The 56,673-nt window shown below is 72.0% G+C and carries 54 protein-coding genes (1 of these 54 running past the window's edge); 35 read left to right on the forward strand and 19 right to left on the reverse strand.

Features of this window, described 5'->3' with window-relative positions; genetic code table 11:
• The 5 genes from V6R91_RS06440 to V6R91_RS06460 all read right to left on the reverse strand — a co-directional run.
• Positions 1-810 carry the 5' portion of an LLM class F420-dependent oxidoreductase gene (locus V6R91_RS06440; protein WP_336395057.1) on the reverse strand. Its footprint begins 117 nt before the window's first position, so 810 of the gene's 927 nt are visible here — the first part of the coding sequence; its start codon is at positions 808-810; the stop codon falls past the left edge of the window.
• A 97-nt stretch (positions 811-907) separates the two neighbouring features.
• Entirely contained in the window at positions 908-1,879 is a 972-nt protein-coding gene (locus tag V6R91_RS06445) for a cation diffusion facilitator family transporter (protein ID WP_336394751.1), read from the reverse strand.
• 103 nt (positions 1,880-1,982) lie between these two features.
• Entirely contained in the window at positions 1,983-3,095 is a 1,113-nt protein-coding gene (locus V6R91_RS06450) for an alpha/beta hydrolase (RefSeq protein WP_336394752.1), read from the reverse strand.
• Positions 3,096-3,233: 138 nt separating this feature from the next.
• Positions 3,234-3,911, reverse strand: coding sequence for an SRPBCC domain-containing protein (locus tag V6R91_RS06455; protein ID WP_336394753.1), 678 nt, complete (start codon positions 3,909-3,911; stop codon positions 3,234-3,236).
• 1 nt (position 3,912) lies between these two features.
• Positions 3,913-4,332 (reverse strand): ArsR/SmtB family transcription factor, encoded by a 420-nt coding sequence (locus tag V6R91_RS06460; RefSeq protein ID WP_336394754.1) that lies wholly within the window; start codon positions 4,330-4,332, stop codon positions 3,913-3,915.
• A gap of 88 nt (positions 4,333-4,420) precedes the next feature.
• Here V6R91_RS06460 and proC point away from each other — a divergent pair, with 88 nt between their 5' ends.
• Positions 4,421-5,266: a pyrroline-5-carboxylate reductase gene (proC, locus tag V6R91_RS06465; RefSeq protein WP_336394755.1), complete on the forward strand. Its 846-nt coding sequence runs from the start codon at positions 4,421-4,423 to the stop codon at positions 5,264-5,266.
• Positions 5,267-5,312: 46 nt separating this feature from the next.
• Here the strand turns inward: proC and V6R91_RS06470 are convergent, their stop codons facing one another.
• Positions 5,313-5,984 (reverse strand): potassium channel family protein, encoded by a 672-nt coding sequence (locus V6R91_RS06470; RefSeq protein WP_336394756.1) that lies wholly within the window; start codon positions 5,982-5,984, stop codon positions 5,313-5,315.
• Entirely contained in the window at positions 5,977-7,425 is a 1,449-nt protein-coding gene (locus tag V6R91_RS06475) for a TrkH family potassium uptake protein (protein WP_336394757.1), read from the reverse strand. Before V6R91_RS06475 ends, V6R91_RS06470 begins: the two co-directional genes overlap by 8 nt.
• Before the next feature lie 87 nt (positions 7,426-7,512).
• Between V6R91_RS06475 and V6R91_RS06480 the strand changes: the two genes are divergently transcribed.
• Positions 7,513-7,926, forward strand: coding sequence for an ArsR/SmtB family transcription factor (locus V6R91_RS06480; RefSeq protein WP_336394758.1), 414 nt, complete (start codon positions 7,513-7,515; stop codon positions 7,924-7,926).
• A 51-nt stretch (positions 7,927-7,977) separates the two neighbouring features.
• On the opposite strand, the gene V6R91_RS06485 is transcribed toward V6R91_RS06480, so the two are convergent.
• Complete coding sequence (locus V6R91_RS06485) at positions 7,978-8,775, reverse strand: ABC transporter permease (protein ID WP_336394759.1); 798 nt, start codon at positions 8,773-8,775, stop codon at positions 7,978-7,980.
• Positions 8,772-9,701, reverse strand: coding sequence for an ATP-binding cassette domain-containing protein (locus V6R91_RS06490; RefSeq protein WP_336394760.1), 930 nt, complete (start codon positions 9,699-9,701; stop codon positions 8,772-8,774). The genes V6R91_RS06485 and V6R91_RS06490 overlap by 4 nt, the downstream gene beginning before the upstream one ends.
• A 96-nt stretch (positions 9,702-9,797) precedes the next feature.
• Between V6R91_RS06490 and V6R91_RS06495 the strand changes: the two genes are divergently transcribed.
• From V6R91_RS06495 to V6R91_RS06515, 5 genes are all read left to right on the forward strand, one after another.
• Complete coding sequence (locus V6R91_RS06495) at positions 9,798-10,727, forward strand: TetR/AcrR family transcriptional regulator (RefSeq protein ID WP_336394761.1); 930 nt, start codon at positions 9,798-9,800, stop codon at positions 10,725-10,727.
• 108 nt (positions 10,728-10,835) lie between these two features.
• Positions 10,836-11,027: a helix-turn-helix domain-containing protein gene (locus V6R91_RS06500; RefSeq protein WP_336394762.1), complete on the forward strand. Its 192-nt coding sequence runs from the start codon at positions 10,836-10,838 to the stop codon at positions 11,025-11,027.
• Positions 11,028-11,109: 82 nt separating this feature from the next.
• A complete protein-coding gene (locus V6R91_RS06505) occupies positions 11,110-11,208 on the forward strand; it encodes a 30S ribosomal protein bS22 (RefSeq protein WP_003792170.1) in 99 nt (32 codons plus the stop codon).
• Positions 11,209-11,314: 106 nt separating this feature from the next.
• Complete coding sequence (locus V6R91_RS06510) at positions 11,315-11,608, forward strand: rhodanese-like domain-containing protein (protein WP_336394765.1); 294 nt, start codon at positions 11,315-11,317, stop codon at positions 11,606-11,608.
• A 9-nt stretch (positions 11,609-11,617) separates the two neighbouring features.
• Positions 11,618-11,863, forward strand: a complete 246-nt coding sequence (locus V6R91_RS06515; RefSeq protein ID WP_336394766.1) for a glutaredoxin family protein — start codon at positions 11,618-11,620, stop codon at positions 11,861-11,863.
• Between the two features lie 15 nt (positions 11,864-11,878).
• Here V6R91_RS06515 and aspS read toward each other — a convergent pair whose 3' ends face one another.
• Positions 11,879-13,219, reverse strand: coding sequence for an aspartate--tRNA(Asn) ligase (gene aspS, locus V6R91_RS06520; protein ID WP_336394767.1), 1,341 nt, complete (start codon positions 13,217-13,219; stop codon positions 11,879-11,881).
• Positions 13,220-13,441: 222 nt separating this feature from the next.
• On the opposite strand from aspS, the gene V6R91_RS06525 reads away from it, so the two are divergent.
• The 9 genes from V6R91_RS06525 (at position 13,442) to ccsB (ending at position 21,602) form a co-directional block, all read left to right on the forward strand.
• A complete protein-coding gene (locus V6R91_RS06525; RefSeq protein WP_336394768.1) occupies positions 13,442-14,215 on the forward strand; it encodes a ThuA domain-containing protein in 774 nt (257 codons plus the stop codon).
• Complete coding sequence (locus V6R91_RS06530; protein WP_336394769.1) at positions 14,212-15,294, forward strand: Gfo/Idh/MocA family protein; 1,083 nt, start codon at positions 14,212-14,214, stop codon at positions 15,292-15,294. The genes V6R91_RS06525 and V6R91_RS06530 overlap by 4 nt, the downstream gene beginning before the upstream one ends.
• Before the next feature lie 20 nt (positions 15,295-15,314).
• On the forward strand, positions 15,315-15,797 hold the full coding sequence (locus V6R91_RS06535; RefSeq protein WP_336394770.1) for a DUF6264 family protein: 483 nt from the start codon (positions 15,315-15,317) through the stop codon (positions 15,795-15,797).
• A gap of 141 nt (positions 15,798-15,938) precedes the next feature.
• Positions 15,939-16,622: a DedA family protein gene (locus V6R91_RS06540; RefSeq protein WP_336394771.1), complete on the forward strand. Its 684-nt coding sequence runs from the start codon at positions 15,939-15,941 to the stop codon at positions 16,620-16,622.
• A gap of 42 nt (positions 16,623-16,664) precedes the next feature.
• Positions 16,665-17,294, forward strand: coding sequence for a histidine phosphatase family protein (locus V6R91_RS06545; RefSeq protein WP_336394772.1), 630 nt, complete (start codon positions 16,665-16,667; stop codon positions 17,292-17,294).
• Complete coding sequence (locus V6R91_RS06550) at positions 17,291-17,926, forward strand: TlpA family protein disulfide reductase (RefSeq protein WP_336394773.1); 636 nt, start codon at positions 17,291-17,293, stop codon at positions 17,924-17,926. The genes V6R91_RS06545 and V6R91_RS06550 overlap by 4 nt, the downstream gene beginning before the upstream one ends.
• Entirely contained in the window at positions 17,923-18,759 is an 837-nt protein-coding gene (locus V6R91_RS06555) for a cytochrome c biogenesis CcdA family protein (RefSeq protein WP_336394774.1), read from the forward strand. The genes V6R91_RS06550 and V6R91_RS06555 overlap by 4 nt, the downstream gene beginning before the upstream one ends.
• A complete protein-coding gene (resB, locus tag V6R91_RS06560) occupies positions 18,740-20,515 on the forward strand; it encodes a cytochrome c biogenesis protein ResB (protein ID WP_336394775.1) in 1,776 nt (591 codons plus the stop codon). Before V6R91_RS06555 ends, resB begins: the two co-directional genes overlap by 20 nt.
• Before the next feature lie 4 nt (positions 20,516-20,519).
• Positions 20,520-21,602, forward strand: coding sequence for a c-type cytochrome biogenesis protein CcsB (ccsB, locus tag V6R91_RS06565; protein WP_336394776.1), 1,083 nt, complete (start codon positions 20,520-20,522; stop codon positions 21,600-21,602).
• Between the two features lie 181 nt (positions 21,603-21,783).
• On the opposite strand, the gene V6R91_RS06570 is transcribed toward ccsB, so the two are convergent.
• A complete protein-coding gene (locus V6R91_RS06570; protein WP_336394777.1) occupies positions 21,784-23,826 on the reverse strand; it encodes a YhgE/Pip domain-containing protein in 2,043 nt (680 codons plus the stop codon).
• Entirely contained in the window at positions 23,823-26,726 is a 2,904-nt protein-coding gene (locus V6R91_RS06575; protein WP_336394778.1) for an MMPL family transporter, read from the reverse strand. Before V6R91_RS06575 ends, V6R91_RS06570 begins: the two co-directional genes overlap by 4 nt.
• A gap of 137 nt (positions 26,727-26,863) precedes the next feature.
• Here V6R91_RS06575 and V6R91_RS06580 point away from each other — a divergent pair, with 137 nt between their 5' ends.
• Positions 26,864-27,502 carry a TetR/AcrR family transcriptional regulator gene (locus V6R91_RS06580; RefSeq protein ID WP_336394779.1) on the forward strand — a complete coding sequence of 213 codons (639 nt, stop codon included), beginning with the start codon at positions 26,864-26,866 and terminating at the stop codon, positions 27,500-27,502.
• A gap of 6 nt (positions 27,503-27,508) precedes the next feature.
• On the opposite strand, the gene V6R91_RS06585 is transcribed toward V6R91_RS06580, so the two are convergent.
• Positions 27,509-28,510, reverse strand: a complete 1,002-nt coding sequence (locus V6R91_RS06585; protein WP_336394780.1) for an o-succinylbenzoate synthase — start codon at positions 28,508-28,510, stop codon at positions 27,509-27,511.
• 99 nt (positions 28,511-28,609) lie between these two features.
• Between V6R91_RS06585 and V6R91_RS06590 the strand changes: the two genes are divergently transcribed.
• From V6R91_RS06590 to metH, 4 genes are all read left to right on the forward strand, one after another.
• A complete protein-coding gene (locus tag V6R91_RS06590) occupies positions 28,610-28,945 on the forward strand; it encodes a PadR family transcriptional regulator (protein WP_336394781.1) in 336 nt (111 codons plus the stop codon).
• 1 nt (position 28,946) lies between these two features.
• Complete coding sequence (locus V6R91_RS06595; RefSeq protein ID WP_336394782.1) at positions 28,947-29,918, forward strand: permease prefix domain 1-containing protein; 972 nt, start codon at positions 28,947-28,949, stop codon at positions 29,916-29,918.
• A 52-nt stretch (positions 29,919-29,970) separates the two neighbouring features.
• The gene (locus V6R91_RS06600) at positions 29,971-30,768 is read left to right on the forward strand and encodes an LLM class F420-dependent oxidoreductase (protein ID WP_336394783.1); all 798 of its coding nucleotides are present in this window, start codon (positions 29,971-29,973) and stop codon (positions 30,766-30,768) included.
• 185 nt (positions 30,769-30,953) lie between these two features.
• On the forward strand, positions 30,954-34,586 hold the full coding sequence (gene metH / locus V6R91_RS06605; RefSeq protein WP_336394784.1) for a methionine synthase: 3,633 nt from the start codon (positions 30,954-30,956) through the stop codon (positions 34,584-34,586).
• Between the two features lie 110 nt (positions 34,587-34,696).
• On the opposite strand, the gene V6R91_RS06610 is transcribed toward metH, so the two are convergent.
• Positions 34,697-38,140 (reverse strand): ATP-binding cassette domain-containing protein, encoded by a 3,444-nt coding sequence (locus V6R91_RS06610; protein ID WP_336394785.1) that lies wholly within the window; start codon positions 38,138-38,140, stop codon positions 34,697-34,699.
• A gap of 1 nt (position 38,141) precedes the next feature.
• On the reverse strand, positions 38,142-38,690 hold the full coding sequence (locus V6R91_RS06615; RefSeq protein ID WP_336394786.1) for a hypothetical protein: 549 nt from the start codon (positions 38,688-38,690) through the stop codon (positions 38,142-38,144).
• Between the two features lie 111 nt (positions 38,691-38,801).
• Between V6R91_RS06615 and V6R91_RS06620 the strand changes: the two genes are divergently transcribed.
• Both V6R91_RS06620 and V6R91_RS06625 read left to right on the forward strand, forming a co-directional pair.
• Positions 38,802-39,725 carry a 1,4-dihydroxy-2-naphthoyl-CoA synthase gene (locus V6R91_RS06620; protein ID WP_442928107.1) on the forward strand — a complete coding sequence of 308 codons (924 nt, stop codon included), beginning with the start codon at positions 38,802-38,804 and terminating at the stop codon, positions 39,723-39,725.
• A 100-nt stretch (positions 39,726-39,825) separates the two neighbouring features.
• Positions 39,826-40,980, forward strand: coding sequence for an AMP-binding protein (locus V6R91_RS06625; RefSeq protein WP_336394788.1), 1,155 nt, complete (start codon positions 39,826-39,828; stop codon positions 40,978-40,980).
• Between the two features lie 18 nt (positions 40,981-40,998).
• Here V6R91_RS06625 and V6R91_RS06630 read toward each other — a convergent pair whose 3' ends face one another.
• Positions 40,999-41,406: a VOC family protein gene (locus V6R91_RS06630; protein WP_336394789.1), complete on the reverse strand. Its 408-nt coding sequence runs from the start codon at positions 41,404-41,406 to the stop codon at positions 40,999-41,001.
• A gap of 84 nt (positions 41,407-41,490) precedes the next feature.
• Between V6R91_RS06630 and V6R91_RS06635 the strand changes: the two genes are divergently transcribed.
• The gene (locus V6R91_RS06635) at positions 41,491-42,474 is read left to right on the forward strand and encodes a 1,4-dihydroxy-2-naphthoate polyprenyltransferase (protein ID WP_336394790.1); all 984 of its coding nucleotides are present in this window, start codon (positions 41,491-41,493) and stop codon (positions 42,472-42,474) included.
• 27 nt (positions 42,475-42,501) lie between these two features.
• Here V6R91_RS06635 and V6R91_RS06640 read toward each other — a convergent pair whose 3' ends face one another.
• Positions 42,502-42,831 carry a DUF4229 domain-containing protein gene (locus V6R91_RS06640; RefSeq protein WP_336394791.1) on the reverse strand — a complete coding sequence of 110 codons (330 nt, stop codon included), beginning with the start codon at positions 42,829-42,831 and terminating at the stop codon, positions 42,502-42,504.
• Positions 42,832-42,934: 103 nt separating this feature from the next.
• Here V6R91_RS06640 and V6R91_RS06645 point away from each other — a divergent pair, with 103 nt between their 5' ends.
• From V6R91_RS06645 to V6R91_RS06660, 4 genes are all read left to right on the forward strand, one after another.
• Positions 42,935-43,423 (forward strand): PLDc N-terminal domain-containing protein, encoded by a 489-nt coding sequence (locus V6R91_RS06645; RefSeq protein WP_336394792.1) that lies wholly within the window; start codon positions 42,935-42,937, stop codon positions 43,421-43,423.
• A 1-nt stretch (position 43,424) separates the two neighbouring features.
• Entirely contained in the window at positions 43,425-45,251 is a 1,827-nt protein-coding gene (gene menD, locus V6R91_RS06650; protein ID WP_336394793.1) for a 2-succinyl-5-enolpyruvyl-6-hydroxy-3-cyclohexene-1-carboxylic-acid synthase, read from the forward strand.
• A gap of 63 nt (positions 45,252-45,314) precedes the next feature.
• On the forward strand, positions 45,315-46,178 hold the full coding sequence (locus tag V6R91_RS06655; protein WP_336394794.1) for a PPK2 family polyphosphate kinase: 864 nt from the start codon (positions 45,315-45,317) through the stop codon (positions 46,176-46,178).
• Between the two features lie 79 nt (positions 46,179-46,257).
• On the forward strand, positions 46,258-47,916 hold the full coding sequence (locus V6R91_RS06660) for a DUF885 domain-containing protein (protein ID WP_336394795.1): 1,659 nt from the start codon (positions 46,258-46,260) through the stop codon (positions 47,914-47,916).
• A gap of 43 nt (positions 47,917-47,959) precedes the next feature.
• On the opposite strand, the gene V6R91_RS06665 is transcribed toward V6R91_RS06660, so the two are convergent.
• Positions 47,960-49,249 (reverse strand): isochorismate synthase, encoded by a 1,290-nt coding sequence (locus V6R91_RS06665; protein ID WP_336394796.1) that lies wholly within the window; start codon positions 49,247-49,249, stop codon positions 47,960-47,962.
• Between the two features lie 22 nt (positions 49,250-49,271).
• Here V6R91_RS06665 and V6R91_RS06670 point away from each other — a divergent pair, with 22 nt between their 5' ends.
• The 5 genes from V6R91_RS06670 to V6R91_RS06690 all read left to right on the forward strand — a co-directional run bounded on the left by V6R91_RS06670 (position 49,272) and on the right by V6R91_RS06690 (position 54,341).
• Positions 49,272-49,901: a DUF402 domain-containing protein gene (locus tag V6R91_RS06670; RefSeq protein WP_336394797.1), complete on the forward strand. Its 630-nt coding sequence runs from the start codon at positions 49,272-49,274 to the stop codon at positions 49,899-49,901.
• A gap of 82 nt (positions 49,902-49,983) precedes the next feature.
• A complete protein-coding gene (locus V6R91_RS06675; RefSeq protein ID WP_336394798.1) occupies positions 49,984-50,721 on the forward strand; it encodes a demethylmenaquinone methyltransferase in 738 nt (245 codons plus the stop codon).
• Between the two features lie 55 nt (positions 50,722-50,776).
• Positions 50,777-51,832 (forward strand): polyprenyl synthetase family protein, encoded by a 1,056-nt coding sequence (locus V6R91_RS06680; protein WP_336394799.1) that lies wholly within the window; start codon positions 50,777-50,779, stop codon positions 51,830-51,832.
• 101 nt (positions 51,833-51,933) lie between these two features.
• On the forward strand, positions 51,934-53,307 hold the full coding sequence (locus tag V6R91_RS06685) for an FAD-dependent oxidoreductase (protein WP_336394800.1): 1,374 nt from the start codon (positions 51,934-51,936) through the stop codon (positions 53,305-53,307).
• A 23-nt stretch (positions 53,308-53,330) separates the two neighbouring features.
• Positions 53,331-54,341, forward strand: a complete 1,011-nt coding sequence (locus V6R91_RS06690) for an alpha/beta hydrolase (RefSeq protein ID WP_336394801.1) — start codon at positions 53,331-53,333, stop codon at positions 54,339-54,341.
• A gap of 215 nt (positions 54,342-54,556) precedes the next feature.
• Here the strand turns inward: V6R91_RS06690 and V6R91_RS06695 are convergent, their stop codons facing one another.
• Complete coding sequence (locus V6R91_RS06695; protein ID WP_336394802.1) at positions 54,557-55,033, reverse strand: hypothetical protein; 477 nt, start codon at positions 55,031-55,033, stop codon at positions 54,557-54,559.
• Positions 55,034-55,127: 94 nt separating this feature from the next.
• Between V6R91_RS06695 and V6R91_RS06700 the strand changes: the two genes are divergently transcribed.
• Together V6R91_RS06700 and V6R91_RS06705 are read left to right on the forward strand one after the other, a co-directional pair.
• On the forward strand, positions 55,128-55,922 hold the full coding sequence (locus tag V6R91_RS06700) for a hypothetical protein (protein ID WP_336394803.1): 795 nt from the start codon (positions 55,128-55,130) through the stop codon (positions 55,920-55,922).
• Between the two features lie 73 nt (positions 55,923-55,995).
• Entirely contained in the window at positions 55,996-56,535 is a 540-nt protein-coding gene (locus V6R91_RS06705; protein WP_336394804.1) for a flavodoxin domain-containing protein, read from the forward strand.
• Positions 56,536-56,673: the final 138 nt, after the last annotated feature.

Consider the following 56,673-nt stretch of genomic DNA (forward strand, 5'->3'; position numbering starts at 1 on the left):
CGCGACGATCTCGTCGCGGTCGCCGACGATGTTCACGTCGCCGCGCAGCTCGTCGACGGTCCGCTCGATACGGGCGGCGCGCCGGTCGAGGTCGGCGGTGGATGCCCCGGCGAGCGTGGGCAGCGCGACCGAGAGCTTCAGCGACGCGGGGTCGCGTCCGATCCGCGCGCACGCCGCGCGCACGCCGGCGAACTTCTCCGCCGACTCCGCCTCCGAGCGGAAGCCGATGTTGAACTCGGTTGCGAAGCGGGCTGCGAGCTCGGGGGTGCGCCGCGGGCCGCCGCCGCCCACGATCACCGGCACCCGCTGCTGGACCGGCTTCGGCAGCGCGGGGGCATCCGTCAGCCGGTAGTGCGCCCCGTCGAAGCTGTAGGTCTCGCCGACAGGGGTGGACCAGAGGCCGGTGACGAGCTCGAGCTGGTCCTCGAGGATGTCGAACCGCTTGGCGGGGAACGGGATGCCGTACGCCTCGTGCTCGCGGGCGAACCAGCCGGTGCCGAGGCCGAGCTCGGCGCGTCCGCCCGACATCGCGTCGACCTGCGCCACCTGGATCGCGAGCAGGCCGGGCACGCGGTAGGTCACCGACGAGACGAGCGTGCCGAGCCGGATGCGCGAGGTCTCGCGGGCGAGGCCGGCCAACGTGGTCCACGCGTCGGTGGGACCGGGCAGTCCGTCGCCGTCTCCCATGTGGAGGTAGTGGTCGGAGCGGAAGAACCCGTCGAAACCGAGCCTCTCGGCCGCCTGCGCGAACGCGAGCTGGTCGTCGTAGCTCGCTCCCTGCTGGGGTTCGGTGAAGACGCAGTACTCGATCGGCATGGGTGCTCCTCGCATGGGGATGAAGGACGGGCGCCCCGGGCGGCGTCGAGCCGCGCTGCGGCCGGGATGCCGGCCGGAGGGGGGCGGCGGATCAGTCGGCGGACTTGATCACGAACTGGGACGTCGGCGGGGCCGCACTGTCATCGGGGCGGTAGATGTCGGGCTCGAAGTAGATCACGCGCGCCGTGGGCACGGCCGCCCGGACCCGCTGCTCGACCCGGTCGATGTGCGACGCGACCTGCGCCAGTGGCGCGTCCGAGGGGAAGCCGAGCTTCGCCGCCACCAGCAGCTCGTCGGGGCCGAGGTACAGGGTCTTGATGTGGATGATCCGCTGCACCTCGGGTCCGGCCTCGATGGCGTCGACGATGCGCCGGTGGTCGGCATCCGTCGCCCCTTCGCCGACCAGGAGGCTCTTCGTCTCGATGCCGAGAACGATCGCGATGAGGATCAGCAGCGTGCCGATCATGAGCGTGCCGATGGCGTCGAACACGGTGTTGCCGGTGATGACGGTGAGCCCCACGCCGAAGAGGGCGAACACCAGGCCGGTGAGCGCCCCGATGTCTTCGAGCAGCACGACGGGGAGCTCGGGCGCCTTCGCGTGGCGGACGAACGAGACCCACGACTGCCCCTCGGCGCGGACGTGGTTGCTCTCGACGATGGCCGTGCGCAGCGAGAACGACTCGAGCCCGATGGCGACGACGAGCACGACGATGGGCAGCCACCACCAGCGCTCGTCGAGGGCGTGCGGATGCCTCAGCTTGTCGACGCCCTCGTAGATGGCGAAGAGGCCGCCGACCGAGAACAGGATGATCGAGACGACGAACGCGTAGACGTAGCGCTCGCGTCCGTAGCCGAACGGATGCTCCCGATCCGCGCGGCGCTTGGCCTGCCGGCCGCCGAGCAGGAGCAGCAGCTGGTTGCCCGAGTCGGCGACGGAGTGGATGGCCTCGGCGAGCATCGACGCGGATCCCGAGAGGAACCACGCGATGAACTTCGCCACGGCGATGCCCATGTTGGCCAGGAACGCGGCCATGATGGCCTTGCCGCCGCCGGAAGCACTCATGCGACGAGTCTACGGACGCCGCACGCCGCGCCCCGAACCCCTTGCGTCGCGCCCCGCTCCGTGTCAGGCGAGCCGAGGGGCTGCGTGGCCGGCGCCGCTCGCGTCAGTCGGACGAGCGCAGGATGATGGTCTCGGTCGGCGGGGCCGGGTCGCTCGGGTGCCCGACGTATCCGATCACCTCGAGCAGCGCGTGCCGGAACTGCCCCGGACGCTCGAGGTGCGGCGTGTGGCCGACGTCCTCGAGGTCGAGCTCGGTGACCTCCCCGCCGCCGTCGGCGTACCGCGCCAGCACGTCGCGGGTCTGCGACACCATCGGCTGCGGCGGTGCGATCTCGTCGCCCGGCCAGCCGGGGACGATCCCCAGCTTGCCCAGGTTGTTGTAGTCGTAGAACGACGAGTCCGACACGATGGGGTCGAGACGGCCGTGGATCCACAGCACGGGCGGCTTCGGGTCGAGGTCGACGATCCCCGACACATCGAAGTGGCCCGGCGTCATCGTGTTGAGCACGCCGATCCCGCCCGCGGCGAATCCGGGCCAGCTCTCGCTGGAGACCGAATCGCCCGGGTAGTTGCCGGTGGCGGTGGACGTGGTGAGCATCGACTCCACCCACACGTCCTCATGCTCGGTCGCAAAGCCCGGCGCGACGTATCCCGACCGGAACACGCTGCGCGGCGACGTCGGCGCCTCGTCGCCGGTGTCGTGATCGATTAACCGCTGCACGAAGTCGGGGTTGACGGTGCCGCCGCCGCAGCCGGCGTCGTCGTCGGTCAGACGGCTGCCGTCCCGGCGCGTGCCGCCGAACCCGTAGGGCGAGATCGGCGCTTCCAGGGTGAGGCTCAGCACCGGGTGCTCGAGGGCATACTGCATGATGACCCCGGCCCCCATCGACCAGCCCACGAAGTGCGCGGTCGGGATCTCCAGCTCCTCGAGCGTCGCACGGACGTCGTCGCTGAAATCGCGGACGCCGCGGGTCGCGTCGATCGGAGCGTGCTCGGTGCTGCCGTAGCCGCGGAGGTCGATCGCGACGGCGCGGAGATCGGTCGGCAGATCCAGCATGGTCTGCTGCCAGAACAGCGACGACGACACGTTTCCGTGGACGAAGACCACGGTCCGCTCGGGAGGCGTCGCAGGATCGTCGCCGGCGCGTTCGAGCACGTTGACGGTCAGATCGGGCGTCTCGACGCGGCGTGCGGTGATGCCGTCGAAGAGGGTCATGTCGGGTGCCTCCCACGTCCTGCGGGGGCCTCTGCGTCCCCGCACTCATGAGAATAGACCGGCCCGCGCCGCGCGCAATCGACTTCGGCGTGCGGATGCCACGACACGCGCGCGCCGGCGCACGAGCGCGTGCCGGGCTCACGCCATTCCGTCGCCGCCGGCACTCTGCCCGGTGTAGAACGCGAACGTGCTGTCAGCGGCGCGACGGGCCGTCTCGGGATCCGCGCCGTCGGCGGCGTGCGCCGTGGCCCAGCCGTCCGCCGCCGCACGGTAGAACGCCTGCCCCTCGTCCGAGACCGCCCAGGCCTCCGCCTGCTCCGGGGTCGGGCCGTCGCCGGCTCCGGCCAGGTGCAGGGCCAGGCCCAGCATCCCGCCGTCCCAGCCGACGCCGGTCGCGCCGGGGCCGTACATCTCCCAGAACCCCTCGGGGACGTCGTCGGTGCGGGCGACATGCTCGAGCTCGAGGCGGGTGGCATCCGCCCCTTCCGCCGTCAGCCGCACCGTCAGCCACGTCACGCCGCCGCCGAACTCCCACGTCGCCTTGAAGTGCGCCCGGCCGCCCGAGGGCGGCGCGCACTCCTGCACGACGCCGCCGGCGTTCCCCTCGAGCTGGTACCGGCCCCCGAGCGCGAGGTCGCCCGAGACCGGGAGGAACCACCGGGCGATGCGGGGTGCCGTCGTGACCGCGTCCCACACGTCATCGATGGGGGAGGGGTACGTCTGCGCGAGCGTCTGCACCCGCGACGGGAACCCGTCGATCTCCTCGCTCGCGACCTCTCGCGTCACTGCGGCGACCTGCGCCTGTACGTCGACCATGTCAGTCCTCCTTCTCGTCTGTTCCTGACTCGTCTGCCTTCTCGGACTGCCCGGGTTCGGCATCCGGCTCCGCGGCGTCCGTCCCTGCGGCAGCGCGGCGCCGCTCTCTGCGACCACGCGCCAGTTCCGTCGCCAGCGCGTCCAGGTGCGGCTGCCAGAAGCGACGGAACGGGTCGAACCACGCCGCCGCGTCCTCCAGCGGCGCGGGGTCGATCGCATAGAGGCGCCGCGTGCCGTCGGGGCGGACGGTCGTGAATCCCGCCTCTCGCAGCACGCGGAGGTGCTGCGAGACGGCCGGCTGCGAGATGCCGAACTCGCGCTGGACCTCTTCGCCGATCCGGCCGGCGCTGAGTTCGCCCTCCGCGAGGAGTTCGAGGATGCGTCGGCGGACCGGATCGCCGAGGACGTCGAGCGCGTGCACGGCTCCATCATTGCGCGCGAACTTATATAAGTCAACAGTGATCTTCGTGCCCGCCCGCCCACGGGGCCTGCGCTCGTAGGATGACGCCATGGCATCCGACACTCCGGCACTCCCTCCCATCGCGATCCTCGGCGCCGGCTCGATGGGCGGTGCCATCGCCCGCGGTCTCTCGCGCTCGGGGCTCGCCGGGGCGGGCGTCACCGCGACGAACCGCTCGCGCGCGAAGGCCGCCGAGCTGGACGGGCTCGAGGCGGTGACGAGCGTCGCGCTGGAGGATGACGCGACGGGGAACACGGATGCCGCGGCCGCCGCCGACGTCATCCTCGTGGGCGTGAAGCCGGCCATGGTGCCCGACCTGCTGCGTGAGATCGCGCCGGCCGTGCGCCCGGGGACGATCGTGGTGAGCCTCGCCGCCGGGGTCACCATCGAGACGTTCGAGCAGATCCTCGGCACCGGGATCGCGGTGCTGCGATCGATGCCGAACACCCCGGCGGTGGTCGGCCGCGCGGTGACGGGGCTCGCGGCGGGGCCCCGCGCGGACGCCGCCGCCCTCGACGTCGCACGCCGGCTGTTCGAGACCGTCGGAACCGTCGTCGAGGTCCCGGAGTCCCGGATCGACGCCCTGTCGACGATCTCGGGGTCGGGCCCGGCGTACTTCTTCCTGCTGGTGGAGGAGTTCACCAAGGCCGCGATCGGCAAGGGCTTCGCCGAGGCCGAAGCCCGGGTGATGGCGGAGCAGACCTTCATCGGTGCGGCTGCCCTGCTCGAGGCATCCGCCGACGATCCGGCCGAGCTGCGCCGGCGCGTGACGAGCCCCAAGGGCACGACCGAGCGCGCGATCGCCGTCCTGCAGGAGGCGCGCCTGGACGAGGTGTTCGCGGACGCGACCGATGCCGCACTCGCCCGCGCGAAGGAGCTCGCCGCCGGCGCGTGAGCGCGATGCGGAGAGGTCGCGCGGTTGAGTGCGGGACCGCCGTGGATCAGCGCTCGAGCGCGGCGAACCTCTCGATGTCGGAGTTCGTGCCCGACACGATGATCAGGTCGTGGTTGGTGACCACGGTGTTGGCCTCCGCGTAGCGGAACGGCTTGCCCGGGCTCTTCACGCCGACGACCGTCACGTTGTACTTCGTGCGCACGCCCGACTCGTTCAGTCCGACGCCGCGGATGAACTTCGGCGGGTAGAGCTTGGCCAGCGCGAAGTCGTCGTCGAAGCGGATGAAGTCGAGCATGCGGCCGCTCACGAGGTGCGCGACGCGCTCGCCGGCCTCGCGCTCGGGGTAGATGACGTGGTTCGCGCCGACGCGGGCGAGGATCTTGCCGTGCGACTGCGACACCGCCTTCGCCCAGATCTGCGGCACCTTCAGGTCGACGAGATTGGCCGTGATGAGCACCGAGGCCTCGATCAATGAGCCCACGGCGACGACGGCGACCTGGAACTCCTGGGCGCCGATCTGCTTGAGCGCATCGATGTTGCGGGCGTCGGCCTGCACGGTGTGCGTCACGCGCTCGGACCACTTCTGCACGAGGTCCAGGCTCTCGTCGATCGCGAGCACCTCCCGATCGAGGCGGTCGAGCTCTCCGGCGCAGGCGGCGCCGAAGCGACCGAGTCCGATCACGAGGACGGGCGCGTCGCCCCTGATCCGCTCAACCAACGATCGGCCTTTCGACAGGCAGCGAGTACAACTGCGAACGGGATGCCGCGGCCACCGCCGCTGCGAGAGTCACTGTACCAACGCGTCCCATGACGATCGTGATCGCCAGCACATACACAGCCGGATCCGGCAGCTCCGCAGTGAGCCCCGTCGACAGCCCGACGGTGGCGAAGCCGGAGATGACGTCGAACAGCACGTCTCCGAGATCGGCCTTCGTGATCTGCGTGATGATGATGGTCGAGAGCGCGACGATCGTCGATCCCCACGCCACGACCGACAGCGCCACCCGGAGCACGTCGCTGGGTATGCGCCGGCCGAACACCTGGTTGGAGGCGCGTCCCTTGGCCTCCGAGACGACGGCGAGCGCGATCACCGCGAGCGTGGTGACCTTGATCCCGCCTGCCGTGGACGCCGAGCCGCCGCCGACGAACATGAGCATGCAGCCGACCAGCAGGCTGGACTGGTTGAGCTCGCCGATGTCGAGGATCGCGAACCCGCCGGATCTGGTCATGGCGGAGAGGAAGAACGCCTGGAACGTGGTGTCCCAGGCATCCTCGGTGCCCAGGGTCAGCAGGTTGTCGTACTCGAGCACGAGGAAGACGGCTCCGCCCAGGAAGAACAGCAGCACCGTGGTGATGAGCGTCAGCTTGGCGTGCAGCGACCAGCGGCGCACGTGCCAGAGCTCGCGGCGGAGCGTGTAGATGACCGGGAAGCCGATCGAGCCGAGGAAGACGCCCGCCATCAGCGCCGTCAGGAAGAAGTAGTCGTGACGGAAGGGCTCCAGGCCCTCGGCGTTGGGCGTGAAGCCCGTGTTGGTGAACGCCATCGCCGCGTAGAACGGGGCCTCCCACAGTGCCGCGTTCCACGGCACGCCCGCGAGGATGAGGCCGGGGAAGAGGAGGACGGCGATGATCGCCTCGATGACGAGGGTGGACAGCGCCACGGTGGCCAGCAGGCTGCCGATCTGGCCGAGCTGCACCGTCTGGCCCTCGTTGACCGGACCGCCGTGGGTGCGCAGCGGGTTCGAGTCGCTCGCGGCCATCAGCTTCGCGCGCAGCCCGAGACGGCGCGAGATCACCAGGCCCAGGATCGATGCCATCGTCAGCACGCCCAGCGCGCCGATCTGCACGCCCACGAACACCAGCACGTGGCCGAACGGCGACCAGTGCGTCGCCATGTCGACGGTGGCCAGGCCTGTGACGCAGATCGTCGAGACGGCCGTGAAGAACGCGTCGGCGAAGGGCGTCACCTCTCCGGTCGCGGAGGCGATCGGCAACGAGAAGAGGCCCGTGAAGACGAGGATCAGCGACAGGAAGATGATGATGGCGAACCGTGCCGGGGAGCGCTGGGTCAGTTCGCGGAAGTACTCCTTCACACCGCGGCCGGCGCTGCGAAGCCGGGCCGCAGGGGTGACGGCGGCGGCTCGCCTGCCATCCGTCATCTGGTCTCCTCGTGCAGTGCGACCCCATGTCGACGGGGGCGGGGCGCCATCATGGTACTCCGCTGGGGTCCCGACTACTCTGAGCCTATGGCGGACATCTTCGACGTGATCGCGGACAGAACGCGTCGCGACATCCTGCGACTCCTCCTCGACCGCTCTTCCGCCGGAGACCGGGGCACCAGCGTCTCGCACATCGTCACAGAGCTCGGCGCCAGCCAGCCGACCGTCTCGAAGCACCTCAAGGTGCTGCGCGACGCGCACCTGGTGTCGGTGCGCGAAGAGGGCCAGCACCGCTACTACAGTCTGTCCGCCGCCCCGCTCGACGAGGTCGATGACTGGCTCGTCCCCTTCCTCGACGACAACGGCGCCGCCGTGCCCGACGACGGCGCCGCCGCTGCGCTGCCGGACAGTGCCGCTCACGCGGCGGAGGTCGTCGGCCGCGCAGCGGCGTCGGCCAAGCACGCCCTGGAGAACGCGCTCAAGCGCCTGCCCGGTCGGTGACCTGCGACGAACCCTGAGGCCGCCGTCGGTCGTCGCCCGGCGCAGCGCCGGTCAGCGCCGTCCTGCCTTGCGCCGGAACAGCCAGGCTCCCCAGGCGAACGAGACGATGAGGATCGCCAGGCACCAGCCCACGGCCCACCAGGCGTTGTCGTCCATCGGCGTGCCCAGCAGCAGACTGCGCAGCGCTTCGATGATGGGCGTCACGGGCTGGTTCTCGGCAACCCACTGCAGCCACTCCGGCATGGTCGTGACCGGCACGAAGGCGCTCGAGAGGTACGGCACGAACAGGATGATGAACCCGTAGCCGTTCGCGGCCTCTGGGCTGCCTGCCGCCAGGCCGATCGCGGCGAACAGGTAGGTGATCGCGAGGATGTATAGCGCGATGAGGGCGATCGCACCCACCCAGCCCCACGCGCCGGCCGTGGGACGGAAGCCGACGAGGAGCGCGACGCCGATGACGACGCCGGTGGCCAGCAGGTTGCGCAGCAGGCTGGCGACCACGTGGCCGGTGAGCACGGCGCTCGCCCGGAGGGGCATGGTGCGGAACCGGTCGATGATCCCGGCCTTCATGTCGTTGGCGACATACACCGCCGTCGACGCCGCGCCGAAGCCGGCGCACAGCAGGATGATGCCCGGCACCACGTAGTCCACGTAGCCGCCCGTCGGATCGATCGCGCCGCCGAAGACGTAGGTGAAGAGCACCATGAGCAGCACCGGCAGCATGATCGCCATGACGAGCGACTCGCCGTCCCGCAGCGAGTGCAGCAGGCTCCGGCCGACGAAGACGCTCTCGGCGGTCAGGCCGGAGATGCGGGGGCGGAGGGCGGGGACAGGGGCGAGGGCGGTCATGCGAGCTCCTTGGCGGTGTCGGAGTGCCGGACGCCCGGTGCGCCGCGGCCGTCGGGCGAGGTGAGGGCGAGGAAGACGTCGTCGAGGCTCGGCCGCCGGAGGGTCACGATGCCCTCGGCGCCGGATTCGTCGAGCACGTCCAGGGCCCGGCGCAGGCCCGAGACCGAGCCGTCGGTGGGGACCTCGCGCACGAGGGCGCCCTGCGGGTCGTGCACCTCGACGGTGTCGCCGCCGATGCGGGACTTGAGCGCTGCGGCGGTGCCACCGGCGACGACCCGACCGCCGTCGAGCACGGCGACGCGGTCGGCCAGCTGATCGGCCTCCTCGAGGTACTGGGTGGTGAGGAAGACGGTGGTGCCCGCGTCGGCGAGGGAGCGGATGACGTCCCACAGCTCGCGACGGCTGCGGGTGTCCAGTCCCGTCGTGGGCTCGTCGAGGAAGAGCACCTCGGGCGCGACGACGAAGCTGAGCGCCAGGTCCAGCCGCCGTCGCATGCCACCGGAGTAGGCGCCGACGCGGCGGGTCGCGGCATCCGTCAATCCGAAGCGCTCCAGGAGCTCGGCGGCGCGGGCACGGGCAGCGCGGCGGTTCAGGCCGGACAGGCGGCCGAGCATGACCAGGTTCTCGGTGCCGGTGAGGGCGTCGTCGACCGCGGCGGATTGGCCGGTCAGGCTGATGCGCCGCTTCACCTGCTCGGGCTCGCGGGTCACGTCGAAGCCGGCGACGCCGGCCGTGCCGGCATCGGGGCGGACGAGCGTCGTCAGCACATTGATGGTGGTGGTCTTGCCGGCGCCGTTCGGACCCAGGAGGGCGAAGACCTCGCCCCGGCCCACGGCGAAGCTGACGCCGTCGAGGACGCGCTCGCGGCCGAACGTCTTGCGGAGCCCGTCGGCGACGATGACCGGCGGAGCGGCAGGGGAATGCATGAGGTTCCTTTCGAGTACGTCGTAAACTGTTTATGCGACTAACTGTGTATCACACGATCATGAGGTGTACAACATAAACAGTCTTAGACTGACCGCATGACGGACGCAGTCGAGCCCGAGCTCCCGCGCGGCATCGCCCTGGCGTGGGGCATCGCCGCGAGTCCGCAGCGGGGGCCGAAGCGCGAGATGAGCGTGGAGCGCATCGTCGAGGCGGCGGTGGAGATCGCCGACGCCGACGGTCTCGGCGCCGTGTCGATGGCTGCGGTCGCGTCCCGCCTCGGATTCACGCCCATGTCGCTGTACCGCTACGTCAGCGCCAAGGACGACCTCATGCTGCTCATGCAGGAAGAGGCCACCGGTGCACCCTCGGAGGCGACGCGGACCGCGGGGGGCTGGCGGGAACGGCTCGAGGCGCTGTACCGCGAGCAGCTGCAGCACTATCTCGCCCACCCCTGGGTGCTCGAGATCCCGATCTCGGGCGTGCCGGCGACGCCGAACAGCGCCGCGTGGATGGATGCCGGCCTCAGCGCGCTCGCCGACACCCCGTTGTCGTACGAAGAGCGCCTCGCCGTGATGCTGCTCGTCACGGGCACCGCGCATTGGGCGGGGACGGTGCTGGCCGCCTACGCGCGGGTGGAGCGCGAGCAGGGACTTCGCGACGACGAGATCGCCCGCAAGGAGGACGCGCTGTTCCGAGCCCTGATCACGGCCGACGCGTATCCCGAGCTGCGCGCGGCGATCGAGGCCGGGGCGTTCCTGGACGAGTCCGATCCGTTCTCGTTCGCGCTCGCGCGCGGGCTCGACGGCGTAGGCGGCTACATCCAGGCGATCGGGGAGGGGCAGCGCCCGCCCCGCGAGTCCTGGTTCGCTCCCGACGATGCGGATCTGGTCGACGACAAGCGGTACCGGGAGGCGCAGCGGGCGGTGCGGGCGGCCGAGAAGGCGCTGCGCGATGCCCGGAAGATGGAGCGGCAGGTCGCGCGCGAGGCGCGGGATCGTCGCGCCCGCCAGCGCTCCGATGCATGACGGCGCTCACCAGCACCATCCGTCACAGCAGTTCACAGCAGCCCCGGTTTACACGCCGGTCCGCGGCGGTCTAAAGTGATCGCAGTACTTCTGGGGAAGGGGATCGACATGGCGGAACTGCCTGATGTGCGCTTCCTCACGGTGGCCGAGGTCGCCGAGTTGATGCGGGTGTCCAAGATGACGGTCTACCGCCTCGTCCACTCGGGCGAACTGCCGGCCGTCCGGTTCGGTCGCAGCTATCGCGTGCCCGAGACGGCGGTGACCGAGGCCCTGCAACGGCCGATCGCCGACGTCGGCTAGACTGTTCCGAGGCATTTTCCGTATCTGCCCGTTCCCGGGTGCGCACACGCCGCGCCCAGACCCCGACATAGTGAGGTTCTCCGTGGGTTCTGTCATCAAGAAGCGCCGCAAGCGCATGGCGAAGAAGAAGCACCGCAAGCTGCTTCGCAAGACTCGCCACCAGCGCCGCAACAAGAAGTAAGCGGCATCCGCACCAAGCGCCCCCACGGCGCTGCGCTTCGACAAGCCCAGCAACCGTCGGAAGGGGGCGCTTCGTGTATCCGGAATCCGCGTCCCGAGAGGCATCGATGAAGTCCATCACCGTCCAGCAGCTGCGCGAGCGCACCGGCGTTCCGCTGATCGACGTCCGCGAGGTCGACGAGTTCGCCGCCGGCCACGTGCCCGGCGCGATCAACATCCCGATGTCGGCCATCGGCGGCCGGCTCGACGAGCTCCCCGACGGCGCGTTCGACGTCATCTGCGCGGTGGGCGGCCGCTCCGGCCGGGTCGTGGAGGCCCTCGAGGCTCGCGGCTACGACGCCACGAACGTCGACGGCGGCACCAACGACTGGGTCGCCTCGGGCTTTCCCGTCGAGCGCTGAGCGGCCGGCATGACCACCGTCACCCTCATCGGCAAGCCCGACTGCCATCTGTGCGACGTGGCCCGCGAGGTGGTCGAGACCGTCGTCGCCGAGCTGCCCGAGGACGCCGTCGACATCCAGGAGCTGTCGATCGCCGACGACCCGGCGCTGTACGCGCAGTGGTGGGAGAAGATCCCGGTCGTGCTCATCGACGGCGAGCTGCACGGCCACTGGCGCGTGTCGCCCGACCGCCTGCGTGCGGCGCTCGCCGGCTGAGCCGCGGCATCCGCCTCAGGGAGCGAGGCGGGTGGGGCCCCGGAAGAGGTAGGTGACCTCGCGAATGGACGACTCGCCCAGCAGGAGCATCATCACGCGAGCGAGACCCATGCCGAACCCGCCGTGGGGCGGGGCGCCGTAGCGGAAGAAGTCGAAGTAGAAGTCCAGGTGCTCGGGCTCGAGGCCCTTCTCCTGCGCCTGCTCGATGAGCACGTCGACGCGGTGCTCGCGCTGCGCGCCGGTCGTGATCTCGACACCCTTGAACAGGAGGTCGTACGACTTCGTCAGCCCGGTCTCCTCGTCGCGCATGTGGTAGAACGCGCGGATCTCGGGGTGGTAGTCGGTGATGAAGACGAACTGGTGGCCGTACGTCTCTTCGACGTGCGCGGAGATCTGCCGCTCGCCTTCGGGGTCGAGGTCGCCGTCGGTGCGCGGGATCTCGTAGCCACGGCTCGTGACGATCTCGCGGGCTTCGGCGAGCGGGATGCGCGGGAACGGGATCGCGGGCACCTGCACCTCGACGCCGAAGAGCTGCTCGATCTCGGCGCCGTGCTTGTCCTTGACGGCCTGGAAGCCTGCCTGCAGCAGCTCCTCCTGCATGCGGGCGACGTCCTCGTGGGAGTCGATCCAGCTGATCTCGGCGTCGATCGAGGTGAACTCGGTGGCGTGGCGCGAGGTGAACGAGGGGTCCGCGCGGAAGGCGGGCGCGATCTCGAAGATCTTGCCGAAGCCGGCGACCTGGGCCATCTGCTTGAAGAACTGCGGGGACTGCGCGAGGTACGCCGTCTGCTCGCCGAAGTACTCCAGCGAGAAGAGCTCCGCATTGGACTCGGATGCCGAGGCCATGAGCTTCGGCGAGTGCACCTCGATGTAGTCGCGCTCGATCCAGTAGGTGCGGAAGGCGTGCTCGAGGGTCGTCTGCACGCGGAAGATCAGGTTGTTGCGGCGCTGACGGAGGTCGAGGAATCGCCAGTCCATGCGCTTGTCCATGCCGCTGTCGGCGGCGATGGGGGTCTCGGGCAGCGCAGCGGCCGCGATGTCGAGGCTCCCGATCTTGATCTCGACGCCGCCGAGCTTGACGCGCTCGTCGTGCTTCAGCTCGCCGCGGACGGTCAGGAACGTGCCCGTCGCGAGGTTCGAGATCGTCTCGGTGAGGGCGAGGGCCGCGGCATCCTGCTCCGAGCCGTCCTCCGCCGGGCGCGTCGCCGGATTCACCAGCTGCACCGCGCCCGTCTCATCGCGAAGGATGACGAACTGCACCTTCTTCTGGTCGCGGACGGTCTCGACCCACCCGGAGACGGAGACGGGGCCGTCGGAGAGACCCTGCAGCTGGTTGACGAGGACGCGTTCAGTCACGGTCGACAAGTCTACGTTGACCCGCAGCGGGTCAATGCGAGCGAAGCGAGCGTTGAGGCGCTGCGGGTCAAGATCGAGTAGCGAGGAACGAGCGTATCGAGATCTCGGTGCTCCGGGTCGATGCGAGCGAAGCGAGCGTTGAGGCGTCAATCGGCGTGTCGTCCCCGGCCGCGCTCCGCCGACGGTGTGGCATGTGGACGGTATCGAGCCGGAGGAGACGGAATGACGCAGTCGCGTCCGATGAAGGTCCTGGTGTGGGGCGAGAACCACCACGAGAAGCACGACGAGGCGACGCAGCGCCTGTACCCCGACAGCATGCACGCGACGATCGCCGCGGGCCTGCGGGCCGTCCTCGGCGCCGACGCCGTCGTGGACACGGCGACGCTCGACCAGCCCGAGCACGGGCTCACCGAGGAGCGGTTGGCCGACACCGATGTGCTCTTCTGGTGGGGGCATGCGCGGCACGACGCCGTGGACGACGCGGTCGTGGAACGGGTGCATCGCGCCGTGCTGGGCGGCATGGGGCTCGTGGTGCTGCACTCGGGGCACTTCTCGAAGATCTTCATCCGCCTCATGGGCACCACCTGCAGCCTCCGCTGGCGCCAAGGCGAGGACCGCGAGCTGGTCTGGACGGTCGCGCCGACGCATCCGATCGCGGCCGGCGTGCCGCATCCGATCGTCATTCCGGCGCAGGAGATGTACGGCGAGTTCTTCGATGTGCCGGCGCCCGACGAGCTGGTGTTCGTCTCGAGCTTCTCCGGGGGAGAGGTGTTCCGCTCGGGGATGACGTTCTCGCGCGGCCGCGGACGCATCTTCTACTTCTCGCCCGGTGACCAGGACTACCCCGTCTACCACCAGCCCGAGATCCAGCGCGTGCTCGGCAACGCGGCCGGCTGGGCGTTCCAGGACAGGCCGCGCGAGGTTCCGCGCCTGACCATGCACCGCACCGGAGAGTTCGCGACGCCCCGCTCGTGGGACGGGGAGGAGCTTCGATGAGGCAGGTCGTCCTGGTCGGCGCGGGTGCGATGGGCCGCGCGTGGATGGACACGGTCGCCCGACGGCCGGATCTGCGGGTCGGTGCGGTGGTGGACCTGTCGGTCGCGTCGGCGCAGCAGGCGGCACGCGAGCGCGGCTGGGACGTCCCGTGCGTCGCGACCGTCGAGGAGGCGTTGGCGACGGGGGACCGGCCGGACCTGCTTCTCAACGTCACCGTCCCCGACGCCCACCGCGCGGTCAGCGAGGCCGCCCTGCGTGCCGGGGTCCCGGTGCTCAGCGAGAAGCCGGTGACGCCGCGGGTGGCCGACGCGCTGGCGCTCGCCGCCATCAGCGAGCAGTGCGGCACGCTGCTGGCGACGAGCCAGTCCCGGCGGCACTCGCCGGGGCTGCGGGCGTTCAGAGACGCCGTGGCGGCATACGGCGGCGCCGCCCAGCTGGACGCGGCGTTCTTCCAGAACCCGCGCTTCGGCGGCTTCCGCGACGAGATGGAATCGCCGCTGCTCGTCGACATGGCCATCCACACGTTCGATCAGGCGCGCTTCGTGCTCGGCAGCGAACCGGAGTCCGTCTTCTGCGACGAGTTCTCGCCGCCATGGAGCTGGTACCGCGGCGGGGCGGCGGCCCACGCGGTCTTCCGTTTCGAGGACGGTGCGAGGTTCGGCTACTCCGGCAGCTGGTGCGCGGACGGGCTCACGACGTCGTGGAACGGCGCCTGGCGGGCGAGCGCGGCCGGCGGCTCGGTGGAGTGGGACGGCGAGACGTCGGTGCGCGCGCAGGACGGCGATGGACCGGTGCGGATGCGGCAGCCGGCGGACGAGCCCGAGGGGTTGGACGCCGCCCTCGCCGAATTCCTCGACGCGCTCGAGGGCGGGCCGGCTCCTTCGGGCGAGATCCGATCGAACATCTGGAGCCTGGCGATGGTGGAGGCGGCGGTCGCGTCCGCACGCTCGGGCGTCCCGGCGCGATTCGACGAGGTGTTCGCTCAGGCGGCGGCAGCGTGCGTCGAGAGCGCGCGGACGGCCGGAGACGACGCCACCGCGGACCTGGTCGCGTCCTGGGGTGGCGCTCCGCCCCGCTGACGCCGGGTCGCCGGGGTGCGATGCGCTGCCGACCGCCTGGGTCGCCCGCCCGCCCGCGCAGGAGCTATCCTCCGATCCATGCGAGGCGTTCGCGAGACGGCTGGAGGTCCGGCATGACAGGCGCGTATCCCGGCGGGCCCCACGCCGCCCCCTCACCGGCGAAACCGCCCGTGAGGACCCTCGACGTGGTCATCACCGTCATCCTCCTGGTCGGCGACGCCGTGCTGGCCGGCCTCGCGTCCTTCATGGGGATGTTCCTCGTGATGGGGTCGGACTCGTGCGGCGTCCGCGACTGCAGCACCGATCTGATCACGCTGGGCTGGCTCATGGGCATGATCCTGCCGTGGGTGGCCTTCGCGGCGACCGCGATCGTGTCCATCGTGCTCATGGTCAAGCGCCGCCTCGCATTCTGGGTGCCGCTGGCCGGTGCGGCGCTCATCGTGCTCTCCCTCGTGCTGGCCTTCACCGTGACCGCCGCGGGAGTGCCCGAAGCCGGCGTCTGACGGCGGCTCAGGCATCCCCCACGGCGATCGGGGGGCCAGCCCCCGGGTTTCGCCCATGTTCCTTCCGTAGCGTGGAGGAGTCGCGCCCGGACGGGCCGCGGCCGCCGCCACCAGATGCCACCGACGGACGGGATCCGACGAATGACGACCGCGACGACGACCGCAGCGACGACCGACGGTTCGTGGCTCACCGCGCTCTCAGACTGGGCCGTGTCGCTCATGGAGATCATCGGACCGATCGGAGCCGGCGTCGCCATCGCGCTGGAGAACCTCTTCCCGCCGCTTCCGAGCGAGGTCATCCTGCCGATGGCCGGGCTCGCCGCCAGCCGAGGCTCCTTCTCGCTCGTGGAGGCGCTCGTGTGGACCACGGCGGGCTCCGTGATCGGCGCGCTCCTCCTGTACGGACTGGGGGTGTGGCTGGGGCTGGGGCGCCTGCGAGCGATCGCCGCGAAGGTGCCGCTGCTGCATCCCGAGGACATCGACCGCACCGTGGCCTGGTTCGGCCGGCACGGCGGCAAGGCGGTGTTCTTCGGGCGGATGATCCCGATCTTCCGCAGCCTCATCTCGATCCCGGCGGGGATCACGAGGATGCCGGTGTGGCGCTTCACGCTGCTGACCGCGGCCGGCAGCCTGCTGTGGAACTCGATCTTCGTGCTGTCGGGCTACTTCCTCGGAGAGTCGTGGCACATCGTCGAGCGGTACGCCGACCTCCTCCAGTACGTCGTCATCGGCGTCACGGTGCTCGCCGTCGGCTGGTTCCTCGTCGTGCGCATCCGTGCGCTCCTCGGCGAGCGCGCGGGAAGCGCCGAGCCGGACCTGGACTGACGCTCAGCCGCCCCACAGAACCGGCGCACGTAGACTGGTGCGGTGCCCGCCGACCGCCTCCATCTCGTGCGTCACGGGGAGGTCCACAACCCCCGACGCGTGCTCTACGGTCGACTTCCGGGATTCGGGCTGAGCGCGGACGGGCGTCGGATGGCCCGCCAGGCGGCCGAGTACCTGCAGTCGCTCGAACGCCCCGTCTCGGCACTCGTCTCCTCGCCGCTGCAGCGCACGCAGGAGTCGGCCGAGGCGTTCACCGAACTGTTCGGGCTCGAGCCGGTGCTCGACGAGCGTGTGATCGAGCCCACCAACGTCTTCGAGGGCAAGCGCATGATGATGGCCCTCCTCAATCCGTGGAACTGGCGGCACCTGAGCAAGCCCGCGCTGCCCAGCTGGGGAGAGCCGTACGCCGACGTCGTGGGCCGCATGAACTCGGCGATGACCCACGCATGGGACTCGGCCGACGGGGGCGATGTCGTGGTCGTCTCGCACCAGCTGCCCATCTGGATCACCCACCTCGCCGTGGCGGGCCTCCCGCTGCGCCACGACCCTCGCGCGCGACGCTGTGCGCTGTCGAGCGTGACGAGCTTCGAGATGGTCGACGGGAAGTGGACCGAGACCGCCTACGCCGAGCCGGCGTCGACGGCCGGCGCCGTGGATGTGGGGGCGGTATGACCACCGGGCACCGGCCGCGGACGACGCGTCGCGGAGCGAGGGCGCGGGCTGCGGCATCCGCGCTCCTGGCCATCGGGCTGATCGCCGGGCTGGCGGCGTGTTCGGAGGACCCGCTGGCCGAGCAGTACCGCTCGGGTGACAACAAGGGCTTCGTCGCCGCCGACGGCTTCCGCGTGGTCGAGATCCCGGCCGCGGAGCGCACCGACCCGGTCGACTTCGAGGCCGTCCTCGACACCGGCGGCACCGCATCCAGCGCCGACTACGCCGGCCAGGTGCTCGTCGTGAACTTCTGGTACGCCGGCTGCGCGCCGTGCCGCGTCGAGGCCCCCGAGCTCGCCGCCGCCGATGCCGCGTTCGAGGGCCAGGACGTGTCGTTCCTCGGGGTGAACCTGTACGACGGCGCGGAGGCGTCGCGGGCGTTCGCCTCGACGTACGGCGTCGAATACCCGAGCGCGCTGGCCACCGAGGACGGCTCGATCAAGCTCGCGTTCGCGGGCGAGACGCCGCTGAACGCCGTCCCGGTCACGCTCGTGCTCGACAAGGACGGCCGCGTCGCGGCACGCCTGGTCGGACAGATCGACGACGCGTCGATCCTCGAGACCTTGGTGCGCGAGACGCTGGAGGAGACGTGAGCATCGGCGCGCTGGTGGCCGACGGGTCGCTCCTCGTCGCCATCCCGATCGCGATCCTCGCCGGGGCGATCTCGTTCCTCTCGCCGTGCGTGCTGCCGCTCGTGCCGGGCTACCTCGGCTTCATCGGCGGCGCGGTGAGCCCGCGTCCCGCCGCGGTGACGGTGGGAGCCTCGACGGCCTCGGCGACGGGAACCGGCACCGGGACCGGCGCTGCGGCGGCCGGCGCGCCGGCGCCGGACGCCGTCGAAGGACCCGGCCGCGGCCGGCTCGTGCTCGGCGTCGTCCTGTTCATCGCGGGCTTCACCGTGGTGTTCGTCAGCATCGCGATGCTCGGCGGGACGCTCGGCCGCTTCCTGGTCGAGTACTCCGAGGTCATCACGCGCATCCTGGGCGTCGTCATCATCGCCATGGGCCTGGTCTTCATCGGCTGGCTCGGGGTCGCGCAGCGGATCGCGCGCCCGCAGGTGCGCGGCAACCTCGGGCTCATCGGGGCCCCGCTGCTGGGCGTCGCGCTCGGGATCGGCTGGGCGCCGTGCATCGGCCCGACGCTCGCCGTCATCCTCACGATGGCGTTCGACTCGGGTTCCGCCGCGCGCGCCGCGCTCCTCGGCGTCGCGTACTCGCTGGGCCTCGGCATCCCGTTCCTGCTCCTCACTCTCGGCTTCGGGTGGGCGACCAGATCGGTGTCGTTCGTGCGGCGTCACATCCGCGTGGTCAACCTCGTCGGCGGCGCACTGCTGGTCGTGCTCGGCCTGCTGATGGTGACGGGTGTCTGGACGGCGATCATGGCTCAGCTGCAGGGGGTGTTCGCGAGTGTCCCGGCCCCGCTCTGAGTCGCCGGCGGGCCCGTCATCGCGTGCCGAGCCCGTCGAAGGGACCCTGCGTCCCTCGGACCACGCCGACGGCGACGCGCCGGCGGCGGCCTCGGACGTCGAGCAGCCCGCACTGAGCGTGGTCGGCTGGCTCCGCTGGGGATGGCGGCAGCTCACGTCGATGCGCACGGCACTGGTGCTGCTGTTGCTGCTCGCGATCGCGGCCGTGCCGGGGTCGCTGGTGCCGCAGCGCAGCGCCGATCCGAACGGCGTCCGCCAGTACTTCGTCGACAACCCCGACCTCGCGCCCGTGCTCGACAACCTGAGCCTCTTCGACGTCTACACGTCGCCCTGGTTCTCGGCGATCTACATCCTGCTGTTCATCTCGCTCGTCGGGTGCGTCATCCCGCGCACGAAGCACCACTACAAGGCCATGCGGGCCCAGCCGCCTCGCACCCCCGCCCGACTGTCGCGGCTGGACGCGCACCGCTCCGAGGTCCTGGAGTTCGCGGGCGCCGAGGAGGCCGCCGCCGGCGCATCGACCGCGATCGACGCCGCGCGGCAGCAGCTGCGCAAGGCCGGCTACCGGGTCCAGCGGTACGACGCGGCCGGGACGACGTCGGTGTCGGCCGAGCGCGGCTACCTGCGCGAGACGGGCAACCTCGTCTTCCACGGCGCGCTGGTCGGCGTCCTGCTCGCGGTCGGCATCGGCGGCGGCTTCACCTACACCGGGCAGACGGTCATCATCGAAGGCCGCACGTGGGTCAACACGATGCTCGACTACACGTCCTTCAACCCCGGGCGCTTCGTCGACGAGGACGCGCTCGAGCCGTACGCGCTGACGCTCGACGAGTTCTCGCTGTCGTACGTGGCTCCGGGGCAGCAGGGCGCGGGGCAGGCCGGGGACTTCGTCGCGCACCTGACGACGCAGTTCCCCGACGCCGACGCCGCGCAGGGCGAGGTGCGGGTGAACCATCCGCTCGAGATCGCCGGCGACCGCATCTACCTCATGGGCAACGGCTACGCCCCGACGATCACGATCCGCGACACCGACGGCGAGGTCGTGTTCTCCGAGCCGGTGCCCTTCCTGCCGCAGGACAACAACATGACCTCGCAGGGCGTCGTGAAGGTGCCCGACGGACTGCGCGAGCAGGTCGGCCTGGTCGGGTTCTTCTACCCGACCGCGCAGGAGCTCACCAACGGCGCGTTCACGTCGGTGTACGGCGACCTCGAGTACCCGATGCTCACGTTCTGGGTGTACTCGGGCGATCTCGGCATCAACGACGGCGTCCCCCGGTCGGTGTACACGCTGGATCCGAGCGAGATGACGCAGCTCGCCGGCGGCGACTCGGGCACGCAGGCGCTGGCGCTCATGCCCGGCGAGACGGTGGACCTGCCCGACGGGCTGGGCTCGATCTCGTTCGACGACGAGTCCGGGGAGGGCGCCGCCGACTTCAAGGAGTCCGTCAAGCGCTACGTGTCGCTGTCGATCCACCGGGACGCGTCGGCGACCTGGGTGCTCGTGTTCGCGACGCTCGCGACCGCTGGACTGCTCGCCGCCCTCTTCGTCCCCCGCCGTCGCATGTGGGTCAAGGCCACGACCGAGGGCCACACGGTCCGGCTGGAGTACGCCGGCCTCGCCCGCGGCGAGGACCCGACCCTCGACGCAGCGGTCGCCCAGCTCGCCCAGCAGCATCTCGCGTCGCTGGCCGCCCCCGCCGCCTCGTCCGACCCCGACCGGAGCCCGAGGCCTGAATCAACCCCGGAAGTAGACTGAGCCCATGCCCGAAGCCTCCTCGTTCTCGCTCGATTCGGTCTCGGTGCTCCTGGTCTGGACGGCCATCGCGGTCTACGCACTGGCCTTCATCGCGTACGCCGTCGACCTCGCCCGCCGCGGTGCGGTCGCCGTCGACTCGAGGGATGCCGCAGCCCGCAGCGTGCGCGAGCGTCAGCTCGTCGCCGCCGGCGGCGCCGGTGCGGACCGCTCGGGTCCCGTCCAGCGGCTCCGCGATCAGGAGGTCGCGTCGGAGGCGGCGCTCAACGCCCCCGTCGGCCGCCGCCAGCGCCTCGTGTGGGCGCGCATCGGCACCTCCCTGACCGTGCTCGGCTTCCTGTTCCACCTCGGCGGAGACGTCACCCGCGGGATCGCGGCGGGCCGCGTGCCGTGGTCGAACATGTACGAGTTCGCCCTCACCGGCACGCTCCTCATCGTCGCGGTGTACCTCGGGGTGCTGTTCCGCTACGACCTGCGGTTCCTCGGGACGTTCATCACGGGCCTCACGGTCGTTCTGCTGGGCGGCACGGCGATCTGGTTCTACACCGACATCGTCCCGCTCATGGATCCGCTGAAGTCGGTGTGGCTCGTCATCCACGTCTTCGTCGCGTCGCTGGCCACAGCGCTGTTCGCCCTCGCCTTCGGGCTCTCGGTGCTGCAGCTCATGCAGGGTCGCCGCGAGCGCAAGGTGGCTGCCGCCGGCCGTGCGGCGCGCGACGGCGCCGGCGAGAGCGGGACGGTCAAGACCGGCCCCGGGTTCCTCCGCACGCTTCCGAGCGCCGACGCCCTGGAGTCGCTGGCGTACCGGTTCGCGATCCTCGGCTTCATCTTCTGGACGTTCACCCTGATCGCCGGCTCCATCTGGGCCAACGACGCGTGGGGCCGCTACTGGGGCTTCGACACCAAGGAAGTGTGGACCTTCGTCATCTGGGTGCTGTACGCCGGCTACATCCACGCCCGCGCGACGCGCGGCTGGCGCGGGGCGCGCTCCGCGTGGCTGTCGATCATCGGCTTCACGGCCGTGATCTTCAACTTCACCATCGTGAACATGTTCTTCAAGGGCCTCCACGCCTATTCCGGCCTGAGCTGACTCCCTGATCGTGCCCCTCGCCTCCCGGCGTCTTGATGTCAACCCGGCTGGCTCCGCGCAGCAGGTCGGCGACAGTGGCAGGAGCGCGGGCCCGAGGACCCGCCCGGCGAATCGGCGCTGACGCACCCCTGACATGACGAAGGCCCGCGACCTTGGGGTCGCGGGCCTTCGTGCGCGCGGGTCAGGCCGCGGCGGGCACGGCCTTGAGCAGATCCTGCGCCGAGGTGCTGCGGCGGCGAGCGACGACGAGGATCGTCGCCCCCAGCCCGAGCAGCGTCCACACGACCAGCCCGACGATCGCCGCGCCCAGCCCCGACGCCGACGTGAGCGCCGCGACCATGCCCTGGTACGCGGGCGTCGTGGGCATCAGCGCGGCGACGCCGGCGAGGACGCCGGGCACCGTGGAGACCACTCCGGTCGCGATCGCCAACGTGCCCACGAGCGCCGAGACCCACCGGCCGGCACCGCCGAACACCGCAACCAAGCCCTGGTTCACCGCGGCGAACGCGATGCCCGCTACGACGCAGACCAGCGTGAAGACCGTCCACTCCGCCCACGAGTACGACGCCGCGAGCTGGACCACGCCGCCGACGAGGAATCCCTGCAGCGCGCCGATGCCGGCGGCCGGTGCGAACGAGCGCAGCGCCAGCAGCGCCGACGGCGCCCGCGAGGTCAGTGCGCGGCGTGACACCGCCTGCAGTGCGATGAACGTGCCCAGGCCGCCGAACCACAGCGCCAGCGTCGCCAGCAGCGGAACGGCCGACGCGCCGAACAGCGAGGTGCCCACGCCTTCCGCCTCGACCGGGTCAGCCACGACAGAGGCGAGATCCGTCGCCTCGGCATCGCTGTAGGCGGGGATGGAATCGGATGCCGTCGCCAGCCCGCTCGCGAGCTCTCCGGTGCCGGCCGCGAGCTGAGCCACGCCGTCGGCGAGGCTGGTGGCGCCGTCGGCTGCCTGGTCGGCGCCGGAGGCGAGCTGCGACGCGCCGGCGGCGAGTCCGTTCGCACCGGTCTGGATGCCGACGGCGCCGCTCGCGAGCTCACCCGCGCCGGCGGCGGACTGGTCGATGCCGCCCGCGAGCTGGGAGAGGCCGCCGCTCAGTGTGGACACGTTCGCGGCGATCTCGCGGAACTGGGCGGCGAACTCGGTGGTGGCGCCGGTGTCGAAGGCGCGCAGCCCGCCCGCCGTCCCCTGGGCCGCCTGCTCGGCACCTTCGGCGGTCTTCTGCGTGATCGTCGCCTGGGTGACGAGGTCCACGCAGAGCTGCGGGTCGCTGCTGACGGCGAAGCACCTGTTCGCGAGTTCGAGCGTCTTCGCGGCGGCCGCCTCCGTGTCGCCGGCGAGCGTCGCGGTCATGTCGGCTCCCGCGTACAGCTCGTCGGGGACGAGCCCGGTCTGCTCGAGCTCGGTCGCGCCGCCGGTCACGCCGTCGGCGAGCTGCTGCGCGCCGCCCGCGGCATCGCGCGTCTTGCCCGCGATGGTCGAGAGGCCGGACTGCAGCGAGCTCGCGCCCCCCGCGAGCTGACCGGCGCCGCCGGCGAGCTGCGTCGCACCGTCCGAGAGCTGTGCGGTGCCGTCGGCGAGCGCCGTGATCCCGCCCGGCAGCTCGGCGGCGCCGTCCGCGGCCTGCGTGGCGCCGTCGGCGAGCTGTGTCGCGCCGTCCGCCGCGCTGCCGAGCTGCTCGCCGAGCGTGGTGAATCCGAGGAACACGTTCTCGAGGTACACGGTCGACAGCTGCGCGCCCATCGTGCCCGCGGCGGCGGTGGCGACCTGCGCCGTGATGGCGTCGTCCACGATCAGGCTGTCCGGCGGCGTCGTCACCTCGATCGTGGCCCGCTCGGGCGTCTCGCCGGGCTGCGTCGACGTCGCCGCGGCGGAGAAGTTCTCGGGGATGGTGATGACGGCGGCGTAGGTGCCGTCGGCGAGCCCTTCCTCGGCATCCTCGGCGTTGGAGATCCTCCAGGTGAGGTTGCTGTCGAGCTCGTCCGATCCCTCGACGAGCCCGGCCGTCAGCTGGCGGCCGAGCGGCACCATCTGTCCGTCGATCGTGACCGGCTCGTCCTCGTTCACGACGGCCGCGGTGAGGGCGTCGAGGCGCTCGACCGGGTTGTAGAGGGCTGCGACGAGGATGCCGCCGATGACGACGGGGAGCAGCAGCACGCCGATGAGCGTCAGCCAGGTGACGGGCCGGCGCGTGCGGGAGCGTTCGATGGGAAGCGTCATGCATTCACCTCTGCGGAGCGAGTGGTCTGTGTGCTGCCCGCCCGCAGCGCGATCGCTGCGACGTCGGGCCGGTGCGCGTCCGCGAGGAGCGCGAGTGCGGCGCTCTCGGTGCGCGCGGTCAGGACGAGGGTGAGGCGGGCGTCATCGAGAAGCGACTGCGTCGCGTCGCGCAGGAGAGCCGCGACCTGGTCGCGCTCGGCGGCGTCCAGGGTGTCGACCCCGTCGATGACGACGAGGCTCGCCCTGCCGGCGAGAGCGCGTCGCAGCGCGGGCACGCGCTCGTCGCCGTCGCCGAGGAGGGCGAGGCCCACGTGCGCGCGCACCCATGCCGCGCGCTCGGGCAGCAGGTGTCCCGCGACACGGAGGCGCCCGTCGGTGGGGGCCAAGCGGCCGGCGATCGTGAGGGCGAACGCGCGCGCGGCGCGCGGGTCGCCGGTGGCGATCAGAGTACCGCCGGGCTCCACGCGGAACGCGGCATCCTCGAACAGGACCACCTCGCCGGCCGTTCCACCCGCGTCGGCACGGACGCCGACGGACTCGCCGACGACGACCGCCGTCGTGTGGGGCTCCGGCCACGACGCGAGCGCGAGCTCCCGCTCGACGGCCTCGCCCTCGATGTCGAAGTGGGGGAGGATCCGCTCGAGCCACCGTGGCATCCACCACGCGTTGTCGCCCAGCAGCGTCATCACCGCCGGCACGAGCGTCATGCGCACGAGGAAGGCGTCGACGGCGATGCCGACCGCCAGCCCCAACGCGATCGGCTTGATCGACGAGTCGCCCTCGGGCACGAAGGCCGCGAACACGGCGAACATGATGATCGCCGCGGCGGTGACGACGCGGGCCGAGGCCGTGAAGCCGGACCGCACGGCCCCGATGGCGATGTCGCGGCGGCTGTGCGAGGCGTGACCGCCGGCGCCGCGGCGTGCGTGCACGTAGTCCTCGCGCATGCGGCTGACCAGGAACACCTGGTAGTCCATCGCCAGGCCGAACAGCACGCCCATCAGGATGATCGGCATGAAGCTGATGACCGGGCCCGTGCGGGTGACGTGCAGGAGGTCGGCGCCCCAGCCCCACTCGAACACGGCGGCGACGACCCCGAACGACGCGGCGACCGACAGCAGGTAGCCCAGCGCCGCCTTGATCGGCACCCAGATCGACCGGAACACGATCATCAGCAGCACCAGCGACAGGCCGACGACGAAGACCCCGAACGGCAGCAGGGCGGCGCCCAGGCGATCGGAGATGTCGATGCCCACGGCGGTGAAGCCGGTCACGAGGAGGTCGACGCCGTATTCGTCCTCGAGCTCTGGAGCGAGGCCGCGCAGCGCGCGGACGAGGTCGGCGGTCGCGGGGTCGTCGGGCGCCGTCTCGGGCACGATTTGGATGAGCCCGGTGTCGGCCGTCTCGTTCGGCGTCGCCAGCGCGACCTCCTCGACGCCGGGGACCTGCTCGATCTCGGCGGCCAGGTCCTCCATGAGTCCGAGCGGGTCGGTCGAGGTCACGATCGTGCCCGTCATGATGAGGGGACCGTTCGCACCGGGGCCGAAGTGCTCGGCCGTGAGGTCGTACGCCTGCCGCGCCTGGCTCGACTCCGGCTGCACGCCGGCGTTGGGCAGCGCGAGGCCGAGGCTCGCGGCGGGGATCGCCATGATCCCGAGGGTCACCACGACGGCGATCGTCGTGATCAGCGGGTGCGTGGTCACCAGCATCACCCAGCGGTTGGGCTTCTTCACGGCCACCGCGGGGGACGCGGGCGAGGCGCCGTCTGCCTGGCGCCCCGGAGCCTGCGCCGCTTCGTCGGCGGCAGGGGTGGCGGCGGCGCCGACCGGCCGTGAGCGGCCGGGGAGCGGCATCCCCCGGCGCTTCCGGCCGTGCCCCCAGCCGGCCACTCGGCTCTTGGCGAAGCCGAGCAGTGCGGGGGTCAGCGTGATCGCGACGACCACCGCGATGGCGACGGCGACGGCGGCCGCGACGCCCATGGTCGTGAGGAACGGGATGCCGGCGAAGCCGAGGCCGATGAGAGCGATCAGCACGGTCACGCCGGCGAAGACGACCGCCGAGCCCGCCGTACCGGTCGCGCGGGCCGCCGACTCCTCCGGCTCGATGCCGGCGCGCACCTGGTCCTGGTGCCTGGCCACGATGAACAGCGCGTAGTCGATGCCGACCGCCAGACCCAGCATGATGGCGAGCATCGGGGTGGTCGACGAGATCGACGCGAACGCCGTCGACACGTAGATGAGCGCGATCGCGAGGCCGACGCCGATCAGCGCCGACACCAGCGGGAACCACGCCACCGCGAACGAGCGGAACGTCACGATCAGCACGAACAGCGCGATGAGCACGCCGACGGCCTCGATGAGCGAGAGCGCGGGGACCGAGGTCGAGAACAGGTCGCCGCCCATCGCGACCTGCGAGCCCTCCGGCAGCGCCGAGCGCAGATCGTCGGCGACGTCCTCCAGGCCGGCCTTCGTCTCGTCCGAGACGTCGGTGGCCTGGCCGTCGAACTGCAGGCGGATGATCGCGGCCGACTCGTCGTCCGACACCATCCCGGTGACCATCTCGTCGAACGGGTCGGTGACGGCGATCACGCCGTCGAGGTCCTCGAGGTGCGCAACCGTGTCGTCGATCGCCGCGGCGTACGGCTCCTGATCGACCCGGTCACCGTCTGCGGCGACGATCACCAGCTGCGCGCTGGTGCCGCTGGCCTGCGGGAAGCTGCGATCGAGCAGCTGGATGCCCTCCTGCGCCTCGGTGCCGGGGATCGAGAAGGAGTTGTCGGTCCCCTTCATGAACACCAGTGCGCCGCCGCCGGCCAGTGCCAGCAGCAGCACCCACGAGACGAGCACGCGCCACGGGTGGCGGTATGCCCAGCGTCCGAGCGCATAGAGAAGAGTCGACACAGCGCCTCCGGTTCACGGGTGGGAAGATCGGGATCTGTCGATACAGCGCTGTATCGGATACATGAGTGTATCGTAAGGCGGGTTGCGCGCCCGAAGCTGAACAGTCCGTGTGAGACTGGTGAAAGAGGAGAGGACCGATGAGCGACACCCCCGTGGTCGAGGCGTCCGGCACCTCGAAGAGGCGTGAGGCGACGCGGCAGAAGCTGCTGGATGCCGCCGCCGAGGTGTTCGCCGAGCTCGGCCTGGACGCGGCATCCGTCGAAGCCATCTGCGAGCGCGCCGGCTTCACGCGCGGCGCCTTCTACTCGAACTTCGAGACGAAGGACGAGCTGATGCTCGCCCTCACCGAGCGCGTCGCCGGCGAGAAGATCGAGGCCGTGGCCGAGCGCGTCACCGAGCTGCAGTCCCGCGGGGAGAACCTCGAGGCCGGCGCGCTGGTGCGCCAGCTGCTGGACGTGGCGTTCGACCGCAAGCAGGGCATCCTGCTGACCAGCGAGATCCGCACCCGCGCCATGCGCGACCCGCGGCTGGCCGAGACCTACGTGGCCTGGCAGCAGGGCATGGCAGAGCGCGTCGGCTCGTTCATCGAGAGCCTCGCCCAGTCGTACGGGTTCCGGCTGCGGCTCCCGGCCGCCGAGTTCGCGGGCCTCATCATGCAGACCTGGGAGGACGCGTCGGCGTACGCCGTCATGACCGGCCTCGACGCCGCCGAGACGCACCGGCTCGTGAACGACCGCACCGCGGGGCTCGCGACCGCGCTGGTCGATCCGGCCTGACCGCGGTCAGCCCGCTGCGGCGAGGATCGCGTGGCACCGCGCGAGGCGGTCGAGCCACCACTGCGTGCGGTCGGCGGATGCCGCGTGCGCGGCCAGCAGCGACGGGTCGGGCCTCACGCGGCCGACGTGCAGAGCCCCGTCGCGCGGGGTGAGCGGCGGGTCGGCGATGTCGGCCGCCAAGAGCGACGCCGTGCCGAGCCCGCAGTCGTACTCGAGGTCGGGGAGCGCCGCCGCGAGGGCGACGCCCATCGACAGGCCCACCGACGTGTCGAGGGCGCTCGACACGACCGCCGGCAGCCCCGCCTCGGCGACGATCTCGAGCGCGCGCCGCACGCCGCCGAGCGGCTGCGCCTTGATCACGAGGAGGTCCGCGGCGCCCGCGCGGGCGACCGCGAGCGGGTCGGCCGCCTTGCGCACGCTCTCGTCGGCGGCGATCGGGATGCCCATGTACTTCACGCGCCGGCGCAGCTCCGCGAGCTCGTCGACGGTCGCGCAGGGCTGCTCGGCGTACTCGAGGTCGAACTCGGCGAGCGCATGGAGGGCACGCTCGGCCTCGTCGACGTTCCAGGCGCCGTTGGCGTCGATCCGCACGCGGCCCTCCGGCCCCATCTCCTCGCGCACGGCGCGCACGCGGGCGACGTCGTCGGCCAGGCGCTGGCCGGGCTCGGCGACCTTGACCTTCGCGGTCCGGCAGCCGTCGAACCGTGCGAGAACGGCGGGGACGGATGCCGCGTCCACCGCCGGCACCGTCGCATTCACGCCGACGGAATCCCGGCGGGCTTGCGGTCGTGGCATCCAGGCATCCTCGATCGCGGCGGCGAGCCACGTCGCGGCCTCGTCGTCGCCGTACTCGAGGAAGGGTGAGAACTCGCTCCAGCCCTCGGGCCCCTCGAAGACGAGGGCCTCCCGCACGTCGACGCCGCGGAACCGCGTCACGAGCGGCAGGGCCACGACGCGGGCGCCGGCGATGATCTCGGAGAGCGGGGGGAGGGGTGCGGGAGTGCTCACGCCCCCATCCTGCCCGTTCTCCCCGTCCGCGCGCGGGGCAGTCCCGCCAGAACAATGTGTGGTTGACGATACTGTGTGACACACAGTATCGTGTCGGGTATGAGTGAATCCGAGGTCCTCGAGACCCATCTGCAGGAGCTGCGGCGCGGCACGGTCGTGCTCGCGTGCCTTCGGCTCCTCGAGCAGCCGGGCTACGGCTACGGGCTCCTCGAGCAGCTCGGCGAGCGCGGGTTCGCCACCGACACCAACACGCTGTACCCGCTGCTTCGGCGGCTCGAGAAGCAGGGGTACCTCACGAGCGAGTGGAACACCGACGAGGCCCGGCCCCGCAAGTTCTACCGCACCAGCGCCACCGGCTCCCGGCTGGCGGCGGCCCTCATCGACGACTTCCACGCGATCGCCGCCGCGATCGACGCACTCCCCGAGGAGCACTGACATGCACGCCACCCCCGTCACCCTCACCGACCGCTACGTCGACGCCGCCATGCGCACGGTGCCCGACGACCAGCGCGCCGACCTCGCCGCCGAGCTGCGGGCATCGATCGACGACCAGGTCGAGGCGCGCGTGGAGCAGGGCGAGCCCCGCCCGGACGCCGAGCGCGCGGTGCTCGTCGAGCTCGGCGACCCCGACAAGCTCGCCGCGCAGTACACCGACCGGCCGCTGTGGCTGGTGGGTCCGCGGTACTACCTCACGTGGTGGCGCCTCACGAAGCTGCTGTGGGCGATCGTTCCGGTGTGCGCTGCCTTCGGCGTGGCGCTGGGCCAGACGCTGTCGGGGGCGGAGTTCGGCGAGATCATCGGCTCGGTGATCAGCGTCGTGCTCAGCGTGATCGTCCACATCGGCTTCTGGACGACGCTGGTCTTCTTCATCGTCGAGCGGTCCACCCACAGCGCCGACGTCGGGCTCGTGAGCCGCTGGACGCCCGACGACCTGCCCGAGCCCCGGGAGCGGGGCACCGGTCTCAGCGACCTGGTGGCATCGCTGGTGTTCCTCGCGATCGCTGCCGGCGCGATCCTGTGGGACCACTTCGTCGGGTTCGTGTACACGCCCGAGACCGGGTGGATGTCGTTCCTCGCCCCGAGCCTGTGGCCCTGGTGGATCGGCGGCCTCTTCGCGGTCATGGTGCTCGAGGCGCTCCTGGCGATCTCGGTGTACGCCAAGGGCCGGTGGGACATCGGGTCGGCGACGGTGAACCTGTTCCTCAACCTCACCGTGGCAGGCGGCGCGCTGTGGCTGCTGTCCCAGCAGCAGCTGGTCAACCCGGAGTTTCTCGACGCGGTGATCCCTTCCGATTCCTCCGGCACCGTCACGACCGTCGTCACGACCGGGTTCGCGTTCGGCGTCGTCGCGATCGCCGCGTGGGACAGCATCGACTCCTTCCTCAAGGCGGCGCGGGCACGGCGCTGAGGAGCCGCCGGAACGGGGACCGCCCCCTCGCGGCGGCCCTAGTCTTTTTCCCATGCCCCTTCTCGATACTCCTGTGCGCCTCGGCGTGCAGCTGCAGCCCCAGCACGCCCCGTACTCCGCGTTCCGCGACGCCGTCCTGCGTCTGGAGGAGATGGGGGTGGACATCCTGTTCAACTGGGACCACTTCTTCCCGCTGTCGGGGGACCCCGACGGCCTGCACTTCGAGTCCTGGACCATGCTCGCCGCGTGGGCCGAGCAGACGGAGCGCGTCGAGTTCGGCGCCCTGGTGAACTGCAACAGCTACCGCAACCCCGACCTGCAGGCCGACATGGCCCGCACGGTCGACCACATCTCGGCCAAGGACGGCGTGGGCCGCTTCATCTTCGCGACGGGATCGGGCTGGTTCGCCCGCGACTACGAGGAGTACGGCTACGAGTTCGGCACCGCCGGCTCGCGTCTGGACGACCTCGCGGCGGGCCTGGAGCGCATCGAGGCGCGCTGGCAGAAGCTGAACCCGGCGCCCACGCGAGAGATCCCGGTCATGATCGGCGGCAAGGGCGAGCAGAAGACGCTGCGCCTGGTCGCCCGTCACGCCGACATCTGGCACAGCTTCGTGCGCCCCGACGAGCTGCCGCGCAAGCTCGAGGTCATCGAGCGGTGGGCCGAGCGCGAGCAGCGCGACACGTCGGATCTCGTGATCTCGAACGAGCTGCACCAGCGCGGCGAGGGATTCGCCGACGAGCTCCACGCCGCCGGGGTGCGCCTCTTCACGCTCGCGTTCCACGGCCCGGACTGGGACTACGACCTGGTGAAGCGCTGGCTGCGCTGGCGCGACGCCAAGAACGCCTGACCTCCTTCCCGCCGAGAAACCGTGATCTCGCCGAGCGACCACGTCCCGGGCGACGACGACGTGGTCTCTCGACGAGAACGCGCGATATCGGCGGGGACGGATGCCGCGCACCGACCGCGCTCGCCGCGTCGCGGCATCCGTCATGAACCGCAGTCGCACGAGGCGCCGCGGCTAAGATCGCGGGGGTGACCGCCGCACCGTCTGCCCCGCGCTTCGCCCTCGACATCGAGGGCGTGCCCAGGCCCGAGCGGTCGCGGCAGCTGCTGGACGGCGTGCGGGAGCGGGTCGTCATCGCCGACGGGGCGATGGGCACGATGCTGCAGCGGTACGACCTGTCGATCGAGGGCGACTTCGCAGGGCTCGAGGGCTGCAACGAGATCCTCAACGTCACTCGGCCGGACGTCGTCGCGGCCATCCACGACGCGTACCTCGAGGTGGGGGTCGACGCCGTCGAGACGAACACGTTCGGCGCGAACTGGTCGAACCTCGGCGACTACGGCATCGACGACCGCATCGCCGAGCTCGCCGAGCGGGGGGCGCGCATCGCGCGCGAGCGGGTCGAGGCGGCGGAGGCCGCCGACGGGCGGGTGCGGTGGGTGCTCGGGTCGATGGGACCCGGCACCAAGCTCCCGAGCCTCGGCCACACCTCCTACGACAACCTCAAGCAGACGTTCGCGCTGCAGGCGGAGGGACTCATCGACGGCGGCGCAGACGCCTTCCTCGTCGAGACGAGCCAGGACCTGCTGCAGACCAAGGCCGCCATCAACGGCTGCCGCCAGGCGATCGTGAGCCGCGGCATCCGACTGCCGATCTTCGTCGAGGTGACCGTCGAGACCACCGGCACCATGCTCATGGGGTCCGAGATCGGGGCGGCGCTGACGGCCATCGAGCCGCTGGGCGTCGACGCCATCGGCCTAAACTGCGCCACCGGCCCGACCGAGATGAGCGAGCATCTGCGGCACCTGTCGAAGCACGCGACGGTGCCGGTCGCGTGCATGCCGAACGCGGGGCTTCCCGTGCTCGGCGCGAACGGCGCGCACTACCCGCTCACGCCGGCCGAGCTCGCGACGGCGCACGAGCAGTTCGTGCGCGAGTTCGGGCTGGGCCTCGTCGGCGGATGCTGCGGCACGACGCCCGAGCATCTCGCCGCGGTCGTCGAGCGCCTGCGCCCGCTGCGCGGCGCGGGGGAGCGGCATCCCGCGATCGAGCCGGGTGTCGCGTCGCTGTACCAGCATGTGTCGTTCCAGCAGGATGCCTCGTACCTCGCCATCGGCGAGCGCACCAACGCGAACGGCTCCAAGGCGTTCCGCGAGGCGATGCTCGAGGAGCGGTGGGACGACTGCGTCGAGATCGCCCGCGAGCAGATCCGCGTCGGCGCGCACCTGCTCGACGTCTGCACCGACTACGTCGGACGCGACGGAGCCGCCGACATGCGCGAGGTCGTGTCGCGCCTGGCGAGCGCCTCGACCCTGCCGCTCGTCGTCGACTCCACCGAGCCCGCCGTCATCGCCGCGGGACTCGAGCTCATCGGCGGCCGCCCCGTGGTGAACTCGGTGAACTACGAGGACGGCGACGGCCCCACGTCGCGCTTCGGCCGCATCATGCCGCTCGTGAAGGAGCACGGCGCCGCCGTCGTCGCCCTCACGATCGACGAGCACGGCCAGGCCCGCACGACCGAGGGCAAGGTGGCGATCGCGTCGCGCCTCGTCGACGAGCTGGTCGGCGAGTGGGGCATGCGGGTGAGCGACATCATCGTCGACTGCCTGACGTTCCCGATCGCCACCGGCCAGGAGGAGACGCGCCGCGACGCGATCGAGACCATCGAGGCGATCCGGCAGATCTCCGCGAAGTACCCGGGCATCAACACGACCCTCGGCGTCTCGAACGTGTCGTTCGGCCTCAACCCGGCCGCGCGCAGCGTGCTCAACTCCGCGTTCCTGCACGAGGCGGTGGAGGCCGGCCTCACGTCGGGCATCATCGACGCGGCGAAGATCGTGCCGCTGGCGTCGATCTCGGAGGAGCAGCGCAAGGTCGCCCTCGACCTGGTCTGGGACCGACGCGAGCACGACGCCGACGGCAACGTCACGTACGACCCGCTCGCGCGCATGCTCGACCTCTTCGCCGGCGTCGACACGGCGGCCCTGCGCAACCAGCGGGCCGCCGAACTCGCGGCGCTGCCCGTCGGCGAGCGGCTCGAGCGTCGCATCATCGACGGCGAGGGCAAGGGGCTCGAGGCCGACCTCGACCTCGCCCGCGAGGGCGGGCTGGCTCCGCTGCAGATCATCAACGACCACCTGCTCGAGGGCATGAAGGTCGTCGGCGAGCGATTCGGCGCCGGCGAGATGCAGCTGCCCTTCGTGCTGCAGTCGGCCGAGGTCATGAAGACGGCCGTGGCGCTGCTCGAGCCGCACATGGAGAAGACGGATGCCTCGGGCAAGGGCCGCATCGTCCTGGCGACGGTCCGCGGCGACGTGCACGACATCGGCAAGAACCTCGTCGACATCATCCTCACCAACAACGGGTACGACGTGATCAACCTCGGCATCAAGCAGCCGATCGCCGACATCATCGCCGCCGCCGAGGAGCACGACGCCGACGTCATCGGCATGTCGGGCCTGCTCGTGAAGTCCACCGTCGTGATGAAGGAGAACCTCGAGGAGCTGCAGTCCCGCGGCCTCGCGAAGAAGTGGCCGGTGATCCTCGGCGGCGCCGCATTGACGCGCGCCTACGTCGAGGACGACCTCGCGTCGCTGTTCGACGGCGAGGTGCGCTACGCCCGCGACGCGTTCGAGGGACTCGCCCTCATGGAGCCGCTCGTGAGGATCGCGCGCGGCGCCGACCCGGCCACGGTCGGGCTGCCGGCGCTGAAGAAGCGACGACACGCCGCAGGGTCCAAGCTCACCCTCACGGAGCCCGAGGCCATGCCGGCGCGGTCGGATGTGGCATCCGACAATCCCGTCCCCGCGCCGCCGTTCTGGGGCACGCGCATCGTCCGCGGCATCGCCCTGCAGGACTACGCCGCGTTCCTCGACGAGCGCGCGACGTTCATGGGCCAGTGGGGCCTCAAGCCCGGCCGCGGCGAGGACGGCGCCTCGTACGAGCAGCTCGTCGACACCGAGGGCCGCCCGCGCCTGCGGTACTGGCTCGACCGCATCCTCGCCGAGGGCATGCTCGACGCATCGGTCGCCTACGGATACTTCCCCGTCGTGTCGGACGGCAACGACGTCGTGGTGCTGCATCACGGCGACGACCCGTCCGGCGTGCTCGGCGTGCCCGGCCTGCTCGCGCCCGACGGAGGTTCGGGCGGCGAGCTCGGCTCCGACCGGCTGCGCTTCCACTTCCCCCGCCAGCGCCGCGACCGCCACCTGTGCCTGGCCGACTTCGTGCGATCGCGCGAATCGGGCGCCGTCGACGTGATGCCGGTGCAGCTGGTGACGGCCGGCGCCAACATCGACTCCGTGACCGCCAAGCTCTTCGCCGAGGACAAGTACCGCGACTACTACGAGCTCAACGGCCTCGTGATGCAGCTGACCGAGGCGCTCGCCGAGTTCTGGCACGCCCGCATCCGCTCCGAGCTCGGCTTCTCGCACGAGGATCCGGCCGAGACGGCCGGGCTGTTCAAGCTCGAGTACCGCGGCGCGCGCTTCTCACTCGGCTACCCCGCGTGCCCCGACATGGAGGACCGACGCAAGGTCGTCGAGCTCCTGCGCCCCGAGCGCATGGGCGTCGAGCTCAGCGAGGAGCTGCAGCTGCACCCCGAGCAGTCCACCGACGCCTTCGTCTTCCACCACTCCGAGGCGAAGTACTTCTCGGTCTGACCCGAGACGCGAAGGAGAGCGGATGCCGCGGCCCGCAGCATCCGTCGCGTCATTCCGTCGTGAGCTGGACCGTGATGCCCGGGGGCGGCGTGGTGTGCACCCACGCCGCTTCACGATAGGGCAGGGGCGCGCTCTCGCGGTACGCGAGTGGCGGGTGTCCGCGACGCGAGCGGCTTGGTGCGGCGCAAGGCGGCGAGGATCGGTCGCCCCACGACGACCAGCCCGACGACCGTCGTGATCGCGCGGAGCGTGTCCCAGCTGAGGGTCGAGGTGACGAGCGAGTACACGAGGAAGCTGGCGAGGTTCACGTCCAGTGGCGCCTCGCCGTCGTAGGAGATGCCGGTGCCGTACCCGACGGCGAAGGGCCAGAACCACAGGTTCATCAGCAGGCCGAACACGTAGGAGGCCACCACGCCGTAGACGCAGAGCATCGCGATCTCCGCGGAGCCCGGATGCTGGATCGAGCGCCGAGGCCCGCGCCGTGTCGAGGTCGACCGTCGGGGGAGGAGCCCCGCGACCGCACCGACCCACGCGCACGCGAACAGCTGGAAGGGCGTCCACGGGCCGAAGGTCCCCGTGATCAGCGTCGACAGGGCGATCGTCGCCATGCCGAGGAGCATCCCGAACCGTGCGCCGTAGGCGCGGCCCGCGAGGACCAGCAGGATGAACACCGCCTCAACTCCGCCGACGCCGGTGCCCGCGATGCGCACGGCCGCGCCGATCGCGGCGAGCGTGCCGAGGAGAGCGAGCAGATGCGCCGATCGCACCGTGCCGTCGAGCGTCGCCACGACGACCAGCGCGGCCAGCGGCACGAGCGCGAGCGCCGCGACCGGCACGGCGGCGTGCGCCTGCTCGGGCACCGCGGTGGCGACGAGCGGCCAGCAGAACGCGCCGAGGGCGACGAGGTTCGCCGCCGCGAGCGCGATCAGCGGCAGCCGACGGAGCCCGCTGTGCTGCCCGGGGAGGGGCCGAAGGGGGACGGATGCCGCAGCCCCGCGCGGTGCCGTCGGCGGCGTTCCGGCGGTGGCCGGGGTCGTAGGGGGCGCGCTCGTGTCGCCGGTCCGCGCGGGAGTGGCGCGGTAGGCGGCCGGTGTCGTCGCGGCTTCGTGATCCGGCATCGCGTCGGCCTCTGTTGCGAGCCCGGACGCCTTCTCGAAGGCGGCGTCCGGTGACGCGCCCATGGCGTGCGAGGCAGGCTCCGACGTCGGTGCGGTCGTCGCAGCGGCGTGTTCGCCGGCGAGGACGCCCGCGTGCATCGCGAGGGTGCGGTCGGCGCGCGCGGTGAAGCCCGGCTCGTGCGACGCGACGAGCACGGCGGCGCCCGCGGCGGCGACCGATGCGAGGGCGGCCCACACCATCTCGCGCGCGGCGGGGTCGAGTCCCCGGGTCGGCTCGTCGACCATGAGCACGAGGGGCCGGGCGGCGAGCTGGATGGCCAGCGCCAGGCAGCGCCGCTCTCCGGCGGCGAGGTCGCGCGGATGCCGAGCGAGTCGCGCCGCGAACTCGGCGTCGCGGGGGTCGAGGCCGAGGAAGCCGGCGAACCTGTCGGCAGTCGACGAGCCGCCGTGGCCGACGAGAAGAGGAGATCTGCCGGACAGAGGATCGATGGGACCGATGGCGTCCTCGTTCCGGCGGCTCTCCTCGTTCCGGCCGGCGAACAGGCGGCGCGTGTGCCGGCGCGGATCGCGCGCAGCGTCGGGCGCCCTCTTCACGGCGCGGCGGTCGGCGCGCACGCATTCGGCGAGGACGGAATCGCTGACGAAGAGGTCGTCGGAGGCATCCGGAACGAGCGCCACGCGGCCGCGCGTCGAGACATGGTCCCCGCGCTCGGGCAGTGCGAGCGCGGCGAGCAGGCTCGACTTGCCGGCGCCGTTGGGTCCGACGAGCGCGACGATCTCGCCGGGGTAGAGGTCGAGATCCGCCCCCGTCACGGCGATCGCGTCGCGGTGGCGCACGGTGATGCCTCGCGCTCGCAACACCGGCTCCTGCCCGGCGCAGCCCAGGGTCGCCGGCGCTTCCTCGGGTTCGGGGCGCACTCCGTACGTTCGGGGCGCATCCGGTGCGCCCCGAACGCCTATGGAGCGCCCCGAACCCGACGTCGGCGGCGCAGAGGCCGCCCCGGCCGATGCCGGCCCCACCGGATGGACGTCGTGGTCGATCCGGTCGACAGGCCCGTCGAGCCGCTCGATCCCGCCCCGTTCGACCTCGGCGCCGTCGACTCGCTCGACAGCCCCGTCGCCCCGCTCTACCTCGCCTCGCTCGACCGGCTCGACCTCGCCCTTCCGCACGCGCAGTACCAGATCGGCGATCCCCGACAGGGACTCGACGCGGTGCTCGGCGACGACCACGCTCATGCCGGCGTCGTGCGCGAGCGCGTCGAGCAGCCGGGCGATCCGCCGGCGGGCGTCGGCGTCGAGATCGGCGAGGGGTTCGTCGACGAGGAGCAGGATCGGGTGCTCCACGATCGCGGCCGCGATCGCGACGAGCGTCGCCTCACCCGCCGAGAGTCCGCGGGTGGGGCGGTCGAGCAGGCTCGCGACCCCGACCCGTTCGGCGACCTCGGCCACGCGCGCGGCGGCGATCACGGGCGCCACGCCGCGCAGCTCGAGCGAGAGGCCGATCTCGTCGCGAACGAGCTCGGTCGCGAACGCCTCGCGCGGATGCTGCAGAACCACGCCCACGCGCTGCGCGAGGTCGCGCGGCGGCACCGGGACACGTTCGTGCCCGACGACGCCCAGCGACCCGGAGATCCAGCCGCCGTCGGTGTGCGAGTGCAGGCCGGCGATCGCTCGCAGCAGCGTGGACTTTCCCGACCCGGTCGCGCCCGACACCAGGGTCAGCGTGCCGGCGTGGAGGAAGAGCTCGGCGGGGAGACGTATGCCGGGGCTCGCGGCATCCGCCATCGCCGAAGCGGTGCGCGGGGCGTCGGCGCGCGAGACGGCATCCGGCGCGGATTCCGGTCCGCCCCGGCCCGAGCGGGCAGGCCCGAAGCCGATCTCCACGTCGTGAGCCTCGACGGGCATGAGGCAGTCCCCGTCGAGCCCCCGCCCCGCGAAGCCGCGAAGCTCGAGGGCTGCGGCGACGTTCCCGGCGCGTTCGAGGGTGCGCTCGAGCAGGGGGAGCAGCATGCGCGGTCCGGCGCGCTCGCCGCGGAGCCGCTGGGCGAACCCCACCGCCCGGGCGCCGTCGGCGAGCGACGGGAGCGTGGCCGCGGCGATCGCGAGCGCTCGCGCGACGCCTCGGAGCGGGCCGCGCCGTGAGGCGCGTGCGAACACGCGGGTGAGGTCGACGACGGCGTTCAGCACTCCGAAGGCGAGGATCGCCAGCGCGATCGGAAGCGCGCCGGCGGCGGCATCCCACAGCCCGTCCGCCGTCACCGGGCCGAGCAGCACGACGTGCGCGAACGGCGCGGGCAGCCGGATCTCGGGCAGGGCCAGCAGCACGACGCCGTCGCCGTCGGCACCGTGGAACAGCACGCGGTACACCACCCGGGCCGCCACGAACACGGCGGCGAGGACCGCCGCCGCCCGCAGGGGACCGGGCCGGAAGGTCATGTCACGTCGCCGGAGCGGCCGGCTCGCCGTTCACCGTGAAGAGGAGTGCGACCGAGTCGCCGGGCTCGAGCTGCAGCGTCGAGAGGCCCTCCTGCGCGTAGCCCCACTCGTCGCCCGAGGGCTTGACCCACAGCGCCCAGTACGCGAACGCCGCGGGCATCGACGCGCAGGTCTCGAAGTACTCGGAGCCGTCCTCCGCGGTGAGCGCGGTGCTCTCGGCGGGAACGCCGTTGACACGGCACACGACCTGGTCGCCGTACTCCTCGGTGCCCTCGGTCTCGACCCCCACGAGCGTGAGCGCATCGGCCGCGGCGAGCGTCTCGTCGGTGCCGACGCACCAGGTCTTGCTGTCGCCGTCCTCCAGCGACGAGGCGTCGACGACGACCGTCACGCCCGCGTCCTCGGCGCAGGCCTCGTCGAGCACGGCCACCGTCTTGGTCTCCGTGGGCGTCGGGGCCTGCTCGGGGGCGGGCGATGCGCAGGCGGCGAGGGCGAACAGGAGGACGGCGGATGCTGCGGCAGCTGCCGCAGCACGAAGAGTCGAGGTCACCGATCCAGGCTAGGCCGCGGCGCGGATGCCCGACGGCAGATGACGCCCGGTTGCGGCCCGCCGTAGGCTGGCCGGGTGAGCGTTTCGGAACTGTTCGACGAAGACGAGTGGATGCCGGCGCCCGGCGCCCCCGAGGGCGGCTACACCGACATCACCTCCCACGTCTCGAAGGACGGCCGGATCGCCCGGATCGCGTTCGACCGGCCCGAGGTGCGCAACGCGTTCCGCCCGCACACCGTCGACGAGCTGTACCGCGCGCTGGACCTCGCCCGCCAGGACCCGCGCATCGGCGTCGTGCTGCTCACGGGCAACGGCCCCAGTCCCAAGGACGGCGGCTGGGCGTTCTGCTCGGGCGGCGACCAGCGCATCCGCGGCCGCGACGGCTACAAGTACGAGACGCCCGCCGAGGCCGGCGAAGCGGCCGGACCCTCGACAGGCTCGGGGACCGGGGGCGGCTCGGCGAGCATCGACTCCGCACGGGCCGGGCGCCTGCACATCCTCGAGGTGCAGCGGCTGATCCGGTTCATGCCCAAGGTGGTCATCGCCGTGATCCCCGGGTGGGCGGCCGGCGGCGGGCACTCGCTGCACGTCGTGTGCGACCTCTCGATCGCGTCGGCTGAGCACGCCCGCTTCAAGCAGACCGACGCCGACGTCGGCTCGTTCGACGCCGGGTACGGCTCGGCCTATTTCGCGCGCCAGATCGGCCAGAAGTTCGCGCGGGAGGTGTTCTTCCTCGCCGAGGAGTACTCGGCGCAGCGCGCGTACGAGATGGGCGCCGTCAACCGCGTCGTGCCGCACGGGGAGCTGGAGCGCGAGGCCGTCGCGATGGCGCGCACCGTCCTGACGAAGTCGCCGACCGCGATCCGCATGCTCAAGTTCGCCTTCAACGCGGTGGACGACGGCATGGTGGGCCAGCAGGTGTTCGCCGGCGAGGCGACCCGCCTGGCGTACGGCACCGATGAGGCGGTCGAGGGCCGCGACTCGTTCCTCGAGAAGCGCGACCCGGACTGGTCGCCCTACCCCTGGCACTTCTGAGCGCGGCGATGACCGGAACTCCTCAGCATCGCCCCGAGCGGGGCCGGACCCGCGCGGCGTCGGCCCCGTCGGGCTCGCGCGTGAGGAGTTGCTGCACGCCATGAAGCTGGTACCCGTCCTCGGTGACGATCCGCGCGAGATCCTGCGGGGCCTGCGCGGTGCCCTCCACGGCGCGGGTCCCGCGCTGGGGCTGGGACTCGTGAGCGGTCTTCCGGGCGAGGTGCGCGCGGGGACCGCCGTGGTGGTCACCACCTCCGGCTCGACCGGCGTGCCCAAGAGCGTGGTGCTCAGCCGCGACGCCCTCACGGCGAGCGCGCTCGCGACGGCCGACCGCATCGGCGACGGCGCGTGGCTGCTGGCGCTCCCTGCGGGGTACGTCGCGGGTCTCCAGGTGCTCGTGCGCTCGCTGGTCGCCGACCGCGAGCCGGCGATCCTCTCGGGCGCGTTCACGCCGCAGGCATTCGCGGCAACGGCGCTCATGATGGTGTCGACCGATCGGGGCGAACGAGTCCCCACTTACACGTCCCTCGTGCCCGCGCAGCTGTCCAAGCTGCTCGACGCGGCGGAGCACGACCCCGCGGTGCTCGCCGCGCTGCGCTCGTTCGAGACCATCCTCATCGGCGGCCAGGCGCTGCCGGCCGCGACCCTCGAACGCGCCGACGCGATCGGCGCGCGCATCGTGCGCACCTACGGGTCCACCGAGACCAGCGGCGGCTGCGTCTACGACGGCGTGCCGCTGCGCGGCGTCGGCCTGCGGATCGAGCGCGGCGAGGTCCAGGTGTCAGGCCCCACGCTCGCCGACGGCTACCTCGGTGCGCAGGAGCTGACGGCCGCGGCCTTCCTCCGCGAACGCGACGGCACCCGGTGGTACCGCACCGGCGACGCCGGGCTGCTCGAGGACGGCGTGCTGCGCGTGCGCGGCCGCATCGACAACGTCATCGTGTCCGGCGGCGTCAACGTGTCGCTCGACCGCGTGGAGCGGATCGTCCGCGGCATCCCGGGCCTTGCCGGTGCGGTCGTGGTCGGGGTTCCGGACGACCGCTGGGGCGAGGCATCCGTCGTCGTGGCCTCGCGCGGCGAGGTGCTCCGTCGCAGCGAAGCCGTCCAGCTCGAGGAGGCCCGCGCCGCGGTGCAGGCCGAGATCGGCCCGCACGCGCGGCCGTCGCGCCTCGTGCTGGTCGACGAGCTGGCCCTGCTGCCGTCGGGCAAGCCCGACCGCGAGGCCATCCGGCGCGCCGTCCTCGCGCTGCACTGACCGCCGACCGGCCGCCCGTCACGACCGGGTGGCACCGGGCCCGGCCGACGGCGGGTAGGGGCCGGTCTGCACGACGCAGAACCGGTTGCCCTCGGTGTCTTCGAGGACGATCCAGTCCGCGTCCTCCGGGTAGTCGTCCCAGTCGACCTCGCGCGCCCCGAGGCCGAGCAGCCGCTCGACCTCCGCCGCCTGATCCTCGGCGTACAGGTCGAGGTGGATGCGCGGGGGATAGTGCTGCGGGTAGCCCGTCACCGACAGCGCGAGACTCGCCCCCGGGGCCGCCCAGTGCTCCTTGCCGGGCGGGTCGAGCACCACCCAGTCGTCGCTCGGCTCCCGGCGGTTCACGTACCCGAGCGCGGCCCGCCAGAAGTCGCCCGCGCGTCCGATGTCCTCCACGGTCAGGACGGTCGATCCGATGCTCAGCATGGCCCCATCCTGCGTGCTGCGCCGCGCCCATGCGAGGGGGTGGCGCACAGGGGCCCGGGCCGGGGGCGCCTATGATGTGCATTCGTGGCAGGAACCCCCAGCAAGAAGCGCAGCACCGCCGGTCGGAAGAAGCAGCACCCGCGCGGCAACCCGCAGAAGGCGCACGTGTCGCGCGCCCCCGACCGCGTGCAGCCGGCGACCGCGGCCGACTGGATCGGCGCGGCGCGCCTGCGCACCCTGCCGCTCGCCGTGACGCCGATCCTCATCGGCACGGGCGCGGCGATCCTCGTCACCGATGTCTTCCACTGGGTCATCGCCCTGTTCTGCCTCATCGTGTCGGTGTCGCTGCAGATCGGCGTCAACTACGCCAACGACTACAGCGACGGCATCCGCGGCACCGACGATCACCGCGTCGGACCCGTGCGCCTCACGGCGAGCCGCAAGGCGAAGCCGCGCACCGTGCTGCTGGTGGCGCTGGCGTTCTTCGCGATCGCCGCGATCGCCGGTCTCGCCATCACGATCCGCACGCAGCAGTGGTGGCTCATCGCCGTCGGCGCGGTGTGCATCGTCGCCGCGTGGCTCTACACCGGCGGCAAGCGGCCCTACGGGTACTACGGCCTCGGCGAGGTCTTCGTGTTCGTGTTCTTCGGCCTGGTCGCCACGCTCGGCACCACCTGGGTGCAGGCGCTCGCGCTGCCCCAGGAGGCGTGGTTCGGAGCGGTCGGCGCGGGCCTCATCGCCTGCGCCGTGCTGCTGGCGAACAACCTGCGCGACATCGACCAGGACCGCGCCGCCGGCAAGCGCACCCTCACGGTGCTCATCGGGCGCACCGCGACGCGGTGGCTCTTCTCGATGTTCGTCCTCGTGCCCTTCGCGATCGCGGCATTCCTCGCGTGGATCGGCTACCCGATCGCGTGGCTGACGCTGCTCGCGCTGCTCGCGGCGCTGCCCGCGATCCTCATCGTGTGGACCTACCGGATCCCGCGGGAGCTCGTCGTCGCGCTGGGACTGACGTCGCTCACCTCGGTGGCCTACGGCGCGTCCCTGATGTGGGCCTTCATCGGCTGACCCCTCCGTCGCCCGGCGGGAAGCGAGTCAGGACCGGGAGTCCGGCCGCTCCGCCTCGTGCGGGGCGGGAGCCGCGGGCGCGGAGGGCGACGCTGCGGCATCGGCCGCGGCATCCTCGGCGTCCTCGTCGCTCACAGCGGTGCGCGCCTCGGTGCGGCGTGCGGCGAGCCCCGACGTCGCGTCCTCGAGCGGCTTGCGCAGGAACAGCAGCGACAGGCTCAGCCCGATGAGGGCGGCGAAGATCGCTGCGAGCCAGTAGTACGTCTGCATGACCGGGAACAGCATGAGGATGCCGAACGGCACGAGGAACGCCAGCAGCCGCAGCACCGAGTAGACGATGGCCGAGCGCGCTTTCACCCGTCCATCCTACGTTTCACCGCGACCGGGGCTCGGGCGACGGTTAAGTCACGGACGGATCGCGAACCGCCCGCGCCGGGCCATGCCCGCCTAGGATGGGGATATGCCTCGGGTGCTGCTGATTCTGGCCCTGGTGGCGACCGCGTTCTGGGTCTTCACCATCGTCGATTGCGCAGTGCAGCCCCCGACCCGGCACCGCGGCGTCAGCAAGCCCGTCTGGCTCCTCATCGTCGTGCTGCTGCCGGTCCTCGGCGGCATCCTCTGGCTCATCGTCGGCCGCGCGCGCGGCTCGTCCGCCGCCGCCCGCCGGGCACCCGACGACGACCCCGAGTTCCTCGGCCGCATCGGCACCATCAGCGACCAGGACGAGCGCATCCGCCGTCTCGAGGAGGAGCTCGCCCAGCTCGACGCCGAGGACGACGACCCGCGCTTCAACCCGCCGGCCGCCCCCTCGGCATCCGACGAGGCGCCCGCGCCGGGCACCGCGGCGGCGGGAGGCACGGCCGCCCCCGGCATCCCGCCCGCGAAGCCGCCGATCCGCCCCGCGGACGGCGACGACGACGCCCGCGGTCAGCGCGGGATCATCGGCTGACGTGAGCACAGTCCACAGCGCCGCCGGCGCACCCTCCGGCGGTGCGCCCGCGACGGACGCCGCCGCCGCGCTGCTGTGCCGGCTCGTGGAGCTCGGCGTCCGTCACGTCGTGCTCAGCCCCGGGTCGCGCTCGCAGGCACTCGCCCTCGTCGCCGCCGAGCTGGAGCGACGCGGCTCGATCGCGCTTCACGTGCGGATCGACGAGCGCGTCGCAGGATTCACCGCCCTCGGCATCGCACGGGAGACCCGGATGCCGGCGGCCGTCGTGTGCACGTCGGGCACGGCCGTGTCGAACCTGCTGCCGGCGGCGCTCGAGGCCCACCACGCCGGGGTGCCGCTGCTGCTCCTCACCGCCGACCGCCCGCCGGAGCTGCGCGGTGTCGGCGCGAACCAGACCACCCGTCAGCCGGGGATGTTCGCTCCGACGGTCCGGTTCGAAGCCGACGTCCCCGTCCCCGAGGCGACCGATCCCGACGGCGACACCGAGCAGAGCGCGATGCTGCGCGCCGTCGCCGAGGAGGCCGTCGCGGCCGCACTCGGCGCCGGGACCCGGTCGCCCGGTCCGGTCCACCTGAACCTTCCCTACCGCGAGCCGCTCGCGGGCGTCCTCCCGGCCTGGCTGGGCGTCCCGGCGGCAGAGCTCCAGGCGACGGTCGTGGGGCACCCGGACGGCCCGCCGGTGGCGGCCGACCCGGAGGACGAGGCATCCGGCGCGCTCTACCAGGGCGGCGGCGGGATCGGCGAGTCCGACGTCCCCACCGAGCCCGAGGGCGCGCCCCACGTGCTGGAGCGCGGACCCCGCACGGTGGTGATCGCGGGCGCAGACGCCGGCCCCGACGCCGAAGAGCTCGCCCACGTCGGGGGCTGGCCGCTCATCGCCGAGATCGTGAGCGGCGCGCGCTACGGACGGCACCTCGTGCATGGCTACCGGGCGCTGCTGCGCGACCCCGAGCTCGGCGGGCGCGTGGAGCGGGCGGTCGTCCTCGGCCACCCCACACTCAGCCGCGAGGCGGCCGCGCTGCTCTCCGACCCCGACATCGAGGTCGTCGCGGTCCGCGGGCCCGGCGAGCCGCTCAACCTCAACGGCTCGACCCTCGCCGCGGATCGCATCGCCGTGGCGACCGGCGACCCCGATCGCGCGTGGCTCGGCGCGTGGATGCACGCCTCGCGCGAGGCATCCGTCGATCTCACTCCGCCCGCGCCCGATGCCGACGGCCTGTCGTCGGCGGTGCCCGGAGAGCGCCTCGGGGCCATCGCCGCCGAGCTGTCGGTCATCCGGGCTCGGATCGACCGTGCCGGGCTCGTCGACGCGGTGTGGCGCGCCACCTGGCCCCACGACCGCCTGGTCTTCGGCTCGTCGCGTCTCGTGCGAGTGGCCGATCAGGTGCTGCCGGGCAAGAAGGTCCCGGTGCATGCGAACCGCGGGCTCGCCGGGATCGACGGGACGGTCGCGACGGCGACGGGGATCGCGGTGGCGAGCCAGGCCGGCGGCGGACCCGGCGTCACCCGGGTGCTGCTCGGCGACCTCGCCCTCCTGCACGACGTCGGGGCGCTGCTGCTGCCGCCGCAGGAGCAGGAGCCGCGGATCCAGGTCATCGTGGGCAACGACGGCGGCGGCACGATCTTCGACGGACTGGAGGTCGCGTCGGTCGCCGGCCGCGAGGTAATGGATCGCGTCCTCTTCACGCCGCACGCGGTGCGCCTCGAGGAGCTCGCCGCGGCGTACGGCTGGGACTACCGGCGGGTCACGACCCGCTCCGCACTCGATCAGGCGCTCACCTCGCCCGTCGGCGGGCGCCAGCTCATCGAGGTCCCCCTCGACCGCTGAGCCTCGGCGTCGCCCGTCGGCCGATCCTGGCCGTCGCAGGCTCCGGCACGCCATGATGGCTCCATGATCGCGTCGAGTCAGAAGCACTGGAGCGGCGACGTCGCCGATCTCCTCAAGGTGGGGGAGGGCTTCGTCCTCGCCGACGTCGACACCCGCGCCACGCCCGGGTACGGCGAAGACAAGGATCAAGCCGCCGAGGATCTCGCCGCCGGAGCGGCCGAGCTCGACGAGTACCAGGAGCGCCTGTACGCCCGCAGCCGCGTCGACGCGACGGACGCGGCCGTCCTGCTGGTGCTGCAGGCGATGGACTCCGCCGGGAAGGGCGGCGTCATCCGCCACGTGGTCGGCTCCGTCGACCCCCAGGGCGTCGACCTCGCCGCGTTCAAGAAGCCCACGCCCGAAGAGCTCGAGCACGACTTCCTCTGGCGGATCGAGAAGCGGCTGCCGGAATCGGGCATGATCGGGGTGTTCGACCGCTCGCACTACGAGGACGTCCTGATCGGCCGCGTGCGATCGCTGGCGCCGCTGGACGAGATCGAGCGCCGGTACGACGCGATCAACGAGTTCGAGAAGCGGATCGCCGACAGCGGCACCCGCATCGTCAAGGTGATGCTGCACATCTCGCACGACGAGCAGCGGGACCGGCTCATGGAGCGCCTCGAGCGGCCCGACAAGCACTGGAAGTACAACCCGGGCGACGTCGACGAGCGGGCGCTGTGGCCCAAGTACATGGCCGCCTACCAGACGGTCTTCGAGCGGACGTCGACCGACCACGCGCCCTGGTACGTGGTGCCGGCGGACCGCAAGTGGTACGCGCGGCTGGCCGTGCAGCACCTGCTGCTGGAGGCCCTCGAGGACATCGACCCGCAGTGGCCGACGGCCACGTTCGACGTCGAGGAGGAGAAGAAGCGGCTCGCCGCAAGCTGAGCGGCACGACGGCATCGCGCCCCAGGGCGGCGCGGGCGCGCGGCGCGGAGTCGCGGCGGACGGCGCATAGCCTGGTGCGGTGACAGACACCGACCCCGTGCGCGCCATCGCCGACGCCTACGTCCGGGAGCTCGCCGGCCACGAGCCCGACGCCGCCCTCGCGGTCGGGCTCGAGGGTCCGGCGCTGCCCGACCTCGGTCCCGAGTGGCTGCAGCGCAGGCACGAGCTCCAGCGCGAGACGCTGGCGGCCCTCGACGCGGCGCCCGCCGGCGACGAGGTGCTGCGCGCGGCGCTGCGCGAGCGGCTCGAACGCGAGCGACTGCTCTTCGACTCGGGCTTCACCCCGCGGCTCGTCGCGGGCCTGGCCACCCCGGTGCACCTCGTGCGCTACGCAGTGGAAGGCCTGACGGTGACACCGGATGCCGCAGGCGAGGCCCTGCTGCGCCGGCTCGAGGCTGCCCCGCTCGCCGTGCGCCGGTACATCGCCGCGCTGCGGTGGTCACGCGACGAGGCAGCGCGCTTCGCCGGCCCGGGGGTCGCGCCGGTCCGCCAGCTCGACACCCTCGCGGACCAGGTGCAGATATGGATCGACCGAGACTGGTTCGGCGCCGTTCCGATTGCCGAGGGCACGGATGCCGCAGCCGCCGCGCGCGTGCGCAGCGCTGCCGACGAGACCGGGGCCGCGCTCGGCGAGCTCGTGACCCTGCTCCGGGACGAGCTGCGCCCCGCGGCGCCGGTGGAGGACGGCGTCGGCGAGCGGCTCTATCCCGATCTCGCCGCCGGGATGCTCGGGGCGCGCATCGACGTCGCCGAGACCTATGCCTACGGCTGGTCGGAGCTGGAGCGCCTCGTCGCCGAGGCCCGTTCGCTGGCCCTCCGGCTCGGGGGCACCGGCGACGATCCGGTGCGGGCCGCGGCCGCCCTGCTCGACGGCGACCCTCGCCGCCGGCTGGAGGGCACGGCGTCGATCCGGGCCTGGCTCGCCGCCCGCGTCGACGAGACCATCGATGCGATCGCACCGGCGTTCGATCTGCCGGCCGCGGTGCGGGAGGTGGAGTGCCTGGTCTCGGAGGCCGCCTCCGGCGTCGTGTACTACACCCCGGGCGCCCCGGACGGCTCGACTCCCGGGCGCGTGGTGTGGACGATCCCGAGCGGCGTGCCCGTCGTGTCGAGCTGGCAGGAGGTCACGAGCGTCCACCACGAGGGCGTCCCGGGGCACCATCTGCAGTTCGTGCTGACGGCGTCGTATCCGGACCTGCATCCGTGGCAGCGCCATCTCTGCCACGTGCACGGCTACGCCGAGGGCTGGGCCCACTACGCCGAGCAGCTGGCCGACGAGCTGGGGCTCATCCGGGATGACGCCGAGCGACTGGGCCTTCTCCTCGGGCAGATCTGGAGAGCGGTCCGGATCGTCGCCGACATCGGGCTCCATACCGGGCGCCCGGTTCCTCCGAATGCGCTGGTGGCCGATCGGGAGTGGACGCCCGCGCTGGCGCGACGCATGCTGATCGACCTCGCGCTCGTGGAACCGGCGCTGGCCGGATTCGAGGTGGACCGCTACCTCGGCTGGCCGGGTCAGGCCCTCGCGTTCAAGGTGGGGGCGCGACTGTGGGCTGAGGCTCGCGCGGCTCGACAGGAGCAGCTCGGCGCCGCCTTCTCGCTCCGGGACTTCCATCGCGACGCGCTGGCGCTGGGTCCGATGGGGCTCGATCCGCTGCGACGGCTCATCGCGCGGTGAAGCGCGGCTTCTCGCTCCGGCCCCTTCGGGAGGGGCGGCCCCGTCATGCCAGCGCGTCGACGATCGGACGGAACTTGACCCGCGTCTCGAGCAGCTCGGCGTCCGGGTCGCTCTGGGCGACGATCCCGGCGCCGGCGTGGGCGACGACGGGGATCGTGCCGCCCTGCGCGGGGGCGTCCGAGCGCGGGCCGATCTGCGCGCAGCGCAGCGCGATCGCCCACTCGCCGTTGCCCTCCCCATCGATCCACCCGACGGGGCCGGCATAGCGCCTGCGGTCGAACGGCTCGAGCCGGCGGATGAGCTCCACCGCGGCATCCGTCGGCGTCCCCGCCACCGCGGCGGTGGGGTGGAGCGCCGCCACGAGGTCGAGCGACGAGGCGTGGTCGGCGAGGTCGCCCGCGACGTCCGTGGCCAGGTGCCACAGGTTGGGCAGCTTCAGCGTGAACGGCTCGGGATCCGCGCGCAGGTCGCGGACGTGGGGGCCGAGCGTGTCCAGCACGCTCTGCACCGCGTAGCGATGCTCTTCGAGGTCCTTCGCGCTGTGCGAGAGCGAAGCGGATGCCTCGGTGTCGCGGTGCGCGTCCGTGCCGCGCGGAATCGTCCCGGCGAGCACCCGGGCCGTGACCACTCCGCGTGACGCCGTCACGAGCGTCTCGGGGCTCGCGCCGATCAGGCCGTCGACGGCGAACGTCCACGTGTCGGGATAGTCGTCGGCGAGGGCGCGGACGAGGCGCCGCAGATCGGTGCCGCCGGGAATGGTGCCGACGAGGTCGCGGGCGAGCACCACCTTCTCGAGGCCGCCCGTGCGGATCGCCTCGACCGCCCGGCGCACGGTGGCCTGGTAGCCCTCGGGATCGAGCGTGCCGGGGCCGAGGGTCGCCGACCAGTACGGGCCGTAGGCGGTGGGCTCCACGGGCAGGGGGTCGTGCGGCGACGCGTCGTCGCGGCGGATCCGGGTGATCCAGGACCGGCCGCGATGACGGCCGACGATCGCCTCCGGGACGATCAGCCGGCTGGTTCCGCTCGAGCGCTCGTCGAAGACGAGGGTTCCGAAGGCGACGAGCCCCGTGCCGGGCAGGCGCAGCGGGTCGTCCACGTGCGCGGCGGCCGCGATGGCCCGCCAGGTGTCGGCGGGGCTCTCGGATCGCGACGCGTCCCGCGCGTCGGCCGGCCCGCTCTCGTAGCCGCCCAGGTCGCCGATCCCGACGATGCCGTCGCCCCGACGAAGCCAGGCGAGGGGCGCAGAGGGCGACGTGTAGGCGAGGAGGTCGTCGACCGGGTCGATCTCGCGCGTCTCGACCACCAGCGCCAGCGGGCGGTGCGAAGATGTCACCCCTCCAGCCTAGACTCGCGAGGTGACCGAGGACGCCGCACCGCCCCCCGCCGCACGGCCCCCCGCCGCAGGCCCCGCAGAGCGCCCGGATCCCGGGACGCGGTTGTGGTTCCGCTGGCGCAAGTGGGACGGCTCGCCCCACTGGCTGCACGAGTGCGTGTACCTCGGCAGCGACCGCTGGGGGGAGTGGTTCGGGCAGCACGCGGGCGACCGCAGCTCGCGTCCGGGGCGCGACATGGTCGCCGAGAACGACAACGTGACGCTCGTCCCGCCCAGCGGCGAGTACGCCTTCACGCACAACGCGGCACCGCACCGCACGCGCGTGTACATCGACCTCGCGTGGGACGTGCGGTGGAGCGCCGGTGAGCCGACGGGCATCGACATGGACCTCGACGTCGTGCGTCGCATGCCCGACGCGCCGTACATCGACCGCGAGGGGGTGCTGCGGCAGCCCGGCGACGTCTACATCGAGGACCGTGACGAATGGGACGAGCACCGCATCACGTACGGCTACCCCGCTGACGTCGTCGAGCGGCTGGAGGCGGTGGCACTCGACCTCGAGCGGCGCGTCCGCGCGGACGAGGCGCCGTTCGACGATGCGACCGCGGCGCACTGGCTCGGACGCCTCGCCGCCTTCGGCCGCGCATCCTGACGGCGACGGCGCGTCGGCGCCCGCGCCGGCCGTCGAGGCGCCGTCCCGCTGCCACCCGAGCACGCGGCATAGACTCGGACCCGTGGCATCCGACCCGTCCGATCACGAGCCGAACCGCGCCGACCTCCACAAGGACCCGTCGCGCGTGAGCGGCATGTTCGACCAGGTCGCCGCGGGGTACGACCGCACCAACACCGTGCTCAGCATGGGCAACGACCGTCTGTGGCGCGCCGCGACCACGCGGGCGGTCGCACCGCGGCAGGGGGAGCGGATCCTCGATCTTGCCGCCGGCACCGGGGCATCCAGCGTCGCGCTGGCCGGCCGCGGCGCCGACGTCGTCGCGGCGGACTTCTCCCCGGGCATGATCGCCGAGGGCCGGCGTCGGCACGGTGGCATCCGGAACCTCTCGTTCGTCCAGGCGGACGCGACCGACCTGCCCTTCGGCGACGACGAGTTCGACGCCGTGACGATGTCGTTCGGGCTGCGCAACGTGAACGAGCCGAAGAAGGCGCTGCGCGAGCTGCTGCGGGTGACCAGGCCCGGGGGGCGCCTCGTGATCTGCGAGTTCTCGCACCCGCCGTCGAAGGCGTTCAACGGCCTCTACCGCTTCTACAACGACCGGGTGCTGCCGGTGGTCGCCAAGACCGTCAGCTCGAACGCCGACGCGTACGACTACCTCAACGAGTCGATCCGCGACTGGCCCGATCAGAGGACCCTCTCGGCGTGGATCCGCGAGGCCGGCTGGACCGGCGTCGCGTACCGCAACCTGTCGATGGGCATCGTGGCGCTGCATCGCGCCACCAAGCCGCGGAGCCGGTGAGCGGGCGGAGGCCCGCGCGAGCCGAGCCCGAACGCACCCCCGGTAGGCTGGGCGTGTGACACCGACCGCGCCGGGCTCGCGCATCGCGGGCAAGCTGGGCCTGACCGACCGCGTCTTCGCGGGCGCGCGCTCGCGCACCCTGCTCAAGACGGTGGAGGCGGGCCTGAAGCGCGTCGACAGCGCCCTCGAGCGGGAGCTCCGCGTCACCGACGCGCTCGCCGATGCGACGAGCCGCTACCTCTACGACGCCGGCGGCAAGCGGGTGCGCCCGATGCTCGCCCTGCTGACCGCCCAGCTCGGCGACGGGGCCACCGACGAAGTGATCGAGTCGGCCACCGCGCTGGAGATGACCCACCTGGGCTCGCTGTACCACGACGACGTGATGGATGCCGCGGACAAGCGCCGTGGCGTGCCGAGCGCGCACGCGGTGTGGGGCAACAGCGTGGCCATCCTCACCGGCGACCTGCTCTTCTCCCGCGCGAGCCAGATCATGGCTCGTCACGGCGACCGCGCCATCCGGCTGCAGGCCGACACGTTCGAGCGGCTCGTCCTCGGGCAGATGCACGAGACCGTCGGGCCGGCCGAGACCGACGATCGCGTCGAGTTCTATCTTCAGGTGCTGTCCGACAAGACCGGCTCGCTCATCGCCGCCGCAGCCCAGTCGGGCATCATCTTCTCCAACGGCCCCGAGGAGTTCGAGCAGCCGATGATGACGTTCGGCGAGAAGGCCGGCGTCGCCTTCCAGCTGCTGGACGACGTCATCGACCTCTCCGCCGACCCCGATGAGACCGGCAAGGTCCCCGGCACCGACCTGCGTGCCGGCGTGCCGACCATGCCCTATCTGGTGCTCGGACAGCGGACGGATGCCGGCTCGGTCGCACTGCGCGAGCGCATCGACGGGGGCGTCGCCCGCATCGCCGACGGCGCCGACCCGTCGCTCCTGGACGAGCCGCTCGCGCAGCTGCGCGAGCACGAGGCGACCGACGCGACACTGGACCTCGCGCACGCGTGGTCGCAGCAGGCCATCGACGCCCTCGCGCCGCTGCCCGACGGCGCGGTGCGCGAGGCCCTGACCCGATTCGCCCAGGCCGTCGCGGATCGCTCCAGTTAGCATCCCCGGTCCCTGAGCACGTCGAGGGGTCGGGCCCCGAGCCCTTCGACACGCTCAGGCGAAGGCCGCACGCGAAGCCGCTCCTCCCCGAAAGGACCACCATGACCAAGCTCCGGCTGGCGATCGTCGGCGCAGGCCCGGCGGGCATCTACGCCGCTGACATCCTGCTGAAGGCCGAGCGCAAGTTCGACGTGTCGATCGACCTGTTCGAGCAGCTCCCGGCGCCCTACGGCCTGGTCCGCTACGGTGTCGCGCCCGACCACCCGCGCATCAAGGGCATCATCACGGCCCTGCGCGAGGTGCTCGACAGCGGCGACATCCGCATCTTCGGCAACGTCCGCTTCGGCGAGGACATCACCCTCGAAGACCTCAAGCGCCATTACAACGCGGTCATCTTCGCCACCGGCGCGATCCGCGACACCGACCTCGACATCCCCGGCATGGACGCCCTTGGCTCGTACGGCGCCGCGGACTTCGTGAGCTGGTTCGACGGGCACCCCGACGTGCCGCGGGAGTGGCCGCTGGATGCGGCATCCGTCGCCGTCATCGGCAACGGCAACGTGGCGCTCGACATCTCGCGCATGCTCGCCAAGCACGCGGACGACCTCCTGCCGACCGAGATCCCCGACAACGTGTACGAAGGCCTCAAGGCCTCGCCGGTCACCGACGTCCACGTCTTCGGCCGGCGCGGCCCGGCGAACGTGAAGTTCACCCCGCTGGAGCTGCGAGAGCTCGGCGAACTGCGCGACGTCGACATGGTGGTCTACGACGAGGACTTCGACTACGACGAGGCGTCGCGCGCAGCCATCGCCAGCAACAAGCAGGTCATGGTCATCGACCGCGTGCTGCAGTCGTGGCGCAAGCGGGATTCGGTGAACAACGCCGGCGGCACGGCATCCCGTCGCCTGCATCTGCACTTCTACGCCAAGCCGATCGAGGTGAAGACGGATGCCGAGGGCCGCGTCGCCGCCCTCGTCTACGAGCGCACGCGGCCCGACGGTGAGGGCGGCGTCGTCGGCACGGGCGAGCTGCGCGAGGTGCCGATCCAGGCCATCTATCGCGCTGTCGGGTACTTCGGCTCGCCCCTGCCGGGCGTGCCGTTCGACAAGAAGCACGGCGTGATCCCCAACCGCGAGGGCCAGGTGCTCAGCAAGGACTCGAACCAGCGCGTGAACGGCGTGTACGCCACCGGCTGGATCAAGCGCGGGCCGGTGGGTCTCATCGGTCACACGAAGTCCGACGCCATGGAGACCATCCGCCATCTGATCAACGATCAGGGCACCTGGTGGCAGCCGGCCGACCCGTCCGAGGAGGCGATCCCCGAGCTGCTGGCCTCACGCGGCGTGAAGTGGACCGACCTCGAGGGCTGGCACCGCCTGGACGAGCACGAGATGGCGCTCGGCGCGCCGCACGAGCGTGCCCGCGTCAAGGTCGTGCCGCGCGACGAGATGGTGACGATCTCCCGCGGGGAGTGACCGCCGCCCCCTAGGCTGAGGCCATGGCCGGGCCGTCCGCCGCGTGGAGCCCCGACGTCCTCGGGAAGCCGTTCGAGCAGCTGACGCTGCCGCTGGATGCCTCCGGCGTCGACGGCGAGCTGCTGGCGACGCTCGTGCGCTGCCTTCCGAACAGTCTCGCCACGCTGTTCGCGCCGCTGCGCGGCGTCGACGTGCTCTACGTGCACGGGTGGTCGGACTACTTCTTCCAGCGGGAGCTCGCGCACTTCTGGACCACGCGGGGAGCGCGCTTCTACGCGCTCGACCTGCGGCGCTACGGACGCAGCCTGCGAGACGGGGAGGCGCCGGGCTACATCGACTCCCTCGAGGACTACGACCTCGACATCGCCGCGGCGCTGGAGGCGATGGGACACGGCACGGGAGCGGATGCCGCGCCTCGGCGCCGCCTCGTGCTGCTCGGCCACTCGACGGGCGGCCTCACGCTGACTCTGTGGGCGGCGCGGCACCCGGGACGGGCCGACGCCGTCGTGCTCAACAGCCCGTGGCTCGAGCTGCAGCTGGGCGCGCTCGGTCGCCAGGCGCTGGCGCCGCTGGTCGACATCCGCGCCCGCCTCGACCCGCGCGGCGCGCAGCCCGCCGTCGACCTGGGGTTCTACACCCGCGCGCAGCAGGAGATCGGCTCGCTGCCGGCTGACGAGGTGCGGGCGCGGTGGCGGCCGGACCGGGGGTTCCCGACCGCACCGGGCTGGCTCTCGGCCGTCATGGACGGGCATCGTCGCATCGCGGCGGGAGTGGACGTGGGATGCCCGGCGATGGTGCTGCTCTCGACGCACTCCACCGTGCCGCTGTCATGGCGGGAGTCGATGACGTCGACGGATTCGGTGCTGGTCGTCGACGACATCGCTCGCGCCGCGACCCGCATCGGGGGTATCGTGACGATCGCGCGGATCGAGGGAGCCATCCACGACGTGTTCCTCTCCAGACCCGGTCCCCGGGCCGCGGCTTATCAGGCGCTCGACCGGTGGCTGCGGGGGTATGTCGCGTCCGACGGCTGATGTCCCCCGAAGAGGGGACATCGGACCCCTTGCCGGACGGGTTAACATATAGGGGAGATGTCCCCAGCATCTCAGGGAAGGCCCTCCCCAAGAATCCTTCCCATCCCGTCGTCGGGCGCCGCTAACCGGGGGGTTGGTGAGCGAGAGCAGACGACGACAGGCCCCGGGTGTCCCCAGCACCCGGGGCCTTTTACGTGTCCCGCTGCGTCGGCGTCTCAGTCCGCCCGGCGAGTCAGCGCCCGCATGATGAGCAGGTAGGTCGTCAGCGACAGCACGAACCCGAGCAGGTAGACGGTCATCTCCTGCGCGAGGAACGTGCTGTAGTCCAGCGCGCCGTCCGTGACGGCGGGGTTCGCCTGGCCGACGAAGTACGCGACGGTCTGCCCGGCGGCGTAGACCGCGAGCAGCGCCAGCACGGCCAGCAGCGCGAGCCAGATGCGGCTGCGCCACACGGCACCGACGGCCGCCATGGCGGCCGCCGAGGTCCAGTCGGGCGCCTCCGGGTCGAGCCATCCATTGACCTTCGGGACCAGGATGATCGCGGCGATGAACGCCGCGTTGAGGAGCGTGCTGCCGATGCCGACGAGCGGGACGCCCCCCGCGTCGCCCCGGACGAGATCGGGGATCAGCAGGATGGCCAGCACCGGCAGCGTCGCGACGACGGCTGACAGCAGTGCCCGGAGAAAGCGCATGGCCCCGAGTGTAGGGCGGTCGCGCCGGGATCCGCCGCGCCGCCATGGGACCTTCGCCCCGTGGCATCCCACCGCCGCCGCGCACTCTGGGAACATGACCGGATCGACCACACCCAGCGTCGCCACCCCGCCGCGGCAGCCCGGCGCGACCGCCACGATCGTCGGGATCGTGCTGCTCATCATCGGCCTCCTCGTCGCGGCAGGCGGCGGTGCCGTCCTTCTCGTCGGAGTGACGGCCGCCGGGGTCCAGGGGCTGCAGGGCCGTGACGGATTCATCTCCGCCGGCCCGATCGAGATGTCGACGGATTCGTACGCGCTCACGTCGCCCGCACGAGACGCGGTCACGGTCGACAGCGACGCGCCGGACCTCCCGTTCGATGTCGCCGTGCTGCGGATGACCGTCGAATCGGCGGACGGGCCGGTCTTCGTCGGGATCGCCGCCCAGGACGACATCGATCGATACCTCGCGGACGTCGCGCACAGCGAGGTGCGCCGGCTCGACTTCCGCTCGAACGTGCGCTACCGCGAGCACGACGGCTCGGCGCCGTCGGAGGAACCGGGCGATCTCGACATCTGGGTGTCGTCGGCGAGCGGCTCGGGGCCGCAGGAGGTGCGCTGGACGCTCACGCCCGGCGAGTGGGGGATCGTCGTCATGAACCCCGACGGCGCCCGCGGGATCGACGTGGAGATGAGCGTCGGCGCACGCAGCGACCTCATCGCCCCGGCGGCTACGGCGCTGCTCGTGCTCGGCGGCATCCTCTTGGTGGCAGGACTGACCGGCATCGTCGCCGGAGCCGTGCTCCTCGGCGTGGGGCAGCGCGGACTGCGCTCGCCCGGCCAGCCGGCGCCTGCCCAGCCACCCAGGGCACCGCAGAGCACGTCGCTCTGACCGGCTGATCTGATCAGGGCCGGGAGCACGTCGAACGGTGCATCGCAGCGCCGGGATGAAGGAGATGAGCGCAATGAGGGTACTGGTGGCGTACTCGAGCAAGTACGGCGCAACCGAGGGCATCGCGCAGCGGATCGGTGACTGCTTGCGCAAGCGGGGTCTCGCTGTCGACGTCAGCCGATGCCGAGACGTGCACGATGCCACCGGCTACGACGCGTACGTGGTCGGGTCGGCGACGTACGAGTTCAACTGGAGGAAGGACGCGCGGCGGTTCGTGAAACGCAACGCGGCTGAGCTCGCCGCGCACCCGGTGTGGCTCTTCAGCAGCGGGCCGCTCGGCACCGAGGAGGTCGACAAGGACGGCGAAGACGTGCTGAAGGGTGCCGAGCCCAAGCAGTTCGCCGACTATGAAGACCGTCTGCACCCGCGGGGGACCCAGGTCTTCCGCGGCGCCTACGATCACGACAAGGTCCGCGGCGCCGATCGCATCATCGCCTGGATGCCGGCGATCCGCGACATCCTGCCGCAGGGAGACTTCCGCGAGTGGGACGTCATCGACACGTGGGCGGCCGAGATCGCGGACGCCCTCGCGCCCACCGCCGCGCAGGCGTGACCCGGCGTCCGAGGGGAGCCTTTCCGGCGAAGCGACGGCGAAGCGCCTTTCTATTACGCCGGTTTCGCGGTCGGCGAACACAATCGTCAAGGGCACCCGGTTCAGTCGGCCGCCTGCCTGTGCCGACGCGGCGAATTC

It is taken from the genome of Microbacterium sp. CCNWLW41 (assembly GCF_037083505.1).

Excerpts from the sequence above, each read along its gene's own strand:
- ccsB (WP_336394776.1), top strand. The coding sequence starts at position 20,520 with ATGCCCGAAGCCTCCTCGTTCTCGCTCGATTCGGTCTCGGTGCTCCTG.
- V6R91_RS06485 (WP_336394759.1), bottom strand. The coding sequence starts at position 8,775 with ATGACCGCCCTCGCCCCTGTCCCCGCCCTCCGCCCCCGCATCTCCGGC.
- V6R91_RS06535 (WP_336394770.1), top strand. The coding sequence starts at position 15,315 with ATGCGCTGCCGACCGCCTGGGTCGCCCGCCCGCCCGCGCAGGAGCTAT.
- V6R91_RS06580 (WP_336394779.1), top strand. The coding sequence starts at position 26,864 with ATGAGCGACACCCCCGTGGTCGAGGCGTCCGGCACCTCGAAGAGGCGT.
- V6R91_RS06525 (WP_336394768.1), top strand. The coding sequence starts at position 13,442 with ATGACGCAGTCGCGTCCGATGAAGGTCCTGGTGTGGGGCGAGAACCAC.
- V6R91_RS06695 (WP_336394802.1), bottom strand. The coding sequence starts at position 55,033 with ATGCGCTTTCTCCGGGCACTGCTGTCAGCCGTCGTCGCGACGCTGCCG.
- V6R91_RS06630 (WP_336394789.1), bottom strand. The coding sequence starts at position 41,406 with ATGCTGAGCATCGGATCGACCGTCCTGACCGTGGAGGACATCGGACGC.
- V6R91_RS06500 (WP_336394762.1), top strand. The coding sequence starts at position 10,836 with ATGGCGGAACTGCCTGATGTGCGCTTCCTCACGGTGGCCGAGGTCGCC.
- V6R91_RS06530 (WP_336394769.1), top strand. The coding sequence starts at position 14,212 with ATGAGGCAGGTCGTCCTGGTCGGCGCGGGTGCGATGGGCCGCGCGTGG.
- V6R91_RS06510 (WP_336394765.1), top strand. The coding sequence starts at position 11,315 with ATGAAGTCCATCACCGTCCAGCAGCTGCGCGAGCGCACCGGCGTTCCG.
- V6R91_RS06625 (WP_336394788.1), top strand. The coding sequence starts at position 39,826 with ATGAAGCTGGTACCCGTCCTCGGTGACGATCCGCGCGAGATCCTGCGG.
- V6R91_RS06645 (WP_336394792.1), top strand. The coding sequence starts at position 42,935 with ATGCCTCGGGTGCTGCTGATTCTGGCCCTGGTGGCGACCGCGTTCTGG.
- V6R91_RS06685 (WP_336394800.1), top strand. The coding sequence starts at position 51,934 with ATGACCAAGCTCCGGCTGGCGATCGTCGGCGCAGGCCCGGCGGGCATC.
- V6R91_RS06620 (WP_442928107.1), top strand. The coding sequence starts at position 38,802 with ATGCCGGCGCCCGGCGCCCCCGAGGGCGGCTACACCGACATCACCTCC.
- V6R91_RS06445 (WP_336394751.1), bottom strand. The coding sequence starts at position 1,879 with ATGAGTGCTTCCGGCGGCGGCAAGGCCATCATGGCCGCGTTCCTGGCC.
- V6R91_RS06655 (WP_336394794.1), top strand. The coding sequence starts at position 45,315 with ATGATCGCGTCGAGTCAGAAGCACTGGAGCGGCGACGTCGCCGATCTC.
- V6R91_RS06475 (WP_336394757.1), bottom strand. The coding sequence starts at position 7,425 with ATGACGGATGGCAGGCGAGCCGCCGCCGTCACCCCTGCGGCCCGGCTT.
- V6R91_RS06480 (WP_336394758.1), top strand. The coding sequence starts at position 7,513 with ATGGCGGACATCTTCGACGTGATCGCGGACAGAACGCGTCGCGACATC.
- V6R91_RS06495 (WP_336394761.1), top strand. The coding sequence starts at position 9,798 with ATGACGGACGCAGTCGAGCCCGAGCTCCCGCGCGGCATCGCCCTGGCG.
- V6R91_RS06610 (WP_336394785.1), bottom strand. The coding sequence starts at position 38,140 with ATGACCTTCCGGCCCGGTCCCCTGCGGGCGGCGGCGGTCCTCGCCGCC.
- V6R91_RS06690 (WP_336394801.1), top strand. The coding sequence starts at position 53,331 with ATGGCCGGGCCGTCCGCCGCGTGGAGCCCCGACGTCCTCGGGAAGCCG.
- V6R91_RS06590 (WP_336394781.1), top strand. The coding sequence starts at position 28,610 with ATGAGTGAATCCGAGGTCCTCGAGACCCATCTGCAGGAGCTGCGGCGC.
- V6R91_RS06515 (WP_336394766.1), top strand. The coding sequence starts at position 11,618 with ATGACCACCGTCACCCTCATCGGCAAGCCCGACTGCCATCTGTGCGAC.
- V6R91_RS06600 (WP_336394783.1), top strand. The coding sequence starts at position 29,971 with ATGCCCCTTCTCGATACTCCTGTGCGCCTCGGCGTGCAGCTGCAGCCC.
- V6R91_RS06705 (WP_336394804.1), top strand. The coding sequence starts at position 55,996 with ATGAGGGTACTGGTGGCGTACTCGAGCAAGTACGGCGCAACCGAGGGC.
- V6R91_RS06455 (WP_336394753.1), bottom strand. The coding sequence starts at position 3,911 with ATGGTCGACGTACAGGCGCAGGTCGCCGCAGTGACGCGAGAGGTCGCG.
- V6R91_RS06700 (WP_336394803.1), top strand. The coding sequence starts at position 55,128 with ATGACCGGATCGACCACACCCAGCGTCGCCACCCCGCCGCGGCAGCCC.
- V6R91_RS06595 (WP_336394782.1), top strand. The coding sequence starts at position 28,947 with ATGCACGCCACCCCCGTCACCCTCACCGACCGCTACGTCGACGCCGCC.
- V6R91_RS06550 (WP_336394773.1), top strand. The coding sequence starts at position 17,291 with ATGACCACCGGGCACCGGCCGCGGACGACGCGTCGCGGAGCGAGGGCG.
- V6R91_RS06570 (WP_336394777.1), bottom strand. The coding sequence starts at position 23,826 with ATGACGCTTCCCATCGAACGCTCCCGCACGCGCCGGCCCGTCACCTGG.
- V6R91_RS06540 (WP_336394771.1), top strand. The coding sequence starts at position 15,939 with ATGACGACCGCGACGACGACCGCAGCGACGACCGACGGTTCGTGGCTC.
- V6R91_RS06450 (WP_336394752.1), bottom strand. The coding sequence starts at position 3,095 with ATGACCCTCTTCGACGGCATCACCGCACGCCGCGTCGAGACGCCCGAT.
- proC (WP_336394755.1), top strand. The coding sequence starts at position 4,421 with ATGGCATCCGACACTCCGGCACTCCCTCCCATCGCGATCCTCGGCGCC.
- V6R91_RS06490 (WP_336394760.1), bottom strand. The coding sequence starts at position 9,701 with ATGCATTCCCCTGCCGCTCCGCCGGTCATCGTCGCCGACGGGCTCCGC.